This is a genomic window from Actinoplanes subtropicus (assembly GCF_000721705.1).
In the GTDB taxonomy this organism is placed as follows: Bacteria; Actinomycetota; Actinomycetes; order Mycobacteriales; family Micromonosporaceae; genus Actinoplanes; species Actinoplanes subtropicus.
Genome location: NZ_JOJL01000001.1, coordinates 283037 through 340707, shown reverse-complemented (window position 1 = coordinate 340707; position 57671 = coordinate 283037). Strand labels below are relative to the sequence as shown.

The following is a 57671-nucleotide window of genomic DNA, read 5'->3' as shown; positions in this document are numbered from 1 at the left end:
GACAATATATGCGCCGCTGGGGACGGTGGCCCGCCAACGCGAAGAGTTACCTTTTGGTTACCACCGGGACCGCCCATCACGAATGTGACGCGTCAGACAAGCCCATCGAGATGCCCGTATTCGGCGCGCAGCGCCTCCCCGAGCTCGGCGAGGCGGGGGTCGGGCGCGGCGGCCTGGATGGCCGCGACGAAGGAGAGGTACGCCGCGCGCAGCCCGGGCCGGGCACCGTCCATCGCCGCGCCCAGCACCCGGTGCGCCGCGTCGGCCACCGCCCGGAAGTCGGCCGGGGTCTCGGCCGGCACCCCGGGCAGCAGGTCCGGCGGCCCGCCGTCGACCGCGGGCGGCGCCGGGCTCGGGTCGGCCATCTCGGCGCGCAGCCGCAGGTTGGCCCCGAGCAGGCCGGGCCGCGCGCCCTCGAAGGTCATCGCCGGCTCGAACTCGCGGGCGATCAGGCCGGCCCCGCGCGCGTTCAGCTCGCCCGGGTCGAGGTCGGCCCGGATGTCGCCCGGCCCGAGCCCGAAATACCCGGCCAGCCGGGCCCGCACCGCCGGGATCCGGGTCGCGACGCCGGCCAGCACCACCTGGTCGACCCCGCGGCGGCCGATGCCGTGCTCGGCCCGGGCGGCGGCCAGCGCCGCGGTCAGCAGGCCGAGCGAGGTGGTCACGTCCGGCTCGATCATCGCCTCGAACGCCCGGCGGGACAGCGGCACGGTCGCGCTCACCGTCGCGGTGAGCAGCGGCAACTCCAGCACCGTGGTCTCGGCGGTGGACAGCTCCCGCTTGCGGCGCTCGGCCTCCCGCCGGATCCGGGCCCGCACGTGCTCGTCCCGGCTCAGGTCGACGTGGTGCCGCTCGCGGATCTGGCGCAGCGCGTAGCCCACGATGTGCTCGTCGAAGTCGTCGCCGCCCAGCTGGGGATCGCCGGCCGCGCCGAGGACCGCCACCCCGTCCGGCCCGATCCGTACGATCGCGGTGTCGAAGGTGCCACCGCCGAGGTCGTAGATCGCGTAGATGCGCTCCCGGTCGTCCTCCCCCAGCGCCACCGCGGCCGCCACCGGGTCGTCGAGCAGCCGGCGCAGGTTGAGCTGGGCCAGGCCGGCCGCCTCCCGGATCGCCCGCCGCTGCGGCTCGCCGGCCGAGCCGGAGACAGTGATCACCGCGTCGTGCACCGGGCCGCCGACGTACGCCTCGGCCCGGCGCTTGAGCTCGATCAGCAGGAACGCGCAGATCTCCGGCGGGCGGTACTGCCGGCCGCGCAGCCGCAGCCGCTCCTCGGAGCCCAGATCGCGCTTGATGCCGGCGATCACCGGCTGGCTGTCGTCGTCGGGCGGACGGCCGACCACGATCTGCCCGGCGGGGTTCTGCGTGACCACCGAGGGCAGCGGGCCGGGGAGGACAACCGGCTGGTGGCCGTCCCAGACCGACATCGTGCACGTGGTCGTGCCGAGGTCGATCCCGATCACCGGGTGATGGGAGGGAGACGAGTCATCGTGCTCGGTCAAGGCCGCCCCCTGTGACCAGCTGTCTGCGGCCAACGTACTGCCGGGCGAAACTGACAAGAATCAATCCGTCGGACATCCGACGAACGGTGGACAGCCGGGTCCTGGACCGGCGCGGGCTAACCTGCTCAATCGTGCGAAAGATCTACGTGATCGGGATCGGCGCGGGCGACCCGGACCACCTGACCCTGCAGGCCGCGAAGGCGATCGGCCGGACCGACGTGTTCTTCCTCCTCGACAAGGGCGAGGCGAAGGAGAGCATGATCGAGCTGCGCCGGCGGCTGATGAAGGCCTACGGACGGCCGAGCCGGCGCATCGCCGAGGGCCGCGACCCGGACCGCGACCGGACGCCCGCCGACTACCAGGGCACGATCGCCGACTGGCGCAGCCGCCGCTCGGCGGTGACCGAGGCGCTGATCAGCGAGCACCTGCTCGACGGCGAGACCGGATCCTTCCTGGTCTGGGGCGACCCCTCGCTCTACGACTCGACCATCGCGATCCTCGAGGAGATCCTGGCCAGAGGCCAGACCCTGTTCGAGTACGAGGTGATCCCCGGCATCAGCAGCGTCTCGGCGCTGGCCGCCAAGCACCGGATCGGGCTGAACCGGGTCGGCCGCCCGTTCGAGGTCACGACCGGGCGGCGGCTGGCCGAGGGCTGGCCGGACGGGGTGGACGACGTGGTCGTGATGCTCGACGCGCAGCAGGCGTTCGCCGCCCACCCCGACGCGTACGTCTATTGGGGCGCCTACCTCGGCACGCCGGACGAGATCCTGCGCTCCGGCCGGGTCGCCGAGGTCGCCGACGACATCGCGGCGACCCGGGCGGAGGCGCGCGAGCGGCACGGCTGGATCATGGACACGTACCTGCTCCGGCGGGACGAGGCCTAACCCTCCTCGAGGTCGCCCTCGGTCGTGAGGTAGAGCTCCTGCAGGGCGGTGAGCGTCTCCGGGGCCGGGGACGCCCACAGCTTGCGCTCGGCCGCCTCCAGCAGCCGTTCGGCGATGCCGTGCAGCGCCCACGGGTTGGACTGCTGGAAGAACTTCTGGTTCTCCGGGTCCAGCACGTACGCGCCGGCCAGCTGCTCGTACATCCAGTCGGTGACCACGCCGGCGGTCGCGTCGTAGCCGAACAGGTAGTCGACCGTGGCGGCCAGCTCGAACGCGCCCTTGTAGCCGTGCCGGCGCATGGCGGCGATCCAGCGCGGGTTCACCACCCGGGCCCGGAAGATCCGCGCGGTCTCCTCGGTGAGGCTGCGGGTGCGGGCGGCGTCCGGGTTGGTGGAGTCGCCGACGTACGCGGCGGGGGCCTTGCCGGTCAGCGCCCGCACCGTGGCGATCATGCCGCCGTGGTACTGGAAGTAGTCGTCCGAGTCGGCGATGTCGTGCTCGCGGGTGTCGATGTTCTTGGCGGCCACGTCGATCCGGCGGTACGCGTTCTCCATGTCCGGCCGGGCGGGCACGCCGTCCAGGCCCCGGCCGTACGCGAAGCCGCCCCAGACCGCGTACACCTCGGCCAGGTCAGCGTCGTCGCGCCAGTTCCGGCTGTCGATCAGCGGGAGGATGCCGGCGCCGTACGCCCCGGGCCGCGACCCGAAGATCCGCATGGTCGCCCGCCGCCAGTCGCCGTGCTGCTCCCGGTCGCGCAGGGCGTGCTCGCGGACGTAGTTGTCCGGCTCGTCCAGCTCGGCGATCATGCTGAAGGCGTCGTCGAGCAGGGCCACCACGTGCGGGAACGCGTCCCGGAAGAAGCCCGAGATGCGGACCGTGACGTCGATCCGGGGTCGGGCCAGCTCCTCGCGCGGGATCGGCTCGAGGCCGGTGACCCGGCGGGAGGCGGGGTCCCAGAGCGGGCGCACGCCGATCAGCGCGAGGATCTCGGCGATGTCGTCGCCGGCCGTCCGCATCGCGCTGGTCCCCCAGGCGGAGAGGCCGACCGAGCGCGGCCAGCCGCCGTGGTCGGCCCGGTAGCGCTCGAGCAGCGAGTCGGCCATCGCCTGGCCGGTCTCCCAGGCCAGGGCGCTGGGGATGGCCTTGGGGTCGACCGAGTAGAAGTTGCGGCCGGTCGGCAGCACGTTGATCAGGCCGCGCAGCGGGGAGCCGCTCGGCCCGGCCGGTACGTAGCCGCCGTCCAGAGCGTGCAGCACGTTCCCGATCTCGTCGGTGGTCCTCGCCAGCCGCGGCACGATCTCGGTCGCGGCGAACGCCAGCACCTCGCGCACCTTATCTGACATTTCCGAAATGTCAGGCGGGGTGGCCGGCCAACCGGCGTCCTCCATCTGGGTGACCAGTGCCCTCGCCCGGGCCTCGATCGCGTCCACGGAGGCCAGCGGGGCATCCTCGGACAAACCTAGCGCTTCCCGCAAACCAGGCAGAGCGGCCACCTTACCCGCCCACATCTGCCGGGCCCGCAGCATCGACAACACCAGGTTGATCCGGGTCTCGCCGACCGGCGCGGCGCCCAGCACGTGCAGCCCGTCCCGGATCTGCGCGTCCTTGACCTCGCACAGCCACCCGTCGATGTGCAGGACGAACTCGTCGAACTCCTCGTCGCCCGGCCGCGCGGCCAGCCCGAGGTCGTGGTCCATCTTGGCGGCCTGGATCAGCGTCCAGATCTGCGCCCGGATCGCCGGCAGCTTCGCCGGGTCCAGCGTCGCGATCGACGCGTGCTCGTCCAGCAGCTGCTCCAGCCGGGCGATGTCCCCGTACGACTCGGCCCGCGCCATCGGCGGGATCAGGTGGTCGACCAGCGTCGCGTGCGCCCGCCGCTTGGCCTGGGTGCCCTCGCCCGGGTCGTTCACCAGGAACGGGTAGATCAGCGGCAGGTCACCCAGCGCCGCGTCCACCCCGTCGCTCGCCGACATCCCGACGTTCTTGCCCGGCAGCCATTCCAGGTTGCCGTGCTTGCCGACATGCACCACCGCGTCGGCCCGGAACGAGTCGGCCACCCACCGGTACGCGGCCAGGTAGTGATGCGACGGCGGCAGGTCGGGGTCGTGGTAGATGGCGACCGGGTTGGCCCCGAACCCGCGCGGCGGCTGCACCATCACCACCACGTTCTCGTCGCGCAGGGCGGCCAGCACGATGTCGCCGCCGTCCACGTAGAGCTCGCCGGGCGGCGGCCCCCAGTGCGCGGTCACGCTCTCCCGCAGGCCGGCGGGCAACCCCGAGAACCACGCGGTGTAGGCGGCGCCCGGGATCCGCACCGGGTTGCCGCTCAGCTGCTGCTCGGTCAGCCAGTCCGGGTCCTGGCCGCCCGCCGCGATCAGCGCGTGGATCAGCCCGTCCCCGTCGTACGCCCCGAAGTTCCCGGTCTGGTATCCGGCATCCGTCAAGGCCGCGAGCAGCGCCACCGTGGACGCCGGCGTGTCCAGCCCGACCGCGTTGCCGATCCGGGAGTGCTTGGTCGGGTACGCCGAGAGCATCAGCACGACGCGCCGCTCGGCCGGCGGGATGTGCCGCAGCCGGGCGTGCGCGACCGCGATGCCGGCCACGCGGGCCGCCCGCTCGTCGTCGGCGACGTAGACCGACAGCCCGTCCTCGTCGAACTCCTTGAACGAGAACGGCACCGTGATGATCCGGCCGTCGAACTCGGGGATCGCCACCTGGGTCGCCGCGTCCAGCGGGGACAGCCCGTCGTCGCTGGCCTCCCACTGGGCGCGCCCGCTGGTCAGGCACAGCCCCTGCAGGATCGGCACGTCCAGCTCGGCGAGCACGCCCACGTCCCACGCCTCGTCGTCGCCGCCGGCGCCGGCCGTGGCCGGCTTGGTGCCGCCGGCCGCGAGCACGGTCACGACCAGGGCGTCCGCCTTGCGCAATTCGGCGAGGAGCTCCGCCGATGCCGTACGCAAGGAGGCGGTGAACAACGGCAGCGGGCGAGCGCCCTTCGCCTCGATCTGCCGGCACAGCGCCTCGACGAACGCGGTGTTCCCGGCCATGTGGTGCGCCCGGTAGTAGAGCACCCCGACCACCGGCCCGCCGGTGTTCGCCGCCGTGCGGGGCAGCGGCCCCCAGTCCGGCGAGACCACCGGCGCCGCGAAGCCGTGCCCGGTCAGCAGCACGGTGTCGGAGAGGAAGTCGTGCAGCGCGGACAGGTTCGCCGACCCGCCGTACGCCAGGTACTGATGCGCGTCGGCGGCCACGCCGGCCGGCACACTGGAGAGCTTCATCAGGTCGGCATCCGGCGCCTGCTCGCCGCCGAGCACCACGACCGGCACCTGGCCGGCCAGCAGCGCGTCGAGCCCCTCTTCCCAGGCGCGGCGCCCGCCGAGGATGCGGACCACCACCAGGTCGACCCCGTCGAGCAGGGCGGGCAGGTCGGCGACGGCCGTGCGGGCCGGGTTGGCCAGGCGCCAGGCGCGACCACCGGCGCGGGCGCTGAGCAGGTCGGTGTCGGAGGTCGACAGAAGCAGGAACACGCGCACTCCCCACCAGGGTCCGCGCCCTGGATAGCCGGAAAAGCGGCGACCGGAGTTCCTGGCTCCCGGGTCAACCCCGGTGACAGTGGCGGGACCGCGCCGGACTCGCACCGGCTTCCTCCGCGGCGTCGCCGCACATGGCCTTTTCGGCCTTCCGGCACAGGATAGCCGGGGTAACGGGTGTGACGATCCCGACCCGAGGATGCGGAGCGACCGGTCCGCCTCCGTAGTATCCGGGCCGTGCCCCACCCGATTCGGCAGTCCGAGACCGACGCGTGCCCCGGCGCGCTGCGGTTGCACGCGGCGGCCGACGGACCGCTGGCCCGGGTCCGCCTGCCCGGCGGCATGCTCACCGGCGCCCAGCTGGCCGAGCTGATCGCGATCGCCACGGAGTGGGGCGACGGCGGCCTGGAGCTGACCTCCCGCGCGAACCTCCAGCTACGCGCCCTGACCAGGGCAAACCCCGCGTTCCTCGCGGCCCGCTTGCACGCCGCCGGCTTACTGCCGTCACAAACCCACGAGGTCGTACGCAACATCGCCGCCCCGCCGCTGGCGCCCGAACCCCTCCGAACCCTGGTGCGTTCGCTGGACGAGGCTCTCTGCGCCGACCCGGCCCTGGCCGTCCTCCCGGGCCGCTTCCTGTTCGCCCTGGGCCGAGTGCCGCTCACCGCCGACCTGGCCGCCGTCCCCGCGTCCGACGGGTTCGCGGTCCTCTTGACCGGCCATGACGAAGGCCTGCGCGTGCCGGCCGACCGGGTCGTCGAGGCCCTTCTGACGGGAGCCCACGCCTTCCTCGCCGAACGGGACGGGGCGTGGCGGCTGGCCGAGATCCCCGACGGCCCTTCCCGTATCGCCGCCCGCATCAGCGCGAGTTTGAGCATGACCCCGTCGTCGGGCAGATCCGAAATATCCGATGGTGCGGCCGACTCACTCGTCGGGGTCATCGAGCAGGAAGACGGGCGCATGGCCGTGGGGGCGATCGTGCCTTTGGGGCGGCTCACCGGCGTACAGGCAAAGGTTTTGCTGGATGCACCGAGGCTGGTGCTGACGACGGCGCGCGGGGTCGTGGTGCCCGATCTGGCGCCGGAGGCGGCGGCGGGGTGGCTCGCCGCTCTGAGCGAGGCGGGCCTGCCGGTCGAGGCGGATTCGCGCTGGTCGGGGGTGACTGCCTGCGCTGGGCGGCCCGGGTGTGCCAAGTCGCTCGCTGACGTGCGGGCGGACGCGCTCGAAGCCACCCGGCACAGCGATGGGCTGCCGGTGCACTGGGTCGGGTGTGGGCGGGGGTGTGGCTCGCCGTCCGGGGCGCATGTGCGGGTCGAGGCGACTCCCGAGGGCTACCTCGTCGACGGCGTGGGCGTGGGCGGGGATCTTGGCGATGCCGTTTCGGCGGCTAGGAGGGGCTGATGGACTACGAGCGCGACGGGGCGGAGATCTATCGGCGGTCGTTCGCGACCATTCGGGCCGAGGCGGATCTCTCCGGGCTGCCGGACGATCTGTCGCGGGTGGTGGTTCGGATGATCCACGCTTGCGGAATGGTGGATTTGGCGCAGGATGTCGGGTTCAGCCCGTCGGTGGCGACCGTGGCGCGCAAGGCCCTGCTCGACGGCGCGCCGATCCTCTGCGACGCCGAGATGGTCGCGTCGGGGGTCACGCGCAAGCGGCTGCCGGCGAACAACGAGGTGATCTGCACGCTGCGCGACCCGGGCGTGCCCGCGCTGGCCGAGAAGCTGGCGACCACCCGCAGCGCCGCCGCCCTCGACCTGTGGCTCGACCGGCTGGACGGCGCCGTGGTGGCGATCGGGAACGCGCCGACCGCGCTCTTCCGGCTGCTGGAACTGGTGGCGGCGGGAGCGCCCCGGCCGGCCGCCGTGCTCGGCATCCCGGTCGGCTTCATCGGGGCGGCCGAGTCCAAGGAGGCGCTCGCGGCCTCCGACCTGGACCACCTGATCGTGCGGGGGCGGCGGGGCGGCAGCGCCATCACGGCCGCCGCGGTGAACGCCCTCGCCTCGGAAGCGGAGTGACACGCGTGGCTGGACGGCTCTTCGGTGTTGGCGTGGGTCCGGGCGATCCGGAACTGGTGACGGTCAAGGCTGCCCGGCTCATCGGGGATGCCGACGTGGTCGTCTACCACTCGGCGCGGCACGGGCGGAGCAACGCGCGGGCGATCGCCGAGGCCTACCTGCGGCCGGGGCAGATCGAGGAGGCGCTGATCTATCCGGTCACCACCGAGACCACCGACCACCCCGGCGGCTACCAGGGCGCGATCGACGAGTTCTACGCCGAGTCCGCCGCCCGGCTCGCCGCGCACCTCGACGCCGGCCGGGACGTGGTCGTGCTGGCCGAGGGCGACCCGTTCTTCTACGGGTCGTACATGCACATGCACAAGCGCCTCGCCGACCGCTACGAGACCACGGTCGTCCCGGGCGTCACCTCGGTGAGCGCCGCCTCGGCCGCGCTCGGCCGGCCGCTCATGGAGCGCGACGAGGTGCTGACCATCCTGCCCGGCACCCTGCCCGCGGCCGACCTGACCGCGCACCTGACCGGCACCGAGTCCGCCGCGATCATGAAGCTGGGCCGGACGTTCCCGCACGTCCGGGAGGCGCTGGAGCGGTCCGGCCGGCTCGGCGACGCCTGGTACGTCGAGCGCGCCACCATGGCCGGCGAGCGCACCGCCCCGCTCGCCGACGTCGACCCGGAGACCGTCCCGTACTTCTCGCTCGCGCTGCTCCCGAGCCCGGCGGCGGCCGCCTTCGGCGCGGAGCCCCGGCCCGCGGCCGCCGGCGCGGTCAGCGTGGTCGGGCTCGGCCCGGGCGACCCGCGCTGGCTCACCCCGGAGGCGCGCGCCGCGATCGCCGAGGCGGACGACCTGGTCGGCTACGGCCCCTACCTGGACCGGGTCGCGGCCCGGCCGGGCCAACGCCGGCACCCCTCGGACAACCGGGTGGAGGCCGAGCGCGCCGCGTTCGCCCTGGACCTGGCCAAGCGCGGCCGGCGGGTCGCGGTGATCTCGGCCGGCGACCCGGGCGTGTTCGCGATGGCCGCCGCCGTGCTGGCGGTCGCCGAGGACCCGGCCTGGAAGGACGTACCGGTACGGATCGTCCCGGGGCTCACCGCCGCGCAGGCGGTCGCCGCCCGGGCCGGCGCGCCGCTCGGTCACGACTTCTGCGTGCTCTCCCTCTCCGACCGGCTCAAGCCGTGGTCGGTGATCGAGGGGCGGCTCGCCGCGGCGGCCGCGGCCGACCTGGTCATCGCGATCTACAACCCGGCGTCGAAGTCGCGGACCGAGCAACTGGTCCGCGCCCGCGCGCTGCTGCTCGAGCACCGCGACCCGGGGACGGTCGTGGTGATCGGCCGGGACGTCGGCGGGCCCACCGAGTCGATGCGGGTCACCACCCTCGCCGAGCTCGACCCGGCCACCGTCGACATGCGCTGCCTGCTGCTGATCGGCTCGACCCAGACCCGCGCGGTGGTCGCCGGCGACGGCACCACCCGGGTCTTCACGCCGCGAACCTACCCGCAACCGTAGGCCGCCGACCGGCTCGCCACCGAGAGCCGTCCACAACGGGTCCCGCCGGGCCGGACTCCCCGGTCCGGCCGGCCGGGCCGGAATCGATGCTACCGGGCCGCAACTTTTCGGCGGGCCCGGAAATGACCGTCCGCTGAGACTGCCGGCGCAGCTCAAATCACCTTTTTCATCGACCGTCCCGTGTGGTCTGCGGGGCGGGCAACCGTCGTGCCACCGAACGGCACCGTCGATGCAATCAGCAATCTCCAACACCCCAGATGTCACCCGCCGATGAGAGGGCCGCTCCCGAACTGATACTTGACGAAAGGCACGACCCCCCGTGAAGCTTTCCCGCCGCCGCGCCGCACTCCTCGCCTCGACGGTCATGGTCGGCCTCGTCCTCCCGGCGACCCCCGCGGCCGCGACCACGAAGACGGTCACCGCCACGAAGACGGCGACGAAGACCGCGACCAAGACCGCGACGAAGACCACCACGAAGACGGCCGTGAAGAGCACCGCGGCCCCGACCCTGGCCAACCGCCTGGCCGCGGTCAGGACGGCCAAGGCGATCAACTACTACCCGTCGGCGGCCGCCTGGTCGAAGATGTGGAGCAGCTTCGACGCCACCAAGGTCGACGCAGACTTCGCGAAGGCGCAGGCGCTCGGCGCCACCACCGTCCGGGCGATCATCTTCCCGACGACCTTCGGCTACCCGACGCCGAGCGCGACCTACGCCGCCAAGCTCGCCACCTTCGTGAACCTGGCCGACGCGCACGGGATGACCGTCAAGTTCACCCTCTTCGACTGGTGGTCCGGCTACTCGGACGTGGCCGGCAGCACCGCCTGGGCGACCGCGCTCCTCAAGCCGTACAAGGACGACCCGCGGCTGATCTCGGTCGAGTTGCAGAACGAGTTCGACCCGACCGACACCGCCGCCGTCGCCTGGGCGAAGAAGATCGTCCCGGCCATGCGGGCCGCCTTCCCGACGATGCCGCTGACCTTCTCGGTCGACGGCGAGGCCGGCGCGACCGGGATGGCGCAGATCAAGGCGGCGCTCGCCGCGACGCCGATCGACTACTACGACTTCCACTTCTACACCAACTCCGAGCGGGCCCTCGCGACCATCCGCCAGGCGCAGGCCGCGGTCGCCCCGGCCCCGGTCGTGATCGGCGAGACCGGCCTGAACACGCTGCAGAACACCGAGGGCGACCAGGCCGCGTTCCTGGCCCGGGTCTTCGAGGCCGCCAAGCTGGCCGGCGTCCAGTCGGTCTCCCCGTGGACGCTGACCGACTTCACCACCGGCGCCATCCCGGACTCGGCCGTGGCGAAGCTCCCGGCCCAGTACAACTACGGCCTGTACCGCACGAACGGCGTCGCGAAGGCGGCCGCCGCCGTGGTCAAGGCGGAATTCACCGGTACGGCGCTGCCGGCCTCGGTGACCGACAACGGCTTCGAGAACGCGGTCGGGCTCACGCCATGGCGCCCGTTCATGCCGGAGTTGGGGGCGGCCGTGAAGACCACCTCGGCCGCGCACTCCGGGAAGTGGTCGGTCAGCCTCTCCAACACCGGCAAGACCTCGGCTGGTACGCCGTCGTACCGGGTCGCCCCGATCGAGCCGGTGTACTCCGGGCAGAAGTGGCACGGCGAGGTGTGGGCGAAGGGGGACGCGGCTACCGGGACCACCCAGATCGCGGTGAGCTGGTTCGACATCAACGACAAGTGGCTCGGGGGGACGAACTCGAAGTCGCTCCCGGCCGGTACGACGAGCTGGATCAAGCTCACGGTGGATGGGGTGGCGCCGGCGGGGTCGGCCAGCATGCAGATCCATCTGAAGTCGGGCGCCAATACCGGCACAGTCTGGTTCGATGACGTGGTGATCATCGGGTCTTGATCGGGCGACGCCGCCGCCTCCTCCGATCGGGGGCGGCGGCGTTTCGCGTGGGGCTCTGGGTTTTCGGGGATAGACCGCGGGATCAGTGGGCGCCCCGCGAACCGCCCCCGCCCGGTTGGGTGGGGCCCAGTGAAGCAGCGGGGTCTGACAGTTTTTCGCGCTTGTCCACAGCTGGCGACGCGGCCTGCGAAGGGACCGCCGGCGGGTGGATGCCGATCTGGGTGAGCAGGTCGTCGTAGGCGAGGACGGTTCGCTCCCAGGAGGATGGGTCGTGGTGGCGGCGGCCGATCAGCGGGGTCGCCTGGCGGATCGCCTGGGCCAGGGCGGCCGGGTCGGCGGGTGGGGCGAAACGTACCCCGGGGTAGTCGCCGGCCGCCTCGATCAGGCCGCCCACCGCGGTGACCACCACGGGTAGGCCGTGGCTCATCGCGACGTGCAGGGGGCCGCTTGCCGAGCTGCGCCGGTACGGCAGCACGACCAGGTCGGCGGCGGCGAAGAAGTCGTTCACCTCGGCGTCGGTCACGTAGCGGTTGACGAACGTGATGCGGTCGCGGGCCGGCGCGGCGGCGATCAGCTCGGCCGGGAGTGTCCAGCCCTCCCAGGTCTCGCCGACCACGGTCAGGCGCCAGTCCTCGGGGAGTTGCCCGAACGCCTCGATCAGGTCCTCGAGGCCCTTGTAGGGGCGGATCGTTCCGAAGAACAGGACCTCGCGGGAGTCGGCCCGGGCGGTCGGCGCGGAGGCGTCCTGGTGATGGTCGTACGGGCCGTGCCGGGCCACGACCTGCGGGACGGTGCCCAGCCCGTACGCAAGCTGCAGTTGCTCTTGATCGAAGCGCGAGTGGACCACGATGCCGGACGCGGCGCCCAGCAGAGGTTTGATGCAGGCGCGCACATAGCGGGCGGCCCACCGCAGCCTGGCCTCGCCGGTGTCCTGCACCTCGTGGAACTCGATCACGACCGGGACACCGGCGATCCGCGCGGCGGCGCAGAGGATCAGGTACGAGTGCAGCACCGCGCCGGTCCACCACTGCAGCACCAGCACGTCCGGGCGGAAGCGGCGCAGGAAGCGGACCGCCCGGGTCAGGCTCGGCAGGCCCCACCAGTCGATGCCGTCGAAGACCTCGACCCCGTCGGCGTAGCGAAGGTTGTTGAGCGGGCGGCCGACCCGCTCCCGCCCGGGGTAGAGGCGGGTCGGCAGCAGCTGCCGCATGAGGATCACGCCGACGTCGTATCGGCTGGTCAGCGCGTTGGCGAGCCGGCAGGTGTAGTAGCTGATCCCGGAGGTGAACCGCCAGCCGGAGCCGACGACCAGGACGCGTTTGCGGTCAGCGGCAGGCACGGTAGATCTCCTCCATCTGCGGGACCACGCGAGCCGCGGTGTAGTCGAGCCCGCGCCGATACCCGGCCGCGCGTAGGCGGTCGGCCAGCCCTGGTTCGGTGAGCAGGCGTTCGAGGGCGGCGTGCAGGGCGGCGGCGTCGCCCGGCGGCACCAGCAGGCCGCTCTCGCCGTCGCTGATCATGTCGGCCAGGCCGCCGGTGCGCGAGGCGATCAGCGGCGTGCGGGCGAGCAGCGCCTCGACCGCCACCTGGCCCATCGCCTCCATGATGGACGGCACCACGCCGGCCGCCGCGCCGTGCCAGGCGGCCATCACCTCGGGGTGCGGCACGTCGTGCCGCACGTGCACGCCGGGCGGGATCGGCGGGGTGTCGGGCCGGGGCGTGCCGATGCAGACCAGGTCCGGCGGCGGCTCGCTGCCACGCCAGCTTTCCAGGAGCTTGCGGTACGCGGTGAACAGCACGTCCACTCCCTTGTGCGGGCCGAGCGCGCCGACGAACAGCAGGTACGGCCGGTCCGGCAGCCACCCCGGCCGGGGCGTGTCCCGGGCCAGGTCGTCCAGCCCGTCCGGCACGAGGCTGGACACCACCCGGACCGGCAGGCCGGCCGGCAACCGCGCGGCGTCGAGCGCCCGGGCCACCGACGGCGAGATCGCGGTGAGCGCGTCGATCCCCCGGTGCCGGTGCGCGCGCAGCGCCGCGGCCAGGGCGAGCGAGCGCGGGCGGCCGTACTGCCCGGTCGCGCAGGGCAGGCAGCGGCTCAGCCGGGGGCCGGTCGGGCAGTGCCGCCCGTCCGAGGAGAAGGTCTTCTTGACGCACATCAGGCCGAAGTCGTGCGCGGTGTGCACGTGCGGCACCCCGTCCCGGCCGTGCCGCAGCGGCAGGTACGAGTACATCAGCCAGTCGTGACTGTGCACCACGTCGTACCGGCCGGCGCGCAGCTCGGTCCGGATGTCCACGGTGGTCAGCGGGTCGGCCGCGGTGGGGTGGAAGGGCTTGGCCGGGTCCTGGTTCATCCGGGGCAGCAGGGTGTTGGCGATGCTGCGAACCCGGACCACGCGCACCCCGTTGCGGGTCTCCGCGCCCGGCGCCCGCGGGGTGGCCAGGGTGAGCACGGTGACCTCGTGCCCGCGGCGCACCAGCTCCTCGCTGCTGGTGGCGACGCTGCGTTCCAGCCCGCCGATGACGGGCGCGTAGAGATTGGCCAGCTGCAGAATCCTCACGGGGCTCTCCAAGATCGCGTACGGGGGCGGGAGTGCGGGGCGGGGCGGCGGGTCCGGGTGCGGAACTGCGCGGCCGGCCGGCCCCGGACGGCCGGGTGCAGCAGCGGCCGCGCGGCCTTCGGCTGGCGGGGAAGCGGGGCCGGCCGGGCCGGGACCCGGCCCGGGCGCAGCCGGCGGACCAGCGCGTGGCCGGCCACCGCCAGCGCGCCCACGCCCTGGCCGGCCAGCCAGGCGTACCCGGCGGCCTCGATGCCCAGGGACGGCAGCCACAGCCAGGTCAGGGTCAGGCAGCCGGCCGCCATCAGCAGGTTCAGCCGCAGGCAGCGGCGCAGCGCGCCCTGCGACCGCCAGTGCGCGACGGCCAGGTTGGTGATCGCGTCCGGGACGGCGGCCAGCACCAGGGTCTTCAGCAGCACCGCCCCGCCGGCCGCGTAGGCCGGGCTGAACAGGGCGAGGATCCAGCCGCCGGCCAGGAACAGGCCGGTGGCCGGGGCGCCGATCACGGCGAGCACCACCAGCGCGGCCCGCGGCAGCGACGCCGACTTGCCCGAGGTGCGCTCGGCGTAGAACGCGGAGGCGACCGCGGGCGAGACCATGAACAGCACCGAGGCGGTCATCCAGGCCATGTAGAAGTGCGCGTTCGCGGCCGCCCCGAGCCGGGCGGTGACCAGCACCGGCAACAGGGCGCTCGGGCCGGCCTGGGCCAGGTTGACCAGGTGGTGGCCGGTGAGCGAGCCGCGCACGTACGGCAGCTCGGCGCCGAGTCCGGCCCCGGCCAGCCGGCAGCCCGGGCGCAGCCGGGGCAGGCTGCGCCGCAGCGTGTACCCGGTGACCACGAGCGAGGGCAGCGTCCAGGCCAGCACCACCGCCCCCGCCGAGCCCAGGCCGGCCGTGGTCAGCCCGGCCAGCGTCAGCACCTTGCCGCCGGCCAGAGTCAGGTTGCGCCAGAGCATGCCCTGGCTGGCCCGGTGCGCGACGAAGACGTAGTCGAGCAGCATCGACGCGGTCAGCGCGACCGCGGTGGCGACCAGCGCGAGCGCGCCGGCCGGACGGCCGAGGAAGTCGAAGTTGGCGGCCGCCCGGGGCAGCACCAGCACCGCCGCGAGCGCGGCCGCCGCGGTGGCCGCGCAGCCGAGCAGCAGCCCGGCGCTGACGATCCGGGACCAGTCGCGGGCCGGCGCGCCGGGCAGCCGCTGGATGAACATGTGGCCGAGGCCGAGGTTGGCGACCATGCTGACCACGGTGGCCGCGGAGATCAGCGCGGTCGCGGTGCCGATCGCCGGGCGGGGCAGCTCGCGGGCCGCGACCATCCAGTAGAGATAGCCGAGCCCGCTGGTGCCGACCGTGCTCGCCATGATCAGGACGCTGTTGCGGGCCAGCGAGTCGCGGCCGACCCGGGCTAGCACGGCGCCGGCCCGCGGCCGTAGAAGACGGTGCTCGCGGCGCCCAGGCTGATCTCGATGCGGTGCAGGCAGCCGTTCGGTGGCGTCGGCACATGCACGTGGATCGAGCCGGCGGTGTCGGCGGCGATCGGGACCGGGTGCGGCGGCGCGATCCGGAGGGTGTCGACGATGACCGACAGCGGCGCGACGATGGCCGGCTCGCCGGCGCTGCTGACCCGGATCGGCACGTCCAGGCCGCCGCGCGGGATGGCGACCGGGCCGGCGATGCCGGCCGCCCAGCCGTCCAGGGCCACGCTGGTGTAGCCCGGCTGTGGTGGGTGCGGCAGCCGGGCGTACGCCCACACCGCGGTGCCCCCGACGACCAGCGCGACCAGTACGGGAAGGGCGATCGCGCCGAACGTCCACGGCAACCGCGGGTCGGCCTCGCGCCCGCCGGCCCGCTCCCGCAGCAGCACCGCCCCGCCGAGCAGCAGCGTCAGCGCGGCGAGCCCGGCGGCGAGCGAGTGCGCCCGGATCGGCACCCTGGCGAGGTAGAGCGCGAGCGCGATCAGCGGGAGGCTGATCAGCCCGCAGACCAGGCCGAGCCCGATCCGGCCGGCCGGCGGTTCCAGGCTCAGGGCCGGTGCCCGCAGCCACAACTCGCCGACGGCGAGCACGGCGGCGAGCAGCGCGAGCACGGCGACGGGCGGGGGCACCCGGGGCGGGCCGACGGCGAGCAGGGCGGACGCGGCGAGGGCGGCGGCGAGCAGCCGGATCGTGGTCACTGCGGGCCGCCCAGGGTGGAGAAGTCGAAGCGATAGATCGCGATGTCCCCGCTGTCGTAGATCTTGATGGTCCACGGCGTGTGGTCGAACTTGGTGAGCTGGCCGAGCGTGAACGCGGGCCGGCCGTCGTGCGGGATCGGCTCGTTGGTCTCGAAGTAGATGCCGATCTCGGGCGCCTGCTCGGCCATCCGCCGGTCCACGATCAGGTAGCCGAAGTCCCACTCGCTGAGCTGGTGCAGCAGCGGCGGCGGGACCGGGCGCCCAGGCTGGGTCAGGTACAGGTCGTAGGTGGGGAAGGTGACCGAGCCGGTGACCGGGAACTGGTCGCCGTACGAGCCGAAGACCAGCCCGGAGTAGCGGTCGGCGACGATCCGCAGGTCGCGGCCCTGGGTGGCGCGCAGCCAGTCCGCGGCGGCCCGCACCTCGGGAGTGATCGAGCGGGTGTCCGAGCCGTAGGTGGCCGGGCCGGGGAACCGGTAGGACGGGTTCATCCCGGCCGCCGTGTTGCCGACCAGCAGCACCGTGAACAGCGCGGCCAGCGCCGGGCCGGCCGCGCGGGCCTTCCGGTCGAGCAGGGCCACCGCGGTCGGCGCCACCAGCAGGGCCAGGCCGAGGTAGCTGAACGCCCAGGTCCGGCGGGCGCCCTCGGCCCCGGACGGGGTGAGGATCAGCAGCGCGGCCGGGAAGTAGCAGAGGCCGATCAGCAGCGCGGCGACGGCGCCGCCGCGGTCGACCGGGTCGGGGTCGCGGTGCCGGCGCAGCCGCCAGGCCGCCGCGGCGGTCGCGGCGAGGGCGAGCACCGGCGCGGCGAACGCGGCCTTCTGCTCGTACCAGGGCGCGACCGACTGCTTGAAGAGCGTGCGCCCGCCGGAGCCGCTGTCGTTGAGAATCCCGGCGATCTGGTTCAACGCCTTGCCGAGGTACGGGTCGAGGTAGCCGGCCGTCTTCGGCGCCACCCAGCACAGCCAGCCGGCGACCAGACCGGCCACGGCCAGGGTGAGCAGCCAGGCGGTCCAGGCGGCCGGCCGGCAGCCGCGCCGGCCGGTCAGCGCGGCCGCGAAGATCAGCATGATGGCGACCAGGCCGAGCGCGGTCAGGTGATGGGTGACCACGGTCGCGGCGGCCAGCAGCAGCGTGCCGGCGATCCAACCGGTCCGTTGCGGACCGCGGATCGCCCGGTGCAGCGCGACCAGCGTCCAGATCATCAGCGGGATGGCCAGCGACTCGTACCCGAACTGGGTGTCGAAGAACAGGAAAGAGCTGTTCAGGCCGTACGCCAGGGCCGCCACCGCCGCCGTGCGGCCGTCCCGCCAGAGCTGCTCGGCGAGCGCCGCCACGCCGAGCACGACCAGGACGTGCGCGGCGATCAGCACGGCCAGCGCGGCGTGCCAGACCGAGACGCCGGTGAGCGCCGCGAGGGCGGCGACCGTGGCGTGCAGGCCGGGGAAGTCGCCGACCACCCGGACGATCGGGTTGGCCTCGAAGAGCCGGCCGTCGAGGAGGATCTCGTGGCTCTGCCGCCAGTGCGCGTACTCGTCGTGGTAGAGCGGGCCGGCGGGATTGCGCAGGAGCTTGGGGAGATAGGTGAAGCAGCCGTACGCGACCAGGACCGCCGTACGCGGCGCGGGGCCGGGCTGTCTGCGGACGGCCCAGTAGGCGGCCGGCAGCGTGAAGACCAGCATGCCGAGCCAGAACAGGGCGAACGCGCCGGGGCGCTGCCACTCGGCGGCGCGGTCGGCGGCGACCAGGGCGGTCGCGCCGGCCGCGCCGGTGAGGGTGAGGGTGACCGTGGGGGCTGTCCACGTCATCGGTCGGCGGCTCCCTGGGTGAGATTCGTCCGGGGCGCGACGCTCGCGTACACCTCCCGGGTGGACAGCACCACATCGCTCCAGGTGGGCAGCGCGTTGCTGCCGTGGGCGACCCGCCGGGTCGCGGCGGCCACCCGCAGCGCGTCCGCCAGCGCCACCTCGTCGTCGGGGTTGACCAGCCACAGCGGCACCCCGTCGCCGGCCATCACGGCCAGCTCGCGGTGCGCCGGGATGAACGACGCCACGGCCGGGATGCCGGCGGTCAGCGCGTCGGCCACCGCCATCCCGAACGCCTCGTGCCCGGAGGCGGAGACGGCCGCCGCGGCGACCGCCATCCGGGTCGCGAACGCGTCCTCGGCGAGCCGGCCGTGGAACACCACCCGCCGCCCGGCCAGGCCGAGCCGGGCGGCCAGCTGCTCCAGCTCCTCCCGGGCCGGGCCGGCGCCGACCACGTCGAGCCGGTGGTCGGCGGGCAGGTGGACCATGGCCCGGATGACCCGGTCGACCCGCTTGTACCGCTCGAGCCGGCCGACGCAGAGGATGCTGCGTCCCGGCTCGGCGACCGGCTCGACCACCCGGATCGGGTCGGTCCCGTTCGGAATGACGATCGTGCGCTCGGCGGCCTCCGGGAAGTGCCGGACCAGCAGCTCACGCTCCGCTCGGGTGACGCAGATGAGCCGGCTGGCACGGGCGACGATCCGGCGGCCCACCGGGCGGTAGATCGGGTGCAGGGCCGAGCGCAGCAGGCTGTGCCCGGTGCCGTGGTAGTGCGGCGTGAACACCAGCGGGGTTTCGTTGGTGAGCGCGGCCGGCAACGCCGCGAGCGCGTGGTAGCTGTGGGCGTGCAGCAGGTCGTACCGGCCGGCGTGGGCGCGCAGCCAGGGCCAGAGCGCGGCGGAGAAGCGGTAGTTCGAGGCCGAGACGGTGAGCGGGAAACGCCGGACCAGCACCCCGTCCACCGTCTCCTCGGCCGCGGTGGCGTGCTGGGTGAGCACCTCGACCCGGTCGCCGGCCGCGACCAGGGCCGCGCACAGCCGCCGGCAGTGGGTCTCCACCCCGCCGACGTCCGGGTGGTACGCGCTGGTGACGACCCCGATCCTCACCGGGTGCGCTCCGCCACGCGCCGGCGCGCCCGGTTGCGGCGCGGCCATTCCCGGGCGATGGTCCGCAGCACGCGTACGCCGTCGGTCATCGCGTTCAGGTTGCTCTCGCCATGGATCCGGGCCTGCTCGAAGCTCGCCACCTCGACGATCCGCAGCCCGGCCCGGGCCGCCCGCAGGTTGAGCAGGGTCTCGATCTCGAAGCCGTCGCCCCACAGCCGCCCGTCGCCGCGGGGCGGCACCGGCGTGGTGCTGTCCAGCCCGAACACGTCGAGGTGCCGGGCCCAGAAGGCGTTGTAGCCGTAGCAGAGGTCGCTGTACCGGGTGCGGAAGAGCGCGTTGACCAGCAGGCTGAGGCACTTGTTGCCGGCCCGGCGCAGGCGGGTGATGTCGGCGCTGCCGCCGGACCCGCGGAACCGGGAGCCCTTGGCGAAGTCGGCGCCGCCGCGCAGCGCCGCGATGAAGCTGGGGATCTCCTTCGGGTCGGTCGACCCGTCGGCGTCGATCATCACCAGGATGTCGCCGGTGGCCGCGGCGAACCCGCAGGCCAGCGCGTTGCCCTTGCCCCGGCGGTTCTGCGTGACCACGCGGATGCCGGGCATCAGGCGGCGGGCCACGCCGACCGTGTCGTCGGTCGAGCCGCCGTCGACCAGGATCACCTCGTCGACCTCGGGGAGCCGGGCCAGCACGTACGGTAGGTTCCGCGCCTCGTTGAGGGCGGGGACGATGACGCTCACCAGGGGTTCGCCCGATGGGACGACCACCGGCGGCAATTCGGTCTCCGGGCCGGCCGACCGGTTCTCCGTTCCGGCAGATCGGCTCACGTAGGGGACCGTGGACATGAATGTTCTCCAAGGCTCGGTGGTGCTGCGGGCGGAAGCGCGGCCGGGCCGCCGAGATGCGGCGCCGGCCGCGAACAGGGCGGTCAGGCGCCGGGCGTCTGGACCATCCAGGAGTAGATGTCCTGCTTCGAGTAGAGATTGCCGGTCCCGGCGGTGAAGCCCACCCAGGCCGAGCTCGCGCCGACCCCGGCGGCCAGGTCGACCTTGGTCTCGAGGGCCAGTTCCTCCTCGGCGCCGGCCCGCAGCGACTGGACGTAGACCCGCAGGTCGTGGGTCGGCGCGTCGTAGGTCACCCGGGCCCAGAACGGCCGTCCGTACAGCGGGATCGACGGCTCGCCGACGGCCGCGTGCACGTCCGGGTTGCCGTGCAGCACGACGGCCAGGTGGTTGCTGCTCGGGTCGGTGGAGTTCTGGAAGGTGTCGAACTCGACCGCCACGCTGTCCCGGATGCCGCGGTAGCCGATGCCGCCGCCCCAGCCGCCGAGGGCCCGCGGCCCGTCGTTCTGCACCAGGAAAGCGATGCCGTCGGCGCCGGGCGTGGTGTGGTGCAGGTAGACCTTGAACTGCGACTCGAACGACCCGGTCAGGTTCAGCTTGGGCTTGGCCCAGGCCGAGCCGGCCTGCCGGAACCCGCCCGCCGTCAGCCGCAGGATGCGCTGGTGGACGCGGCCGGAAGAGGTGATGATGTCGGCGGAGCCGTTGCGGTCGAGCATCGTCGAGGCCCCGGCGAAGGTCGGGAAGTAGACCAGATTGTCGGTACCCGCCGCGTACGTTCTGGTCGGCGCGACGCCCGCGGTTATCGCGCAGGCGAGGGCAGCGACCAGGCCGCCGCGCGCCAGACGCGAGGAACGTGAAGAGAACACGGTTCTGCGCTCCATTTCGGATGATTTGCCCCACTTGGACGTGCCTCAAGGTAGGACAGCGCGCTGAGCCGCGTTAGCGAGTCGCGTTTATTTACCTCAAATTGGACTTCAGGGCGGAGATCGCCGGATCTTCCGCGCCGTACGATCTCCGCGTGTTCCGCTATCTCGACGCGCGCACGCCGCTGGCCTTCGCCCATCGCGGCGGCGCCGCCACCGGCGACGAGAACACCGCCGAGGCCTTCGAACGAGCGGTCAAACTCGGCTTCCGGTACGTGGAGACGGACGTGCACGCCACCGCCGACGGCGTGCCGGTGGTCTTCCACGACGACACGCTGACCCGGCTGACCGGGCGGCCCGGCCGGATCGCCGACCTGCGCTGGGCCGACCTCGCCACGGTCCGGGTCGGCGGCGCGGCCGCGATCCCCCGGCTCGACGAGACCCTGGCCGCCTGGCCCGAGATCCGCTTCAACATCGACGTCAAGGCGGACAACGGCGCGGCCCCGGCCGTCGAGACGATCCGCCGGGCCGGCGCGGCCGACCGGGTGCTGCTCGCCTCGTTCAGCGACGGCCGGCTGGCCCGGCTGCGTACGCTGGCCGGCCCCGACGTCGCCACCTCGCTCGGCATGCGCTGGGTGACGCTGCTCCGGCTGTCCTCGCTGGCCCGCGTGCCGCTGCGGCTGCCGCCCTCGGTGGTGGCCGCCCAGGTCCCGGTGAGCCACGCCGGGGTCACCGTGGTCGACCGCCGGTTCGTCGCGCACTGCCACCGGCTCGGCCTGCAGGTGCACGTCTGGACGATCGACGACCCGGCCGAGATGGGGCGCCTGCTCGACCTGGGCGTGGACGGCCTGATGACCGACGACCTGCCCGCCCTGCGCGCCGTTTACGAATCGCGCGGCGACTGGCCCTGAAATGACGCGCGAATCGCACTCATAGCCGATTCTCAGGTCCTCCCGCGCGATGATGGTCTACCGTTTGTCGCGGCGACGACGCGTGCCGGTCCCCCCACGGGCAGTAGATAGATCGTCATGCAAGTACGCAGGTCAGCAAATTTTCTTGCGATCTTGTTGAACCCCGGGCATCGGCCGTTCGGAGGATGCTCGGGGTTCGCGGCGACCCGCATATCTTTTCTTTAAGTTCGGGACAAGAATTCATCAAATTCATAGACTGGATTGCTATTTCGCGGAGCGACTCTTACCGTTCGAGGGCCGGTTGTGGGGGCCGGAAAGACTTCGAAGAAGAGGTATCGCTCATGCGTAGGTCGGCTTATCGCCGCGCTGCCGCACCATCCGGCGGCCACCGGCGGCTCCTCGCGGTCGGTGCGGTCATCGCCGCCCTGGGCGCGGTCGTCGCGTTCACCACGATCTCCAACGCCGCCACCAACGACAAGCGCCCGGGCAGTGACGCCGGCAAGGTGGTCAACGGCCAGGTGATCCTCACCGACAACTGCGTGGACAGCAACCTCCCGGCCCACGACGGCTTCCAGAAGGGCGACCGCTGCGTCAGCACCGAGTTCGGCGAGGTCGGCGCGGCGGCGAACAACCCGTCGCTGCTGATCACCTCGGCGCCGAAGTCGGTGACCGTGAACACGCCGTTCACCCTCAAGGTCAGCACCCGCAACCTGATCCGCGACCGCTTCCTCGGGGCCGGCGCGGGCGGCTACTACGTGGAGAGCTCGGTCCTGCAGAACGGCATCCAGCGCGGCCACTTCCACACCGCCTGCCGGATGCTGCCGAGCACCAAGGAAGCCCCCGACCCCTCGCCGGTGCCGGCGTTCTTCGCGGCCACCGAGGACAAGAAGGGCGGCACGGCTCCGGACGTGGTCACCATCGAGGTGCCGGGCATGCCCACGACGGGTACCGCTCAGTGCGCCTCCTGGGCCGGTGACGGCTCGCACCGGGTGCCGATGATGGAGCGCGCCCAGGAGACCCCGGCCATCGACGCGGTGCGGATCACCGTGCGGGCGGGCGGCAACAACGGCGGCGGCGACACCGGCGGTGGCGGCAACAACACCGGTGGCGGCAACAACACCGGTGGCGGCAACACCGGTGGTGGCAACACCGGTGGTGGCAACAACAACGGTGGTGGCAACAACACCGGTGGTGGCAACAACGGCGGCGGCGGGACCAACAACGGCGGCGGGGCGACCACTCCGCCCACCACGGCCCCGACCACCGCTCCGGCGACGACGCCCCCGACGACCAAGCCGACCAAGGGCACGACGAGCGGCTCCAACCAGCCGACCACGAAGGACGACTTCACCCCGAAGGCGACCCCGACCACCACCAAGCCCACGACGTCCCAGCTCGCGCCGCCGCGGAAGACCACCACGACCGCACCGGAGAAGACCGAGAAGCCTTCTTCCACCGGTACGAAGGAATCCGACACGACCTCGACCGACACCACGCAGAGTGATGACCAGCCGGCCGCGGAGCCGAAGCCGAGCAAGAGCACCGAGGCCGCCGGCGGCGACTACACCTACTCCAAGGACGACGGCGTGGTGAACTCCGGCGAGCAGCCGCCGACCAAGGACCAGATCGAGGCGAAGACCACCACCCCGCAGAAGAGCGGCGGCGTCCTCGCGCTCACCGGCAACAACACGGTCGCCTTCCTCGGCGGCGCGGTGGTGCTGATGCTGGCCGGCCTCGCGGTGATGGCCTTCACCCGCCGGCGCCGCCCCGGCACCACCTGGGAGTAACGGTACGTAGGCAACCGAGGGCCGGTCCGCTGCCGCAGCGGGCCGGCCCGTTGCCTGCGGCGTGAATGATCCGGATGAGTGAGGGTAGCCTTACCGGCGGTAGGCGGGCGATCAGCCGAGGGAAGAGGATCAGCATGCCGAACAGACCGGCGCGGCCGGCCCACCGGGCGACCGTCACCCGAGCCGAGCAGCTCACCCCGCACATGGTGCGCGTGGTCCTGGGCGGCGAGGGACTCCGCGCGATCACCGCGGGCGAGTTCACCGACCACTACGTCAAGGTGCAGTTCCCGAGGCCGGGCGTGGTCTACCCCGAGCCGTTCGACCTGGGCGTGATCCGCGAGACCATGCCGCCCGAGTCGTGGCCGGTGGTCCGGACGTACACGGTGCGCAAGTGGCTGCCGGAGATCCCGGAGATGTGGCTCGACTTCGTGGTGCACGGCGACGAGGGCATCGCGGGCCCGTGGGCGGCCACCGCCCGCCCCGGCGACCAGATCACCTTCATGGGCCCCGGCGGAGCGTACCGGCCGGACCCCGACGCCGACTGGCATCTGCTGGCCGGCGACGAGAGCGCGCTGCCGGCGATCGGCGCGGCCCTGGCGGCCATGCCCGAGGGCGCGGTCGTGCGGGCGTACCTCGAGGTCACCGGGCCCGACGAGGAGCAGAAACTGGAAACCCCCGCGGACGCCGAGATCGTCTGGCTGCATCGAGGCGACCGCCGGGTGGGCGAATTGCTTGCCGAGACCGTACGAGCGAGCCAGTTCCCGCCCGGCCAGGTGCACGCCTTCGTGCACGGCGAGGCGAACTTCGTGAAGGACCTGCGCGCCTTCCTCCGCAAGGACTGCTCGATCCCGCTGAGCCAGCTCTCGATCTCCGGCTACTGGCGGCTCGGCCTGAACGAGGACGGGTGGCAGTCCTCGAAACGCGAGTGGAACCAGCAGGTCGAACGGGAGCAAGAGGCCGGCTGAGGAATGTGAGGGCGGGCACCATCCCGCTCGTTTCCGGCCGGTGACGCCGATGATGTGTAAGTGGTGACCGCCGAAGAGCAGCTGACCAAACCGCGCCCGCCCCGAACCCGGGCGGCGCTGGTGGCCGTGGCCGCGCTCCTGCTAGCCGCGGTGAACCTGCGCCTGGCGGTGACCAGCATCGGCCCGGTGCTCAGCGAGATCCGCTCCGGGCTGGGCATGAGCTCCACGGTCGCCGGGCTGCTCACCTCGATCCCGGCGTTCTGCTTCGCCCTGCTCGGCCTGGCCGCTCCCCGGCTGGCGCGCCGCTTCGGCCCGGCCCGGGTCATCATCGTCGGCCTGGCGGTGCTGGCGGGCGGCTTGGCGCTCCGCGCGTACGCACCCGGTTCGGTCCTGTTCCTGCTGCTCACCGTCCTGGCGCTGGCCGGCATCGCGGTGGTCAACGTGCTGCTGCCGATGGTGGTGAAACAGGAGTTCCCCACCCAGGTCGGCACGATGACCGGCCTCTACACGGTGGCCCTGAACCTCGGCGCGACCCTGGCCGCCGCCGCGACCGTCCCGCTGACCGGCGCCTTCGGCGGCAACTGGCGCCTCGGCCTGGCCTGCTGGGCGGTGCTGGCGGCGGTGGCGCTGCCGGCCTGGGTCCCGCTGGCCCGCGAGAAGCACGACCGGGCCGCCCAGCCGCCGGCGCACACCCAGGTGCGGGTGAGCCGGCACCCGGTGGCCTGGGCGCTGGCGGTCTACTTCGGCCTGCAGTCGACCTCGGCGTACGTGATCATCGGTTGGCTTCCCCAGATCTACCGGGACGCGGGCCTCTCCGCCGACGAGGCCGGCCTGCTGTTCGCCGCCACCTCGCTGCTCGGGGTGCCGCTGGGTTTCGCGCTCTCCGCGATCGCCGGCAAGCTGCGCAGTCAGAGCCTGATCGCCGCGGTGCTGGCCGCCTTCGGGGTCGCCGGCTACCTGGGCCTGTGGTGGGATCCGGCCGCCGCGCCGTGGCTGTGGGCGATCCTGCTGGGCGTGGTCAACACGGCCTTCCCCCTGGTCCTCACCATGATCGGCCTACGCGGCAGCAGCCCCGCCACGGTGGTACGCCTCTCCGCGTTCGCCCAGGGCGTCGGCTACCTCCTCGCCATCCCCGGCCCGATCCTGGTCGGCCTCCTGCACGACCACACCAACGGCTGGCGCGTCCCCCTGGCCCTGATGATCGCCCTGATGATCCCCCAGGCCATCGCGGGCGTGGCCGCCGGGCGCAACCGCCAGGTCTGACCCAGTATTCAGTAAGCTGATACTGTTGTCAGTTTATTGGATGGTTTGGGGCGGCGCTCAGAGCAGCTTCAGCAGCTCGGCAGCGAAATCGGCTGGGCGCTCGATGTGCGGCGAGTGCCCGCAGTTTTCGTACACGATCTCGGTGTATGCGCCGTCGGCCGCCGCATAGCGGTCGAGCACTGCCCGGGTCTGGCCGACCATCGGTTGCGGCGGGCACGCGTCAGCGCCCGGCCAACCAGGGACTACGCCGAGAGATCCCAAGTAGGCCAGGTCGAAGAACGAGGTGTCGGAGACGATCGCGTCCTTGTCGCCGCGTACCCACGCGATCGGGGGCTTGGCGGCGACCGCGACCAGGTCCGCCGCGATGTTGAAGTGGTTGGGGGCCATCGTGTTCAGCACGCCCCGATCGCCCGGTGCCACGCCGGGCCAGTTCGCGCTGGGCTTGCTGTCGCCGGGGTAGTTGTCGTCGCCGGTGGCGGTGGACAGCACGGTGTCGAGCAGCAGTTGTTCATCCGGACCCAGCGACGCCGGGTCCGCCACGTACGCGGTCCGTAGCACCGACAGCGGACTCGTCGGGCCGTCGTCGTTGCGGTCGCCCTCGGCGAGCCGCCGCACGAAGTCCGGGTTCGCCGTGCCGCCGCCCGTGCCCGCGAAATCGGGCGTCGTCGGGGTGCCGTCCAGGTCGCGGGTTCCGCCGAAGCCGTACGGGCTGACCGGCGCCTCCAGCAGCAGCGCCGCGACCCGCGACGGGTGGTCGACCAGCAACTGCATGGCGACTCCGCCGCCCATCGAGTGGGCGACGACCGTGACCGCACGGCCGGCCGGGAACAGGGCGTCCAGCACCGCCGCCACGTCGTCGGCGAAGTCGCGCAGGCCCCGGGTGGCGTCGACCGGGGCCGCCGCGGAGCGCCCGTACCCGCGCAGGTCGGGCGCGACGATCCGCAAACCGGGCGGCAGGTGCCGCAGCAACGGCCGCCAGAAGTCGGCGGACGAGCAGTTGCCGTGCACGAGCAGCACCGGGGTGCCGTCGGCCGGGCCGGTGACCAGGACGTTCAGCGAAGTGCCGCGAGCCGCGACCGTAACCTCTTCCATCGCCGAAGCGTCCCACCACCGACCCGACCGAGACAGTGTGTTCAACCCACATATCCGCCGGGCGTCAGAGGCGGAAAGACCACTGCCCGCGGCCGTGCGTGGCCACGTACACCTTTCCGTCCGGCCCGACCTTGACCTGCATGGTCACCGTCGTCGGCAAGCCGTGGCCGAGGATCGACCAGCCGGCGCACCGCGGCGCCCGGTAGAACACACCGGTGTCGGTGCCGAGCACCAGCCCGCCGCCGGGGACCATCTTGACCGAGTTGGCCGGCACGTCCGGCAGGTTCGCCGAGATGTCGGTCCAGCTCGTGCCGGCGTTCCAGGACTCGAAGACGTGACCGACGCCGGCGCCCGGGCCCTCGGTCCACTTCCGGGAGAACCCGTTGACCGCGATGATCACGTGCTGCGGGTTGTTCTTGTCGACGTCCATGCCGCCGATGTACCGGTTCGGCACCGTGCCGTCGACCGGCAGGTTCAGCTGGTGCCAGCCGGTCCCGTCGGTACGGCCGACCGCGATGCCGCGCGCGTAGCCCGCGTTGTTGCACGGCCCGCACCAGGCGGCGTAGACGAGGCCGCCCGACGTGGTCACGGCCGTCGCGACATGCCCGGCGCCGAGGTCGTAGAGGCTGGTCCACTGCTGGCCGCTGCGGATCGCGTAGCCGACCTTGTTGAGCCAGATGTGCTGGCCGCCGGCGATCCAGGTGTTGCTGTTGCGCGGGTCCTGGGTGATCGGGGCGATGAACCGGGCGAGCCCGGCGGCCGAGTCCGGCGGAGCGACCTGGTAGCTGGTGGCCTTGGTCGGGTCGGTGGTCCACGCGCCGTCGTTGACCGCGCAGTTGTTGGTCACCCAGACCTGCAGGTAGACGTACTCCTCGGCGATGTTGCAGCCGTTCGCCGGGTCGACGATCGTGTCGCCGCCGTCGCCGCCGAAGTCGGAGCCCATCACCCAGTCGCCGGGCCGCAGCACCGACTGGCCGTTGTCCTGCAGGCCGCCGGAGATGGCCAGGCCGCCGCGGTCGCGCCCGGCGTCGACCGAGTAGTACTGCAGCACGTCCATGCTGCCGTCGTTGAGCGAGTTCCAGTCGGTGGCGTGCCCGTACTGGTCGAGGTGTCCGCGAACCGGCCGGCGGTACATGCCGCCGTCGTCGCCGACCACCACGTACGACTTGCCGTGGTTGCTGCCGACCGCGATCGAGTGCTGGTCGGCGTGCACGGTCTGCTGGCAGTCACCGGTCTGCTTCGACGGGTCGATGCTCCAGCAGGGGAAACCGAAGTTCCAGTACGGCCCGGGCGTGGTCCACGTGTCGCCGCTGTTGGTCGACTCGAAGACCTCCTCGAGACCGGCCCACACGTGCGTCGCGTCGTTCGGGTCGACCTGCAGGAACTGGTTGTACCAGGCCTGGATGCCCGGCATGTAGCCGGCCGAGGTCAGCGCCGAGCCGGAGGCGGCCAGCTTCTTGTAGTCGGCCGCGAGCGTCCACGGCCCGAACGGCGAGCCGCTCTTCGAGACGTAGAAGCCGCCGAGCGCGCTGTCCGGGTTCGTGGCGAGCTGGGTCGGCGACTGCTCGATCGCGTAGTAGCGGGAGCCGTCGGCCGCCGCCGCGAAGGTGACCAGGCCGACGTCTCCCGACGTCGAGGGAAGTCCGGCCAGCGTCGTCTGCTGCCAGCTGCCATTTGCCGTACGGGTGTAGAAGCCGTTGTACGTGTCACCGCTGCGCCAACCGGCCGCGATGATGACGTTGCCCGGGTTCTTCGGGTCGACCGCGAAGTCGTTGACGATGTTCTTGTACGGCGCGTTCGGGTCCGCCGCGTTCGCCCCGCCGGCCAGGTAGCTCGGGTTCGGCGCGAACACCCGGGTCCACGGCCCGTGCAGGTTGGTCAGCGAGTGCGTCCAGGCGCCGCTGCTGGTCGCCGCCCACACGGAGTTGCCGATGAACCGGAGCTTGCGGATGATCGTGCTCTCCAGCTCGGTCCCGCCGACCCGATCGGCCGGGGTGAAGGAGCCGCCGCTCGGGTTGCTGAGCACGTAGACGCCGGTGCCGACGAACGAGGTGGCGCTGGTGTTGGCCTCGCCGGTCGCGTACCAGAGCCGGCCCCGCGAGTCGAGCCGCAGGTCACCGGTGGACGGCGAGGGCAGCTTCTCGGAGATCGGCGTCCAGTGGCCGCCGCCGCTGGTCGAGCGCCAGACGCCGCCGTTGGCCGCGCCCGCGTACACGTTGCCGTGGTTGTCCGCGGCCAGGCCGGTGACGCGCCCGGTGACCAGGCCGGCGCCGCCGGAGGAGTTGCTCTCGATGTCGCGGTAGCGCGGGTCGTCCGAGTTGTACGGCCGGTTCGTGACGTGGGTCCAGCTGCCGCCGGTGCGCGGCAGGCTCTGCTGTTGCTGCCAGGCCGCGGAGTACGCGCCCGGCGCGACGATGCCGGGCGCCGACCGCGCCTCGGCCCACTGCTCGGCCTGTTCGGCTATCTCCTCGGGGTCCTCGCCGCCCTCGTCGCTGTCGTCGGCCGCCTTGGCGGTGAAGGACTTGGCGTGCGCCGAGCGCTCGGCGGCCAGCTGTTTGAGATGGCGGTACGGCATCGGCCGGCCGGATCCGTCGGGACCGGCGGCCGCCGCGGCAACGGGGGTGATGACCAGGGTCAATGCCGTGGCGGCCACGGCCATGAGACGAAGCTGCATTGCTTCTCCTTGCCTACGCTGCGCATTTGGGCTGTTCACCACGCGCACGCGCGCATGCTCGTCGATGTCCCCGGCAAGGTCAAGAGTCGCCTACAAGATGTAGGGAAACCGTGCGCTCAAATCGCCACGAAGCCCCCGGTACCTTCCTCACATGGGAGACGTGTGGGCGGTGGCGGGTGCTTACGAAGCGTATGTAGGTCGATGGAGCCGCCGGGTCGCCACGGAATTCGTGCGCTGGCTCGCGCTACCGACCGGCCGGCGCTGGCTGGACGCGGGCTGCGGAACGGGCGCGCTGACCGGGACGGTGCTCGACGCCGCGGCCCCGGCGCTGCTGATCGGCGTCGACATGTCCCGCGGCTTCCTGACCGAGGCCCGAAACCGGCTGCCGCTCGGCTCCCCCACCGACAACCCCGCACCCCGAGCGGCCGCCGGCGCCGTCACCGCCGCCCCCGAACACCAGGCAACGAACGACCCCCACGCCGGCGACACGACCGCCGCCCCCGGACGCCAGGCAGCCGGCCACCCCCACACCAGCGACCCGAACAGCGAGCCCGAACAGCGGCCCGCGGCTGGCAGCTTCGCGGCCGACAACGCGGCGCCCGGCAGCGTCGCGGCCGGCAATGCAGCGACGGGCGGCTTCGCGGCCGACCACGCGGCGGCAGGCGGCCACGCCGCCGACCACGCGGCGGCAGGCGGCTTCGCGGCCGGCCACGCGGCGGCAGGCGGCTTCGTCGCCGGCGATGCGGCGGCGGGCGGCTTCGTCGCCGGCGATGCGGCGGCGGGCGGCTTCGTCGCCGGCGATGCAGGGGCGTTGCCGCTCGCGGGCGGCCGCTTCGACGCGGTCGTGAGCGGCCTCGCGCTGAACTTCGTGCCGCGGCCGGAACGCGCGGTGGCCGAGTTCGCCCGAGTCGCGGCGTCCGGCGCGACGGTCGCCGCGTATGTCTGGGACTACGCCGACGGCATGCGGATGATGCGGTACTTCTGGGACGCCGCCGTCGAGGTGGATCCCGCCGCCGCGACACACGACGAGGGCCCCCGCTTCCCGATCTGCCACCCGGAGGCGCTGCGCGAGGCCTGGACCGCCGCGGGTCTGACCGATGTGGAGACCCGGGCGATCGAGGTCCCCACGGTGTTCGCCGACTTCGACGACTACTGGCGGCCGTTCCTCGGCGGCCAGGGCCCCGCCCCGGCCCTGGTCGCCGCCATGCCGCCCGACCAGCGCGAGGCCGTCCGCGCACTGCTCGCCGCACGGCTCCCCCGCGAGGCCGACGGCTCCATCCCGCTAACCGCACGAGCCTGGGCGGCCCGCGGCACAGCCCCACGCTAGAAGCCCGGCCAACCCCGGCCGCCCAAGCAGCCAACCGCCACCGACGCCCCGCATGCACCGCCCAGGCGCAAGCCGCCGACCGCCGTCGACGCACGCCCCACGACACCGCCCGGGCGCGAGCGGCCGACCGGGATCGGCGCCGCACCGCGGGAACGCGGACGCAGCCAGCCGACCGCGGGTGGCGCGCTGTCCGCGGCGGCCGGCATCGGCGTCGACGGCGGCCACAGGCAGCGACCACAGGCAGCGGCCACAGGCAGCGGCCACAGGCAGCGGCAAACGGGGCCGTGGTGGCCAACCGCTACACGCGAGAGGCGCGTTGCGGCCTCTCGTTGCAGGCGGTCGCGGGGAGAGGCGAGAGCGGCTCAAACCGGCGGGGACCGCCGACGCGTACGGGCATATGGTTTCGACTCAAGGTTTTGACGCCTGCCTCAGGAGGGCTAGGACCGGGGCGAACTCTTCCATGAAGAGGGCGTTTACGCCGATGTAGGAGATGCCCAGGTCGGCTCGGCGCTGGTGGAGGCGGTCGGCGATTTCGGGCGGGGAGCCGACGAGGAAGGCTATGCCGCCGGCCGCTGCCATCGCGCGGGGGTCGCCGCCGACCATGTGGGAGAGCCACGGCGGCAGGTCGTCGACCCTCGGGGCCACCGCCGCCGAATTCAGATGCAGCTCGAGCTGGTCGAAGCGGTCGGCGGCCGACTCGCGCAGCTCGGCGATCACCCGGCCCAACTCGTCCTCAGTGGACTGTGGGGGCAGGCCCAGTGCCACGATGTCGGCCTGCGCGGCGGCCAAGCGGAGCATGCGCGGCCGGCTCGCGGCGATCAGGACGGGCGGCGGATGCTCCAGCTTGCGCACCGCGGCGACCGTCTCGGCCACCCGCTCGAGCCGCTCGGCGGGCGTGCCGAAACTGCCGCCCAGCGCCTCGGCGTCGTGCTCGGCGCCCGGCCGGCCGCCGCCCACGCCCAGCTCGAAGCGGCCGTCGCTGAGCTGCTGGAGGGTCTCGGACTCCCACGCGACCAGGCCGGGCGGGCGGTTCGGCGCGCTCAGCACATACGTCCCCAGGCGCAGGGCTGAGGTCACCGCGGCGGCGGCCGCCAGCGCGGCGAACGGCGCATAGGTGTGTACCGTGTCGGGGATCAGGAGGGTGTCATAGCCCAGCTCCTCGGCCCGCCGCGCGGTGGCGGCCCACTCCGCGCCCGAGGGCGCCTTACCGGCGACGACACCGAAGCGGAACTCTCGCTCAGTCATGCCGGACATCCTGCTCGGGCGGGGCCAAGAGCACATCCGACCACGGTCTTACGTCGCTCGTACGACCTAAGTCGTATGCCCGGCGGGCGGCGAGCAAGGGTTTTCCCTATTTCCAAAGACACTCGTCAATGCCTAGCGTCACACCTCAAGGCGTCCAGGCGTGACCCATCGTCACACCGGACCTTGAGCCTGCCCAAACCCCCGGGCAGGGAAGGAGTACCCGCGTGAAACGTCGAACCCCCCTGATCCTCGCGATCGCGGCCGGCACCGCGGCCGCGACGGCGTTGGTCGCGGTGGCCCAGCCGGCCACCGCGACACCGCCCGACCCGGCGGCCGCCGCCAAGCTGGCCGCCGCCAACGCCGACGCGCTCGTCGCGAGCCAGCCCGCGCTGCTGAAGGCCAGCAAGTACGACACCTTCCAGCGACACCAGGTGCTCACGTCGCACGGCCTCAACTACACCCCCTTCACCCGTACGTACAAGGGCCTTCCGGTCGACGGCGGCGACCTGGTCGTCATGTCCGACGCCAGCGGGGCGACGAAGTACACCTCGGTCGCGCAGTCCAGCCCGATCGGCGACCTGGCCACCACGCCGAAGGTGGCCGACACCGCGGCCGCGGCGACCGCCCGGAAGCAGCTGAAGTCGGTGGCCCGGACCGAGGGCACCAAGCTCATCGTGGTCGCCGCCGAGGGCGCCGCGGCGAAGCTGGCCTGGCAGACGACGGTCGACGGGCGCGGCGCCGAGGGTCCGAGCCGGCTCACCGTGGACGTCGACGCGCTCACCGGCAAGGTGCTCAGCACCAAGGAGCACGTCACCGAGGCGACCGGCTCCGGCACCGGCTGGATCTACGGCGGGGTCTCGCTCGACACCACCCTGTCCGGCTCGACGTACTCGATGCAGTCCTCCACCGAGCCGACGCTCAAGTGCCAGGACGCGGCGAACAACACGACGTTCACCAAATCGACGAACACCTGGGGCAACGGCACCGGTACCAACCGGGAGACCGGCTGCGTCGATGCCCTCTTCGTGGCCGAGAAGCAGACCCAGATGCTGTCGCAGTGGCTGGGCCGCAACGGCCAGGACGGCTCCGGCGGCGCATGGCCGCTGCGGGTCGGCGACCAGGAGGAGAACGCGTACTACGACGGCACCCAGGTGCAGATCGGCTACAACTCGGCCGGTCAGTGGATCTCGTCGGCGGACGTGGTGGGCCACGAGCTCGGCCACGGCATCGACGACCACACCCCGGGCGCGATCTCGGGCGGCAACACTCAGGAGTTCGTGGCCGACACCTTCGGCGCGGCGACCGAGGCGTTCATCAACAGCCCGAACGACCCGCCGGACTACCTGGTCGGCGAGGAGATCAACCTGGTCGGCAGCGGCCCGATCCGCAACATGTACAACCCGTCGGCGCTGGGCGACGACAACTGCTACTCCTCGAGCATCCCGTCCGAGGAGGTGCACGCCGCGGCCGGCCCCGGTAACCACTGGTTCTACCTGGTCGCGCAGGGCACCAGCGGCAACGGCCAGCCCGCCAGCCCGACCTGCAACAACTCGACGGTGACCGGCCTGGGCATCCAGAAGGCCATCACCATCATGTACAACGCGATGCTGCTCAAGACCTCGAGCTCGTCGTACCTGAAGTACCGGACCTGGACGCTCACCGCGGCGAAGAACCTGTACCCGGGCGACTGCACCGCGTTCAACACGGTCAAGGCGGCCTGGGACGCGGTCAGCGTTCCCGCGCAGTCCGGCGACCCGACCTGCTCGGGCACCACGACGCCGCCGACCACCACGCCCACCACTCCGCCCACCACGCCGCCGACCACCACGCCCACCACGCCCCCGACCGGCGGCACCTGCACCTCGGCGCAGCTGCTCGGGAACGCCGGCTTCGAGAGCGGCGCGACCACCTGGTCGCAGACCTCAGGCGTGATCTCCACGGCGTCCGGCACCAACGTGCCGTACGCGGGTAGCTACTTCGCCTGGCTCGACGGGTACGGCTCCACCCACACCGACACGCTCACGCAATCGGTGACGATCCCGTCCACCTGCAGCAAGGCCACGCTGAGCTTCTACCTGAAGATCACCACGGCGGAGACCACCGGCTCGACCGCGTACGACAAGCTGACGGTCAAGGCCGGCTCGACGACCCTGGCCACCTACTCCAACCTGAACGCCGCCGGCTACGCGCTGAAGTCGTTCGACGTGTCCAGCCTCAAGGGCCAGACCGTGACCATCTCCTTCAGCGGCGTGGAGGACTCCTCGCTGCAGACCTCCTTCCAGGTCGACAACACCGCCCTCAACGTGAGCTGAGGTCGTAGCACCACAAGAGGGCCGGCGCCGGGCGCCGGCCCTCTTTCTACGAGCATTCTACGAGCCGAGCGGGCTCGCCCCCGCCGTCTTGAGGAACTTGCGGCCCTCGGCCAGCTCGAAGTGCATCGGGTCGGAGCCGCCGCGCCAGGCCATCCCGGCCTCGAAGCCGTGGCTCACCATGCTCTTGATGAAGGTCAGCCCGTAGCCGTGCGCCCCGCTGAACTGCCCGGCCTTGGCCTGCGCCTCGCCGCCCGCCACGTCCGGGGTGAAGAAGCCGCCGCGGTTCTCCGGCATCAGCCCGAGCAACTGGTCGATCGCCGGATCGTCGGTGGCCAGCTTGGTGCGGAAGACGAAGCCGTTGGCGTTGGTGATCAGGCCCTCCTTCAGCCCGCGCAGCGTGATCAGCCGGAACTTCTCGTCGATCAGCGCCTGGGTCTTCTTGGCGCCGAGGGCCGTGGTGGTGTCGGCCCTGTACTTCCGGCGCTTCGCGACGTCCTCCTCCAGCTCCTGCGCGCGCTGGTGCAGCTGGGCCAGCTTCGCCTCGTCCTTGATCTTCGCCTTGGCCAGCGCCGCCTCGTCCTTGCGCACCTGCCGGGCCTTCGCCTCCCGGTCCTTCAGGCCGTAGTCGCTGGTGAGCAGCTCCTCGTCGACGTCCGCGCCGGCGAACTCCCGGTCGATCACGGCGATCCGCTCGTCGATCTTCTTGGTCCACGGCTCGAAGAGCTTCGGCAGGTCCGGCACGATCGCCGCGACCAGCTTGTCGTAGTGCTCCTGCGCGTCGGTGATCGCCTTCTGCCCGGCCTCGATCTCCTCGGTCGTGGCCGCCGTCGGCTTCTTCCGGGCCTTCAGCTTGGCCAGCGCCTTACGGGCGGTGCCCACCGCGAACCGGGCCTGCTCCACTTCGCCCAGCCGGTCCAGGGTCTCCTTGGGCAGATCGGTCTTGAACGTCTCGGAGGCCTGGGTGAGCCGGGTGTACTCGGCGTCGACCGAGTCCAGCAGCTTCTTCGCCGCGGCCGGGTCGGCCTTGCCCTGGCCCATCTTGATCTCGAGGTCGATCCGGGTGTCGCCCTCGACGCTGGTCTTCATGTCCGGCCGGCCGCCGGTCACCATGTCGAACAGCGTGATCAGCTTGTCGTCGGTGATCCGCGGCGTCTGGTACGCCCGCCAGTCCACCGCGAAGCCGACCGCGTGCGTGAACCAGGTGCGCCCCTTGTTGCCCCGGTTCAGGTGGTCGCCGCGCATGCCCAGGCCGACCGTGGTCTGCGGCATCGGGATGCCCTGCGCCTCCAGTTCCGCCTTCACCGCGGCCAGCCGCTCCCGGGTCGACGAGTGCGCCCACAGCTGTTCGCCGTCGCCCACGTCGATCGGCGCGATGGCCTGGAAATGCTGCTGGATCAGCGCGTCGTCGTCGCCCATGGCCCAGCGCATGGTCGCCATGAACGTGTGCCGGTTGCGGGTCCGCGCGTCCGCGAGCTTCTCGTTCCCGGTGTCGGCCGCCTTCTCCTGCTTCGCGGTGAAGTTGTCGATCTGCTGCTTGATCTCCGCGGGCAGGCTCTCGATCCAGTCGATCGCCGGGTCCGGCGGCGCGGCGGTCAGCAATTGGGTCACCGCGCGGTTCCCGGCCGGGGCGCCCAGGTCCGCGACGTCGGCGCGGCGGGCGGGGTCCGCGTTCGGGCCGCTCAACAGGTCCGCCGTCGCCCGGTTGCCGGTCGCCGGCTGCGGCCGGACGATCACCGGCGCGGCCGGCTTCTCCTCGGTTTTCTCCTCCGCCGCGCGGACGCGATCCCCCACCGGCCGAGCCTAGATCCATCGGTTCGGGCGTGGTGTCGGCTACCCGATCGCCCGGGGGACACGGGGCTCGCCAGGCAGGAGCACAATGCAGTCGTGGCGAGTCGGCAGCTGATCGGCAAGGTGGGCACGGTGATCACCGCGATCCGCGGCGGCGAGCGCGCGGGGGAGGTGCGTCTGCTGGTGGAGGGCATAGCGCACTACTACCTGGCGTACGCGATCGAGCCTGTTCCCGCCGGTAGGGAAGTACTCGTCATCAACAACCGTGGCGCGCGCCAGATCGACGTCGAGCCATGGCCCACTGTGCCCGCGGACGAGAACGCCCGCGGCGTCGAAGAAGGGCTGTAAAAGTGTTCGGTTATCGGGTGCCCGCCCCCAACGAGGCTCTGTTGATCAGCGGCCGGAAGCAGCGGGGTGCGGACGCGTTACCGTTCAAGATCGTCACTGGGCACGGCGTCTTCGTCATGCCCGTCTTCTCCAAGGCCACCCGGCTCACGCTGGCCATGCAGGAGGCCGAGGTCATCGAGGACTGCTACACCAAGCAGGGCCTCACCCTCTCGGTCCAGGCCATCATCGCGTTCAAGGTCGGCGACGACCACGAGTCGATCGCCGCGGCCGCCCGGCGCTTCCAGGGCGACCAGGGTCAGATGCCCACCCTCGTCGGCCGGATCTTCTCGGGTCACCTGCGCAGCATCATCGGCAGCATGACCGTCGAGTCGATCATCCGCGAGCAGCAGACCCTCGCCGACGCGATCGTCGACGCCAGCAAGACCGAGATGGCCCGGATCGGCCTCGCCGTCGACTCGCTGCAGATCAGCAGCATCGACGACAAGGGGGTCGGCTACATCCGGGCGCTGGCCGCGCCGCACCAGGCCAAGGTCAACCAGGACGCGAAGGTCGCCCAGGCCGCCGCCGACCGGGAAAGCGCGATGGCCCAGCAGGAGAGCATCCGGCACCAGGCCGAGTACGCCCGGCAGACGGCGATCGCCCAGGCCCAGTACCAGGCGGAGATCGACCAGGCGCAGCAGACCGCCGCCCAGGCCGGCCCGCTCGCCGCCGCCCGCGCCGCGCAGGACGTCCTGAGCGAGCGGGCGCTGGTCGCGGCGAAGAACGCTTCGCTGCGCGAGGCCGAGCTGATCGCCGAGGTGATCCGGCCGGCCGAGGCCGAGGCCGAGCGGATCCGGGCGCTGGCCAAGGCCCAGGCGGATGCCACCAAGCTCTCCGCCGAGGCGGCCGCCGCGCAGAACCGCATCGCCCTCGACCAGGCCATCATCGAGAAGCTGCCGGACATGCTGCGGGCGGCCGCCGAGGGCCTGCAGGGTGCGAACGTGACGGTGCTGGACGGCGCCGAGGGGCTGAACAGCGTGGTCGCGTCGCTGGCCGCGCAGGGCATGACGATGCTCGAGACGCTGCGTAGGGGCATGCACACGGAGCCGGTCGCCCAACCCGGCAGCTCCGTCGCCCCGATCGTCCCGAAATCCGTGGCCTGACGATTGGTGGCACTAGGCCGGGCCGCGTGATCGCGGCCCGGCCGTTATATTGGGCCGTCGGTCCCCGAGCCCCAAGCAGGAAGATCGAGCTTTTGCTGACCTCCATCCGGAAAGTCGTCCTCGTCGGTCTGAGCGTCGCCGCCGTCGCGGCCTGTTCCTCCTCGCCGAAGGCCGATCCGGTCTGGGCCGGTTCGACGCAGGGCCTGGACAGCAGCGCGGCCGCCACCCCCGAGGCGACCGGCGGCGCCGCGGCCGCCGCGCCCGTGGTCAAGCCGTCCGGGTCGCCCTCGGCGTCCGCCAAGTCCGGCACCACGGCCGAGGCCACCACGACCGCCACGAACGTGAAGTACGCGTTCCCGGTGATCGGCAACAGCTCGTATGGGCACACCCACCACGACTACCCGGCCACCGACGTGATGACCGCCTGCGGCCATACCTTCGTCGCGGTGACCAGCGGCGTGGTGCTGTACACCAAGACGACGGACACCTGGACGGCGAAGGCGAACCTCGGCGCGACCCGGGGCGGCCTCTCGGTGGCGATCCTCGGCGACGACGGCGTCCGGTACTACGGCTCACACCTCTCGTCGATCGCGAGCGGCATCAAGCCCGGCGTCCGGGTCAAGGTCGGCCAGACCCTGGGCAAGACCGGCAAGACCGGCGACGCGAGCGCCTGCCACCTGCACTTCGGCATCTCGCCGCCGTGCGCCCGGGGCAGCGACTGGTGGAACCAGCGCGGCGTCCTCTTCCCGTGGCCGTACCTCGACTCGTGGAAGGCCGGCGGCGCGAAGTCCCCGGTCGCCGCGGTCAAGGCGTGGAAGGCGAAGAACGGCTGCCCGACGGGCCCGACCGTCGACAAGTAGCTCAGGCGGGGCGGAACGAGTCGCGCGCCGCCGGGGTGGTGTGCTTGATCATCAGGTGGCGGGTCACCGAGTAGTCGGCCAGCGCCTCCTGGCTCATGTCCTTGCCGAAGCCGGAGCCCTTCACCCCGCCGTGCGGGGCCTCGGAGGCGATCGGCAGGTGGTCGTTGATCCAGGTCACGCCGACGTCGAGCCGGTGGGCCACACGCAGCGCCCGGGACACGTCGCGGGTCCAGATCGACGAGGCCAGCCCGTAGCGGGTGTCGTTGGCGAGCCGGACCGCGTCGTCCTCGTCGTCGAACGGGATGACCACCACGACCGGGCCGAAGATCTCGTCCTGGACGATCTCGCTGCGCTGGTCGGCGTCGATCACGAGCGTCGGCGGGAAGTAGAAGCCCGGCCCGTCGAGCGCCTTCCCGCCCACCACGACCCGCGCCCCGGCGTCCACGGCCCGGGCGACAAATCCGGCAACGCGCAAACGGTGCTCATCAGATATCAAGGGCCCGATATCGGTTGAATCCGACATGGGATCGCCGACCCGCACCCGCGCGAGAGCATCCTCAAGGGCAGAAACAGCAGTGGGGTAGACGGAGCGTTCCACGTAGACCCGGGTAGCGGCGGTGCAGTCCTGCCCCGAGTTGTACGTCGCCCCCAGGGCGATCCCGCCCGACATTTCCGACAAATCGGCATCAGCGAAGACTATTGCCGGCGCCTTGCCACCCAACTCCAGGTGAACCCGCTTGAGCCCCTCGACCGCCCCCCGCATGACCTCCCGCCCAGTACCGGTCGACCCCGTGACGCTGACCATGTCCACCCCGGGATCCCGGACGAGCGCGGAACCTGGCGATGCACCACCCGTCACCACGCCGACCAGCCCGGCCGGCGCCCCCGCCTCCTCGAAGAGGCGCGCCAGCGCCAGCGTGCTCCGCGGCGTCCGCGGCGCCGGCTTGATCACCACGGCGTTCCCGGCCGCGACCGCCGGCCCGATCTTCCAGACCGCCATGACCAGCGGAAAGTTCCACGGCGCGATCGAACCGACCACCCCGACCGGCCGCCGGATCAGCATCGAGGTGTACCCGGACGACAGCACTCCCGCCCCGGTCCCGTCGAGCGACCGCGCCGCCCCCGCGAAGAACCGCAGGTTGTCCACGCTGAACGGCAACTCCCCGTCGCGCATCACCGGCAGCGGCTTCCCGGTCTCCTCCACCTCCAGCCGGACGAGCGAAGAAGCGTCCCGCTCGACCAGATCGGCCACCCTGAGCAGCACCCGGGCGCGCTCCCCCGGGGTCGCCTCCCGCCACTGCTCAAAAGCCTCGCGAGCTCGGGCGACGGCTTTCGCCACGTCCGCGACCTCACTGTCCGCGATTTCCTCCAGCCGTACGCCGGAAGCCGGGTTCACCAACACGGTCATTTGCCGGCCGTCCCGATCCGCTCGATGGCGTCCGCCGCGACCCGCAAACCGTCGGCCGCCCGGATCTCGGCCGCGTCCTTGGCCAGCCGGTCGCGCAACTCCGCGTCGCCGAGCAGCCGATCGATCGCGCCGTGCAGCTGCTCGTCGGTGAACCCGTAGGTGTCGAGCCGCACCCCGTAGCCGCGCTCGTGCACTCGCTGCGCGTTGTCGTACTGGTCCCAGAACAGCGGCAGCACGATCATCGGCTTGCCGAAGTGCATCGCCTCGGTGGTGGTGTTGTTCCCGCCGTGCGTGATCACCAGGTCGACCAGCGGCATGATCGTGGTCTGCGGCAGGAACTCCGCCCCGATCATGTTGTCGGCCAGCTCGATCTCCTCGTGCAGCGGCCCCTTCGAGACGATGTACCGGTGGTCGGTCTTCGCGAGCGCCGCGATCACCCGCCGCATCAGCTCGACGTCGGCCGAGCCGAGCGAGCCGAGGCTGAAGTAGATCAGCTTGTGTCCGTCGGCGAACCCGGGAGGCAGCTCGAACAAGGCGTCGGTCTCGCGCACCGACGACTCCAGGCGCTTCCAGGTCGGGGCGAGGCGGCGCCGGTCGGTGTAGTCGAGCACGCGCGGGTAGACGTACAGGTTGAGCGCGCCCTCCGGGATGAACTCGAGGTCGGGCAGCGCCGGCGCGCCCTGCTCCACCACCCAGTCGTTGAACTGCTCCCACATCGGGCGGTGCGTCCGGTCGTACTCGGCCAGGAAGTCCGCCCAGCCCTCCCGCGAGGAGGCCGGGTAGCCGGAGAAGACCGGCGCGATGTCCGGGCCCTTCACCTCGAGCGGGTTGCACGAGACGATCCGGACGAACGGCACGCCGGCGGTGTTCAGGGCCGGGAACGCGACCACGTTGTCCTCGACGATCACGTCCGGCCGGACCCGCGCGATGATCTCCAGCAGCTGCGGCTGGCAGAACTTGGCGCCGTCGATCAGCTCCTGCCAGACCGGCTTCACCCAGGTCTCCAGCTGATCGATGGTCGGCTTGCGGAACTCCGGCGCGGTGTCCCGGATGAAGTCCTTCCAGAACTGCCCCGCGTCCTGCGGCTCGTCCGGCGCCGGGGCGAGGCTGACCAACTCCTCCTCGAAGCCGAGCGCGGTCAGCTTGCCGGCCCAGGACGCCTCGGCCGCGAACACCACCCGATGCCCGCGCTTGCGCAGCACGTCGCCGATGCCGATGCAGTTGTTGGTCGGCCCGTACGCGCTCTCGGGCATGAACAGAACCGTCAGGGCCATCCGCACTCCTTTGTTGAAGAGAGATTCAACAAGGGCCCTTGCGCACAGTCAATACGCAGAGCCTATGGTGTTCCCCGTGAGTTGACGGGGAGGTGAACATGGCAACGCGGAAGTCGCGGACCGAGCGGCGGGCCGACCTGATCGAGGCGGCGCGGCGGGCCATGCTCCGGCACGGCGCCGACGGCGTGCTGCTCAACCAGGTCGCCGAGCAGGCCGGGCTCACCTCGGGCGCGGTGCTCTACCACTACCCCGACCTCTCCGACCTGCTGCTGGAGGCCAACCAGGCCGGTATGGAGCGGTTCTACGCGGCGAGGATGCGGCAGGTCGCCGGGCTGACCGACCCGGTGACGAAACTGGTGGTGACGATCCGCTCGGGCCTGCCGGTCGACGCCGACGACGTCGATGTCCGCCTGCTCTGCGAGCTGGGCGGCTCGGCCGGGCGCAACCGGGTCTACGCGGCGCTGCTGACCTCGCTCTACGACCGCCAGGTGTCGATGTACCAGACCATCCTGGAGACCGGCTCGGCGCGGGGCGCCTTCGCGCTGGCCGCCGATTCGCTGACCATCGGCCGCAATCTGGTGGCGTTGGAGGATGCGTACGGCTACCGGATCGTCGCCCGCCATCCGACACTGACCGCCGCCGAGGCCGCCGAGCTGATCCTCTCGTACGCCCGCCAGGTCACCGGCAATCCCCTCGAGGTCGCATGAACGTCCCGCCCGGATCGTCCGCCGCCCTGGTGGACGCGGTCGTCACCGGCCGCTCCCCCGACGATCTCGACCTGCGCGTCTATGTCCCGCTCGCGCCCGGCGACCGCACCGAGCGCCCGATCACCGTCGACCAGACCAACATCTCGGTGGTCGTCGGCGAGCGCGTGGTGGTGAAGTGGATGCGGTCCCCCGGCGACGCCCGCGCCCCGCGCCTGCTCGCCCACCTGGCCGCCGCCGGCTTCGCCCGGATGCCCACCCCGCACGCCGCCGCCCTCCGCAACGGGGAGCTGGTCGCCCTGGTCACCGCGTTCCTCCCGGCGGCCGAGGACGGCTGGGACTGGTGCACCGGCGACCTCCTGTCCTGGCTGGACGGCGGCCCACCCGCCGACTTCGCCCCGGCTCTCGGCACGCTCGCCGCCGAGTTGCACGCCGCGCTCGCCACCTACGACCCCACATCGACGATCGCCGCACCGACCGCCGCCGACACGCTCGCGGAGGCACTCGCCCACGATGACGACCCTTGGATCCGGTCGATAGCCCCGCTCATCGAAACCGACATTTCGCTTCTGTCGGATTACCGCTCACCGTCGCCGTCCCTTCACCTGCACGGCGACCTGCATGTCGGTCAGATCCTGCGCTACCGCGGCGGCCACCTGGCGGTGACCGACTTCGACGGCAACCCCACCAGGACCGCCCACCCCGAGCCGGCGGCCCGCGACCTGGCCCAGCTCCGCACGAGCGTCCTGCACGTGGCCGAGATCGCCAACCGCCGCACCGAGGGCCGCCACCGGCAAACCCTCCTCGGCTGGGGTCGCCGGGCCGCCGACGATCTCCTCGCCGCCTACCGCGCCGGCCTCGACGACCACGGCGTCCCGCACCTGCTCGACGAGAAACTCCTGCGCCCCTTCGAGGTCGAGCAGGAGTGCCGCGAACTGATCTACGCGGCCCGCTTCCTCCCCCGCTGGCGATACGCGCCGCTGGGCGTCCTCCGCTCCTGGTACGGGTGATCGCCGTGGATCCGGCACTGTTCCGAGCCGACCTGGAGGCCAAGCCGGCCACCCTGCGCGCCCTCGCCGCCCACCTGGCCACCCACCGCCCGTGGGAGTTCGTCCGCCGGGCCCGCCGGGTGATCTTCCTGGGCATGGGCAGTTCCCGGTACGCCGCCCAGGTCGCCGCCCGCCGCCTCCGGGTGGCCGGCCTCGACGCGTCCGCCGAGTACGCCTCGGCCGAGGGCACCCCGCCCCCGAGCGACGACTCCCTGGTAGTAGCGATCTCCGCCTCCGGCACCAGCCAGGAAACCCTCGACGCCGTCGCGGCTCTCCCGTCCTATGTGGCCCTGACCAACGAGCCCGACTCCCCACTTGCGCAAGCCGCCGCCCACACCGTCGTGATGCACGCCGGCGCCGAGCGGGGCGGCGTGGCCTGCCGCTCCTTCCAGCACACCCAGATCCTGCTGGACGCCCTGGTCGACCAGCTGACCGGCGGCGGTCTCACCCCGATCGTCGCGGCCGCCGAGGCCACCGACGACCTGCTGACCCGCCGCCCGGAGTGGCTGGCCCGCTGCGGCGACCTGCTCAAGGGCGACGGCGTCTTCCCGATCGCCCCGGTCGAGCGGATCTCCTCGGCCCTGCAGTCGGCGCTGATGTTCCGCGAGGGCCCGCGCGTCCCCGCGGACGGCTGCGAGACCGGCGACTGGTCGCATGTGGATGTCTACCTCACCAAGACCCTGCGCTACCGGGCGCTGCTCTTCCCCGGTTCCCGCTACGACGGCCCGGCCCTGGAGTGGCTGCACGGCCGCGGCTCGACGATCGTCTCGGTGGGCGGCGAGGTGCCGGGCGCGGCCCAGGTGGTCCGCTTCCGGCATGACGACGATCTGCGCGTACGCCGATGGACCGAAACCCTCGTCGCCGAGTTGGTGGCCGCCGAGTGGTGGGCCCAGGGCGCCGGGTAATCGCCCTAGAATGTCCTTCCGTGACCCGACGCGGATGGCTCGCCGCCCTCGCCCTGCCCCTGGCCCTGACCGGCTGCGGCGGTGACGCACCGGCCCCGCCCGCCCCGGCCGCCTCCGCGACGATCACCGTCACCAGCACGGCGTTCCGGGAGGGCGGCACGATCCCGGCCGAGTTCACCTGTTCCGGCGCGGGGCACCGCCCGCCACTGGCCTGGACCGGCGGGGGCGGCGCCGCGGCGTACGCCATCGTCGTGGTTGATCCGGACGCCCCGAGCGGGAACTTCTACCACTGGGTGGTCCTCGACCTGCCGGCCGGCACCACCTCGGTCGGCGACACGCTGCCCGCGAGCGCCCACGAGCTGAAGAACACCGGCGGCACGGCGGGCTGGACGCCGCCCTGCCCGCCCTCCGGCACCCACCACTACCACTTCACCGTGTACGCCCTGACCAAGACGATCGACGCTTCGTCCCTCGACGACGCCTTCGCGGCGATCGCCAAGTCCACCGCCGCCCAGGGCACCCTGATCGGCCTCGTGAGTCACTGAGCCGCCAACGCCTCCACCGGCGTCAGCCGGGCGGCCCGGATGGCCGGGTAGACGCCGGCCACCGCGCCGACCAGCACGGCGCCGCCCAGGCCCCCGGCGGCGGACCATGGCGGGATCGCCACCGGCCAGGACTGCCCGGTGGCGTACGCGAATACGGCGGTGACGCCCAGCGCCGTGCCCGCGACGCCGCCCAAAGTGGACAGCGCCACCGACTCGGCGAGGAACTGCAACCGGATCTGGCCGCGGTGGGCGCCCAGACCGCGGCGCAGGCCGATCTCGCGGCGGCGTTCGAGCACCGAGATGACCATCGTGTTGGCCACCCCCACGCCGCCGACCAGCAGGGACACGCCGGCCAGGCCGAGCACGAGCGCGCCGAAGGCGTTGGCCGCGGCGCGCTTGGCGGCCAGCGCGTCCGACGGGCGGCTCACTTGGACGAGACCGGGCAGCCGCGGGTTGACCGTGGCGGGCAGGACCGCTCGCACGTCCTCCACGGCGCTCTCCGCCGACCGTACATAGAGGACTGTCGGGTGGCCGTCGAAGCCGAGCAGGCGGCGGGCGGCGTCCCAGCCGACGATGACGGACTGGTCGAGGTCGGCGGCGAGCGGCACGGGCGCGAGGATGCCGGTCACGCTGAACCAGCGGTTCCCGATGCTGACCAGCGGCGCGGGCGCCCCGGCGGGCAGCCGGTCGTAGCCGAGGCGGGCCGCCGCGGCCGCGCCGAGGACCGCCACCGGGAAACGCTCGGTGGCGTCGGTGAGGAACCGGCCGGCGAGCAGCCGGCCCCCGACCGCCGGCAGCAGGTCGGTGCGGCCCGCCAGCACGGTGAGCCCGGAGCCGTCGTGCTCGTCGACGAGGTCGGAGCGGCGGACGATCGCGTGCACGTTGGCCACCGCGCTGACCCGGGTGACCGGGCCGATCCGGGTCACCATGCCGACCGCCTCGGTGGGCAGCGGCGCCGGCTTGTCACCCTCGGCGACCGGCTGCACGCGCAGCAGGTTGGTGCCGAGCGCGGCCAGCCGGGCGTCGAGGGCGCGGCCGCTCGACGCGGGGATGCCGGTCACCACGATCATCGTGGCGATCCCGATCGCGATGCCCAGCGCGGAGAGGGCGGCGCGGGCCTTGCGGGTACGGGGTCCGAGCAGCCCCAGCCGTACGACGTCCGCCGGGCTCAACCGCACGGGACACCGGCCTCGTCGGCGACCACTCGGCCGTCGCGGACGGTGATCCGGCGCGGCAGGCGGGCCGCGATCTCCCGGTCATGGGTGATCACGGCGATGGTCGCGCCGTCCCGGTTGAGGTCCGCCAGCAGGGCCAGCACCGCCTCACCGTTCGCCGTGTCCAGCGCGCCGGTCGGCTCGTCGGCCAGGATCAGCGCCGGGTCGATGACCAGCGCCCGGGCGATCGCCACCCGCTGCTTCTCGCCGCCGGAGAGCTGGTGCGGCCGGTGGCCGAGCCGGTGCGCGAGCCCGACCCGCTCGAGGGCGGCCGCGGCGAGCGGGCCGCGCCGGCGGGCCGGCACCCCCGCGTACACCAGGCCGGTGGCCACGTTCTCCACGGCGTTGAGCCCTTCGATCAGGTGGAACTGCTGGAAGACGAAGCCGAGGCGGCGGCCGCGCAGGTCGGACAGCCGGCGGTCGGAGAGCCGGGTGACGTCCTCGCCGCCGACCCGGACCGTGCCGCGGCTGGGCAGGTCGAGCGTGCCCATGATGTTGAGCAGGGTCGACTTGCCGGAGCCGGACGGGCCCACGACGGCCAGCAGTTCGCCGGCGGCGATCCGCAGCGAGACCCGGTCGAGGGCGGTGACGCCGCCCGGGTACTCGCGGGTGACGTCCTCGACGGCCAGCACGGTCGTCACGGGCTCGTCACCACCGTCAGGCCCTCGGCGATGCCCGGCCCGCTGACCTCGACCAGGCCGCCCGCGAAGACCCCGGTGGCGGCGGCGATCAGGGACCCGTCGGGGCGCTGCACGGCGTACCCGCCCTCGCGCAGCGCGACCAGCGCGCCGACCGGGACGGTGAGGACGTTCCGGCGGGCCGCGGTCGTGAAGCGGACCTGGACCGGCGCCGCGTCGAGCGAGGCGACGTCCTTCGTCGTGCCGGGGGTGATGGTGACGGTGACCTTCGGCGGCTCGTCCGAGTCGGGCGTCTGGGTGATCGTGCGGCTGATCGCGGTGACCGTGCCGGGTGTCTCGCGAGCGTCCGGCAGCGTGATCGTCACCCGGGCGCCACGGGTCACCGTGCCGGCGTCGACGGCGCTCATCGGCACCGTCACCACCCGGCTGGTCGAGGACAGCCGCAGGATCGGCCCGGCGGCCGGCGACCCGGGGTCGGCGTCGAGGGCGCTGACCCGGCCGGGCCCGCCGACCACCACGATCTGGCCCGGTTTCAGCGTTCCGGGGGCGGCGACGCCGAGCTTCGCCTGCCAGGACCTGAGCGCGGCGAGCAGCGACTGGTCGGCCGCGTCGGCGTGCACCGACCAGGTCGGGAAGCCGAGCGCGGCGAGGTTGCGGCGCAGTTGGAGCACGTCGCTGCCGACCAGGCCGGGCCGGTCGATGGCCCGGAACGGCGGGGTGTCGCCGTAGAACACGACGACCGGCTGGTCGTCGACCCGGTAGAGCCGGGTGCCGCGGGTGACCGGCGTGCCGACCGCGGGCAGGCGGGTGACCACGCCGGCGCCGGTGCCCTGCACCTTGCGGTCCGCGCCGAAGCCGAGCGTGCCGGAGAACAGCCGCTCGTCGGCGAGGTCGGCGCGCTTCACGGAGGTGGTGGTCAGGGACGGGGTGACGTCGGCCGCGACGGCCGGCGCCCGGCCCGGCCGCTCGGCGACGGCCCAGCCGCCGGCGGCGAGGGCGGCCACCACGGCGACGCCGGCCAGCAGGCTACTTCTTCTTGCCACCGAAGACTTCCAGCAGGCAGTCGTGCTCCAGTTGCGGCTCGTTGTCGGGCACCTTGGTGTCGGCGGTGTCATAGGTCCAGCTGCCCGGCTCGGTCGCGTGCACATTGAGGCCGTGGGCGCGCAGGCAGCGGACGTTGTCCGCCCACTGCGCGGCGAAGTTCGGGTTGGCGTTCGGGTCGAGCTCCACCGGCGGCAGCGGCTTCTTCGGGGCACACGCCGCGTACGCGGCCTTGGGCTCGCCGCTCTCGTCCAGGTTGTGCTTCGTCTTCCCGGCCACCGTCATGGCGTTCCTGTCCCGCGGCTTCTCCTTGACGCCGTGCTGGAACAGGCATTCCTGATACTGCTCGACGAGCTGGATCTGCTCCTCGTCGGTTGAGTCCAGCCGCCACCGGGTGCCCTGCTCCGGCCCCGCGGGGCCGCCCGACGCGGCACCGCCCGAGGCGGCGGTGGTCGGCGCGCCGCTGGTCAGGGTCGCGATCTTCGAGGCCGGCTGGGGCGCCGAGCCGCACGCGCCGAGCAGCGCGACGGCCGCCACCAGCCGGAGAATTCGGTATCGAGGCATGCCGGGAACTGTGTCGATCACTTGTCAGGAACCTGTTGTGATCCGGTAGTCCTCCCGTTCCCGGCCTGTGTGCCGCTCCCGGGCCGACCTAGACTCGCCGCCGTGGGTGCCTATGTGCTGGTCGCCGAGGACGATCCGAAACAGGCCGAGCTGGTCCGGCGCTACCTCGAGCACGAGGGGCACGCCGTGGCCGTGGTCGGCGACGGCCGGGCCGCCCTCGAGGAGGTCCGTCGCAACCCGCCCGACCTGCTCGTGCTCGACGTGATGATGCCACGCGTCGACGGCCTCGACGTGTGCCGGGTGCTGCGCCGCGACAGCGACCTGCCGGTGCTCGTGCTGACCGCCCGCAGCACCGAGGACGACCTGCTGCTCGGCCTCGATCTCGGCGCCGACGACTACCTGACCAAGCCGTACAGCCCGCGCGAGCTCGCCGCCCGGGTGCGCACCCTGCTGCGCCGCACCCGGCCGGCGGCCCGCCCGGTCGATCCGATCCTGCGGGTGGGGACGCTGCAGGTCGATCCGGTACGCCACGAGGTGCGCGCCGGCACCGAGCCGGTGGCCTGCACGCCGGGCGAGTTCCAGCTGCTCCGGGTGCTCGCCGCCGAGCCCGGCCGGGTGTTCACCCGCGACCAGCTGCTGCGCCACCTGCACGGGTTCGACTCGTACGTGACCGCCCGCACCGTCGACGTGCACGTCATGAACCTCCGCCGGAAGATCGAGCCGGATCCGGGCCACCCGGTGCGGCTGCTCACCGTGTACGGCGTGGGCTACAAGCTGGCCGATGGCTGACCGGCGGCTGCGCGGCGGCCTCCTGGTGCGGCTGCTCGCCGTCTCCGTGCTGGTGTCGGTGCTCTCCGTGGCCGGCACGGCCTGGCTCGCCGTCCGCACCACGACCCGCGCCATCCAGCAGGAGCAGGGGCAGGCCCTCAGCGACGACGCCAGGATCTACGACGCGCTGCTCGGCTACGCCGCCACCCACCACGACTGGGCCGGCGCCGCGCCGCTGATGCGGTCGCTGGCCGGCGCCACCGGCCGCCGCATCGTGGTCACCGACCCCGACCGGCTCCCGCTGGCCCAGACCGCGGGCGGCACGCTGCCGGAGCGGCCGTCGGCCACCGTCGACCCGCTCGACGCCGGCGAGAACGCCGGCGAGAACGCCGGCGAGGACGCCGGTGAGAACGCCGCCGCCGACCGGATCGACCCGCGCGCGGTCGGGCCGTACGCGCTCACCGCCGCCGAACGTGCCGGCCTGCGCGCGATCGCCGACGAGGCGGTTGCCTGCCTGCGCCGGCCCACGGCGGAAATCGTGCCGGTACCCGCCGAGAAAAGCCGGCAGACAACCGCTCGGCCGGCCGGCGCGCCGGTGGCCGACGACGCCAAGGTGGTCGACCAGCCGAGCGGCCGCCCGCGGATCGAGGCCCAGGCCGGCGAGCTGGACGGCGCGAACGACTGCACGCCCCTGCTCGATCGGCTGGCCCAGCACACCGCCACCGAGCAGGCCGCGCTGCGCCGGCTCGACGACCTCTCCGGGACCTGCCTGCGCCGGCAGGGCTTTCCCGCCGTACGGACCGGGCTGAACGGCACCTGGACGAGCCGGTCCGCCATACAGGTCTCGGACGACTACCGGCGGGCCGTCGAAACGTGCCTGGCCAGTTCCCGCCGCGAGCAACTGGCCGCGTACGTCGCCCCGCCGGCCCTGCTGTTCGTCACCGCCCCCGGCGCCCGGCTCCCCGCCGCCGGCCTCGACCTGTCGGCCGCCGGCCGGGTCCGCATCGTCGCCGTCACCGGGATCGTGCTGCTCGTCGCGATCGGCGTGACCGTGCTGGTCGGCATGCGCCTGGTCGGGCCGCTGCGGGCGCTGACCGCCGCGGCCGTCCGGATGCGCGGCGGCGACGACGGCGCCCGGGTCCGGGTGACCGGGCGGGACGAGATCGCCGCCCTCGGCGCGGCCTTCAACGACATGGCCGAGCACCGCCGGCAGACCGAGGCGCTGCGCCGCGCGATGGTCGGCGACATCGCGCACGAGATGCGCACCCCCGTCACCAACATCCGCGGCTGGCTGGAGGCCGCCGACGACGGGGTGGTGCCGCTCGACCGGGAGCTGGTCAGCTCGCTGCTGGAGGAGGCGCTGCTGCTCCAGCACGTGATCGACGACCTGCAGGACCTCTCCGCCGCCGACGCGGGCGAGCTGCGGCTGCACCCGCAGCCGATCGACGCGGCCGAACTCCTGCACGCCGTGGCGGACGCCTTCGCGCCGGCCGCCGAGCGAAGCGGTGTCGCGCTGGCCGTCGCCGCGAGGTCGCACCCCCTGACGGCCGACCCGATCCGGCTGCGGCAGGCCGTCGGCAACCTGGTGGCCAACGCCGTGCGGCACACCCCGGCGGGCGGCCGGGTGACGCTTTCCCTCCGTACGGCCGGCGAAAGCCTGGCCATCGACGTGGCCGACACCGGCCCGGGAATCCCGGCCGGCCAGCAGGCCCTGGTCTTCGAACGCTTCTGGCGGCCGGAGAAGTCGCGCAGCCGGCAGACCGGCGGCAGCGGGCTGGGCCTGGCGATCGTGCGCAAGCTCGCCGAGGCGCACGGGGGCACGGTCGCCGTCGCCAGCGTCCCCGGCGAGGGCGCGACCTTCACGATCCTGCTGCCCTCGGCAACCGAGCGCTAGTCCGGGCTCTCCAGGAAGGCCCGCATCCGGCGCCGGGCGTGCTCGTTGTCCAGCAGCCCGATCTCCTGCTCGGCCCGCTCCCGGAGCTCGGCCTCCTCCCCGCCGGCCGTCCGCTCCTCGATCGCCCAGTACACATAGGTCTTGATCTGGTGGATCCGGGCGTTGTCGTCGGCCGACCCGATTGCCTGGAGCCCGAGCCGCATCTGGTCCCGCGCCTCCCCCGGCCGGCCGGCGGCGAACAGGAAGAACGCATAGCCGCGGTGGGCGAACAGCTGCTGGGTCGGCCCCTCCTCGCCGGCCGCGAGCAGCGCCTCCCGCCAGCTCTGATCGGCCTCGGCCGGATAGCCGGAGCGGCTGAGCGCGAACGCCAGCGTCCGGTACTCCGGGCTGGTGATGTCGTGCAGCCGGTTCCGCAGCAGGAAGGCCTGCACGGCGAGCAGCTCGGCCCGGGCGTTCACGAAGGCCGCCTCGTCCCCGAACTCGAGGGCGGTGGTCGGATGGCGGTAGGCGAGGCGCAGATTGTTGAGATCATCGACCAGGGTGGCGAAGCGTAGCCGCTCAGCCCGGCGCGCCGCGCCGCGCCGCTCGAGGATGCCGTAGAGCGAGACCGCCAGCGCGGCGAGGCTGATCAGCACCACCCCGGCCTGCACGCACTCCAGTCTATGGAAACTTTCCATAGCCGTACATCTATGGATGTTTTGACATTAGCCGGATCTCACCTCCGACCGGCATGCTGGGCACCCGCCGAGATTCCTACGCGATCATCGGGTCGTTCCGGCCGAGAAAGCCGGGCCGGCTCGGGCGGTGCAGCAACGTAACGGCCTTCTGCACACCGAGGTGGGGATGACTTTCCAGCCAGCGGGAGTAGCGCGGCCGGTGCGCCACGATCTCCAGATACGCCTCCGTCGCGAAGCCGAACACCTCCGCCGCCGGCCCGGCCGCCGGCCCCTCCGGATCCCAGCCCAGCAGATGCCGCCAGCGCAGCGGCACCCCGCGCAGCGCAACGGCGACCACGCCGGGCGCGGACCGCACGGTGCCCTGGCACAACGCGATCGCCCCGCCCGCGGCGACCAGGTCGAAGGCGCTGCTGGCGTCGATCTCGGTCGGCGTGCGCGGCGCGAAGCCCTCCCGGGCGCAGGCGGCCGCGAAGCACTCGCTGAAGCACCCGTCGCCGGGCGCCGTGATCCACTGCTCCCCGGCCAGCTCGCCCAGCCCGACCTCGTCCCGCCCGGCCAGCGGATGTCGCTCGTTGAGCAGCACCCAGACCGCGTCGACGGAGACGACCTGCCAGGTCAGCCCGGGCGGCAGCCCGCCCGGCGGGGTGGCGCACGCGCCGAGCACGACGTAGTCGAGGCGGCCCTCGACGGCCATCCGGGCGACCTCGTTCTCCGACCAGGTCGAGTGGATCGACACCGGGCCGCCCGGGTGCGCGTCGTTGAGCCGGCGCACCAGGCCGGCCACGATCGGCCCGTTGGTGGCGCCGACCCGGTAGCGGGCCGGGCCGCCCGCGGTGATCAGCTCGCTGGCCTCGTCGCGCAGCCCGGTGACCGCCGGGATCAGCACCCGGGCGCGGGCCAGCACGAGATCGCCGAGCGGCGTCGGAAGAACGCCCCGGCGGTCCCGGGTGAACAGCGCACCACCGAGAATGCGCTCGATGCGCTGCAGTTGTGTGGTGAGCGCGGGCTGGGCAAGGCCGAGCGCGGCGGCAGCCTTTGTCACGCTGCCGGCCTCGGCGATGGCGAGCACGATTCGTAAGTGCCGCAACTCCAGCTCCACATACGGAACCTAGAGTCGCCACCGGCCACTCCGAAAGTCTTTACAGGTTAATTTCGGCCATCTGAGCCCGCGAATGGGCGAACGACGTTCGGTGCCCGGGCTGCAACGCCCCGTGAGGGGCGTTGCAGCTTCCGTTAGACACCGGATGCGAAGTTGACTTTGTGTGAGCACTTCCCATCCGAGCGTGCCTATCGGTAGGCTCTCCGATCAGGAAAGGTCAAACTCGCCATCCTTGGCCGAGCCCACGAAGGCGGTCCACTCCGCCTGCGTGAACATGAGAGCCGGGCCCTGCCGGTCCTTGCTGTCACGGACGGCGACGGCGTCGTCGAGGAACGCGACCTCGACGCAGTTGTTGCCGCCACTACCGTTGCTGCGGCTGCCCTTCTTCCAGACAGCGCCGTTGAGATGGTGCGCGAGCATGCTCAAGCACCCCCCTTCACCTATTCGCTTGTCTCGGAGCCCTACGCGACCAGAAGGCTCTCGATCATCTTGATTGTCTGGCGATGGTCGAGCGCCTTCGCGCTCAATCGCTCGAACTCACTCCGGTAACGAGCAACCTCGGCCGGTTGCTCCTCGTAAGAGTCTCCCGCAAGACCTTCAAGATATACAACATCCAGATGGGTGGTTTCGGGCCTGGAAATCCCATGGTTCATCTGCGCGTCCACCCCTTGGAACTCCAATAACGCCACCGGTCCACCGAGGAACCCGTGTTCGCCCGAACCGAACGGAAGTATCTGTAGGCTCACATTCGGTAATTGAGCCATTTCTATTAGATGCCGAAGCTGTTCCGCCATCACTTCCGGGCCGCCGACAATACGGCGAACGACCGATTCGTCCATCACCGCGGTGAACTCCAGCGGGCGGCGCTCGGTGAGCCGGCCCTGACGGGTGATCCGCAGCCGCACCCGGCGGTCGATCTCGTGCGGCGGATCGTACGAGCGGCCGGTGTTCATCAGCGCCCGGATGTACCGCTCGGTCTGCAGCAGACCCGGCACGATCACGGGTTCCCAGGTGAGCATCGACGACGCGCCCGCCTCGAGGCCGACGAAGTTGCCCGGCCGGATGACGTCGCGGTAGTCACTCCACCACGTGCGCTCGCGCGACATGCGCGCGAGCTCGACCAGCGCGTCCCGGTAGGCGTCGTCCCGGACGTGGTAGAGGTCGAGGAGGTCGCGCACGTCCCGGGCGGTCACCGCGACCCGGGCGGTCTCGATCCTCGTGACCTTGGCAGCGTGCCACTCGAAATGGCGGGAGACATTCTCCTGCGTCAATCCTGCGGCTTCTCGGCACCGCTTCAGCTCCGCGCCTAGTCGGCGCCGTCGCAGCGTCGGGCCCTCATCAACGGACACCTGGACTCCCCTTGGCCCTACAGGTTTCCTCAGGTCACCGATCTTACGACCGGTGTGCTCATGATCCAACGTGGACCGAGGCCCGGAAGGGCTGAACAAGAAGTCTAGTACTTCTTGTATTGACCTTGCGGTTGGGTACATGATGCGCCGGACATCGAGTTATCACGTGATGCACAGACAGTGATCAATCACAACTTGGGTCTACTTGGGTACTAAGGGGCGTGGCAGGCGTGTTGGCTGACCAGTACTTCCTGATCGCACACCAGGACCGCACCGGCCGTTCTCGGCTCCACCCACGGGCGACCGGTCTCGGGCTGGCCGCGGCGCTGCTGGGGGAACTGATCCTCGAGGGACGGATCGGGATCGCCGACGGCGACCTCATCATCCTCGACCGGCACCCACCGGCGGACGCGTTGGCGCACGACATTCTAGACCTGCTGATAGCCCAGCAACGGCACCGTGAGGTCCGTACCTGGCTCGCCTTCCTCTCGCAGGATGCCGAGATCCGGGTCGGCGAGCGCCTCGTGCGCCTCGGTGCGGTCGACCTGATCACCCGCCGGCGGATGCTCTCCACCGAGGTGGTCTACATGCCGAACAGCCCCGAGCAGCGGAACGCCGCGGCCTGGGCGCCGGCCCGGTTGGCCAATCTTCTCGTCCGGGGCATCGAGCTCAGCCTCACCGACCGGGTGCTGGTCGGCCTCGTGGCCGCCACCGGCCTGACCAGGCATGTGCTCTACGACTTCGAGATGCACCGGCAAGCATTCCAGTCCCTGCCGAGCGCCGTCGACGCGCTGCCCGGCGACCTACGGGACCTCATCGAGTACACCGAAGCCTCCGTGGGCTCGGTGCTGACCGTCGGTCGGCGGTGAGTGCCAACGGGCGTCACCACCTCCGGCGAAACAACTTCGACCAATGGGCCGGGAGGATGTTGATGACGCAGAAGGACCCCTTCGAACCAGACATCGTGGCACGGGCGCTGGCCAAGAACAGGCTCGGCGTCCCGTCCGTGGTGTTCTTCGGTGTGGCCGGCGCCGCGCCGCTGACCGTGATCATCGGAGCGATCTCGGCCACGTACGCGATCATCGGGAGCACCGCCGTCCCGATCGCCTATGTGGCGGTGGCCGCGATCCTCTCCCTGTTCACGGTCGGCTTCGTGGCGATGAGCCGGCACATCGTGAACTCGGGAGCCTTCTACTCCTATATCAGTCACGGGTTGGGCCGCATCGTCGGCGTCGGCGCCGCGTTCGTGGCCCTCCCGGCGTACTCGGTGATGCAGATCGGCCTCTACGGCCTGTTCGGCGCGGCGGCGGCCAACATCCTCGCCGCGTTCGGCGTGGTCACCCCGTGGTGGGTGTGCGCGATCGCGGCCTGGCTGATCGTCACCGTGCTCGGCCTGCTCTGGGTCGACCTCTCCGGCAAGGTACTGGCCGTGCTGCTGGTCCTGGAGATCAGCATCGTGCTCATCTACGACCTGACCATGGTCAGCCACCCGCACAACGGGCACATCACCTTCTCCTCGTTCAGCCCGGCACCGCTTCTCACCCCGGTCGCCGGCTCCCTCCTCGTGATCGCGATCGCCGGCTTCGTCGGCTTCGAGGCCACCGTGGTCCTCTCCGAGGAGGCGAAGGACCCGAAGCGCACGATCGCCCGCGCCACCCACTGGGCCGTCATCATCGCCGCCTTCATGTGCAGCATCTCCGCCTGGGCGATGGCCGTCACCACCGGCCCGGAGAACATCGCGGCGACCGCCGGCGAGCACCAGACCGACCTGGTCTTCTTCCTGGTCGGCAAGCACCTGCCGACACCGCTGATCGACCTCGGCTACCTGCTCTTCCTCACCAGCGTCTTCGCGGCGCTGCTCGCCTTCCAGGCGGCGGTCGCCCGCTACCAGTTCGCGCTCGGCCGCGAGGGCGTGCTGCCCTCCGGATTCGGCCGCACCCACCCGCGCACCGGCGCGCCGCTGGCCGGCTCGATCACCCAGAGCATCATCGCGATCATCGCGCTGAGCCTCTACGCCGTCTCCGGCCTCGACCCACTCGTCTACCTGTTCGCCTGGATGAGCACGATCGGCGGCCTCGGCGTGCTGATCCTGATGTGGGCGACCTCCGCCGCCGTGATCGGGTTCTTCGCCCGCGGCCGGCGCCGGGAGAACGTGTGGCGGGCCTTCATCGCGCCCTTCCTCTCCTTCCTCCTGCTCTCGGTGGTCCTCACCGCTACCGTGATCGGCTTCGGCGAACTGCTCCAGGTCGACGGCAGCTCGCCGTTCCAGTGGCTGATCCCGGTGCTCTACTGCGGCGTCGCGCTGATCGGCTTCTGCTGGGCCGGGATCATGCGAGCCGGGCGGCCCGAGGTCTACGCGCAGATCGGCCGCGGTGCCGACGGCCGAGTCAGCCTGCTGACCGACAACGACTTCCCCAAGCCGCTGCACGCCGACCCGGTCGGTGCTCGGAGCTACCCCTATTGACAAGGACGGCCCCAGCGATGTCGTACGCCGTGAGAGATCAGGTGATCCGGGACCTGGCGCCGGTGGGCGCGCCCGACATCGCCGGCTTGATCGCCGTGGCCATGCACGACGGCCGGGTGGCGCGGTGGATGCAGCCGGACGCGACGGCTCGGCACCGCGGCAGCTACGACTACTTCGCGATCTTCGTGGAGCACGCCCTCCGCTTCGGAGACGTGTACACCACGGCGGAGGGCGACACCGGCCGGCTGACCGGTGCCGCCCTCTGGCTACCGACGACGACCGCGGTGCCGGCACCGCTCGACTACGACCGCCGGCTCAAGGAGGTGGCCGGCGACGCCTACGACCGGGCGTGCCTGCTGGACGCGGCGCTCGACGCTGAGCACCCGGCCGGCGGCCACCACTACCTGGCATACCTGGCCGTGCGCCCCGATCGGCAGGGACGCGGGCTCGGCAGCACACTGCTGCGCCGGCATCACCGCCGCCTCGATGCGGCGGGACTGCCGGCCTACCTGGAGGCGAACGACCCTCGTAACCGCGACCTCTACCTCCGGCACGGATACCAGGTCCGGTCCGTGATCGACCTACCCGACGGGCCACCCCTCTGGTGCATGTGGAGGCCGCCGATGGACTGAGACCTACTTACGCGGCGGACGGGAACTCGTACAGCCAGTAGGACTGCTGGTCGATCCGGTTGAACCGCATGCTCTCCGAGTTCCGGCTGATCATCATCCGGAAGACCCGGGACATGTGGCGGACATCGTCGTTGTAGGAGCAGATGTCCAGTCCGACCAGCCCGTTCTGGATGGAGACGACCAGGTACATCTGCTCCACCATCTGCGCGAACGCCTCGCGCCCCTGGTGTTCCGGGCTCACGGCAATGAACCCGATGTACCAGATCTTGCGAGCCGCGTAGTGCTCGGGCCAGTGCCGCTGGAAGTACTGCGGCGAGATCAGCGGCACCGCGTCCAGGTCGTTGGTGTACGTGGTGATACCGGCAAGCGTGCCGTCGTCGGTGAGCGCGAGGTACTTGTCGACGCGCGGGTCACGCATCACCTCGTCGAACTCCGACTTGTACATCATGTGGCGCTGGACCGCGAGAGTGTTCAGCTCTTCGAAGCAGTCCTGGTAGAGCTGCCATGCAGCGCTGTGCAGATCTTCGTCGATGATCTGGTCGACAACCTTGATAAGCATGTTCTGCTCCCCCGCGGGCTGGCAAGACCCGCTTGTCCACACTCATACAGATCAATGATCTACTGGTGACAGAGTACGAACAGTGACGGTGCAAACACAATGCGTGTTCACCAAAATTAATGTGCCAATGTCATCGAACGACCGTCGAATGCCCGGTATCTGTGCAACTTGCGCGACCCCGGGGGAATTCGAATGATCAAATGTGCGCCGCCGGCCGCCGATGGTGGCCGGCGGCACCGTGCCGCCCGCGAATCTACCGGTATCGCTCCGTCCCTGCTAGACCGTGGTGTGCCAAGCTGATCACGCACGGTCCGAATCGGACACGACCGGGCATCGACCCGCGTTTGTGCTGCGCCCCGGAATCGCATTTTCGGCCGCGCTTCGTGAACTGCACCGCGAGTCCAGTACTCGAAGGACTACGCATCTGCGTACTTAATTCGGTGACAGTTATCGCCATACGCTGTCCCGCGTCGTTGGACGAACGAAGGGAGTACGCATGCAAACTCGTCCACGCTTACTGGTGGCCGCC

49 protein-coding genes and 1 riboswitch (1 of these 50 cut by a window edge) are annotated in these 57671 nt (G+C 72.0%); of the genes, 24 read left to right on the top strand and 25 right to left on the bottom strand.

Going from position 1 to position 57671, the window contains the following annotated elements; all coding sequences use genetic code 11:
* Positions 1–92: 92 nt before the first annotated feature.
* Positions 93–1463 carry an Hsp70 family protein gene (locus tag IH26_RS0101560; protein WP_030434262.1) on the bottom strand — a complete coding sequence of 457 codons (1371 nt, stop codon included), beginning with the start codon at positions 1461–1463 and terminating at the stop codon, positions 93–95.
* A gap of 170 nt (positions 1464–1633) precedes the next feature.
* Between IH26_RS0101560 and cobF the strand changes: the two genes are divergently transcribed.
* A complete protein-coding gene (gene cobF / locus IH26_RS0101555; RefSeq protein ID WP_030434261.1) occupies positions 1634–2386 on the top strand; it encodes a precorrin-6A synthase (deacetylating) in 753 nt (250 codons plus the stop codon).
* Here the strand turns inward: cobF and cobN are convergent.
* The gene (gene cobN, locus IH26_RS0101550) at positions 2383–5913 is read right to left on the bottom strand and encodes a cobaltochelatase subunit CobN (RefSeq protein ID WP_030434260.1); all 3531 of its coding nucleotides are present in this window, start codon (positions 5911–5913) and stop codon (positions 2383–2385) included. The two genes, cobF and cobN, sit on opposite strands and share 4 nt — an antisense overlap.
* A gap of 30 nt (positions 5914–5943) precedes the next feature.
* Positions 5944–6061: riboswitch (cobalamin riboswitch) on the bottom strand.
* Between the two features lie 92 nt (positions 6062–6153).
* Here cobN and IH26_RS0101545 point away from each other — a divergent pair.
* From IH26_RS0101545 to IH26_RS0101530, 4 genes are all read left to right on the top strand, one after another.
* On the top strand, positions 6154–7317 hold the full coding sequence (locus IH26_RS0101545; protein ID WP_030434259.1) for a precorrin-3B synthase: 1164 nt from the start codon (positions 6154–6156) through the stop codon (positions 7315–7317).
* Positions 7317–7934, top strand: a complete 618-nt coding sequence (locus IH26_RS0101540) for a precorrin-8X methylmutase (protein ID WP_030434258.1) — start codon at positions 7317–7319, stop codon at positions 7932–7934. The genes IH26_RS0101545 and IH26_RS0101540 overlap by 1 nt, the downstream gene beginning before the upstream one ends.
* Before the next feature lie 5 nt (positions 7935–7939).
* Positions 7940–9439, top strand: a complete 1500-nt coding sequence (locus tag IH26_RS0101535; RefSeq protein ID WP_030434257.1) for a precorrin-2 C(20)-methyltransferase — start codon at positions 7940–7942, stop codon at positions 9437–9439.
* A gap of 319 nt (positions 9440–9758) precedes the next feature.
* Positions 9759–11309 carry a glycoside hydrolase 5 family protein gene (locus tag IH26_RS0101530; RefSeq protein ID WP_030434256.1) on the top strand — a complete coding sequence of 517 codons (1551 nt, stop codon included), beginning with the start codon at positions 9759–9761 and terminating at the stop codon, positions 11307–11309.
* Positions 11310–11391: 82 nt separating this feature from the next.
* Here the strand turns inward: IH26_RS0101530 and IH26_RS0101525 are convergent, their stop codons facing one another.
* The 8 genes from IH26_RS0101525 to IH26_RS0101490 form a co-directional block, all read right to left on the bottom strand.
* Positions 11392–12648 (bottom strand): glycosyltransferase, encoded by a 1257-nt coding sequence (locus tag IH26_RS0101525; RefSeq protein ID WP_084598541.1) that lies wholly within the window; start codon positions 12646–12648, stop codon positions 11392–11394.
* Positions 12635–13867, bottom strand: coding sequence for a glycosyltransferase family 4 protein (locus IH26_RS0101520; RefSeq protein ID WP_030434254.1), 1233 nt, complete (start codon positions 13865–13867; stop codon positions 12635–12637). Before IH26_RS0101520 ends, IH26_RS0101525 begins: the two co-directional genes overlap by 14 nt.
* Positions 13864–15273 (bottom strand): lipopolysaccharide biosynthesis protein, encoded by a 1410-nt coding sequence (locus IH26_RS0101515; protein WP_030434253.1) that lies wholly within the window; start codon positions 15271–15273, stop codon positions 13864–13866. Before IH26_RS0101515 ends, IH26_RS0101520 begins: the two co-directional genes overlap by 4 nt.
* The gene (locus IH26_RS0101510; protein ID WP_030434252.1) at positions 15267–16034 is read right to left on the bottom strand and encodes a hypothetical protein; all 768 of its coding nucleotides are present in this window, start codon (positions 16032–16034) and stop codon (positions 15267–15269) included. The genes IH26_RS0101515 and IH26_RS0101510 overlap by 7 nt, the downstream gene beginning before the upstream one ends.
* Entirely contained in the window at positions 16031–17842 is a 1812-nt protein-coding gene (locus tag IH26_RS0101505) for an ArnT family glycosyltransferase (RefSeq protein WP_051807217.1), read from the bottom strand. The genes IH26_RS0101510 and IH26_RS0101505 overlap by 4 nt, the downstream gene beginning before the upstream one ends.
* A complete protein-coding gene (locus IH26_RS0101500) occupies positions 17839–18945 on the bottom strand; it encodes a glycosyltransferase family 4 protein (protein WP_030434250.1) in 1107 nt (368 codons plus the stop codon). Before IH26_RS0101500 ends, IH26_RS0101505 begins: the two co-directional genes overlap by 4 nt.
* Positions 18942–19784: a glycosyltransferase family 2 protein gene (locus IH26_RS0101495; protein WP_030434249.1), complete on the bottom strand. Its 843-nt coding sequence runs from the start codon at positions 19782–19784 to the stop codon at positions 18942–18944. Before IH26_RS0101495 ends, IH26_RS0101500 begins: the two co-directional genes overlap by 4 nt.
* Positions 19785–19867: 83 nt before the next feature.
* Positions 19868–20647 carry an L-type lectin-domain containing protein gene (locus IH26_RS0101490; protein ID WP_245664866.1) on the bottom strand — a complete coding sequence of 260 codons (780 nt, stop codon included), beginning with the start codon at positions 20645–20647 and terminating at the stop codon, positions 19868–19870.
* 152 nt (positions 20648–20799) lie between these two features.
* Between IH26_RS0101490 and IH26_RS0101485 the strand changes: the two genes are divergently transcribed.
* The 4 genes from IH26_RS0101485 to IH26_RS0101470 all read left to right on the top strand — a co-directional run bounded on the left by IH26_RS0101485 (position 20800) and on the right by IH26_RS0101470 (position 25570).
* Positions 20800–21555: a glycerophosphodiester phosphodiesterase family protein gene (locus tag IH26_RS0101485; RefSeq protein WP_030434247.1), complete on the top strand. Its 756-nt coding sequence runs from the start codon at positions 20800–20802 to the stop codon at positions 21553–21555.
* 341 nt (positions 21556–21896) lie between these two features.
* On the top strand, positions 21897–23342 hold the full coding sequence (locus tag IH26_RS61935) for a hypothetical protein (protein ID WP_030434246.1): 1446 nt from the start codon (positions 21897–21899) through the stop codon (positions 23340–23342).
* A 134-nt stretch (positions 23343–23476) separates the two neighbouring features.
* On the top strand, positions 23477–24307 hold the full coding sequence (locus tag IH26_RS0101475) for a siderophore-interacting protein (protein WP_030434245.1): 831 nt from the start codon (positions 23477–23479) through the stop codon (positions 24305–24307).
* 60 nt (positions 24308–24367) lie between these two features.
* Positions 24368–25570, top strand: a complete 1203-nt coding sequence (locus IH26_RS0101470; RefSeq protein ID WP_030434244.1) for a CynX/NimT family MFS transporter — start codon at positions 24368–24370, stop codon at positions 25568–25570.
* 57 nt (positions 25571–25627) lie between these two features.
* Here IH26_RS0101470 and IH26_RS0101465 read toward each other — a convergent pair whose 3' ends face one another.
* Positions 25628–26662, bottom strand: a complete 1035-nt coding sequence (locus tag IH26_RS0101465) for an alpha/beta fold hydrolase (RefSeq protein WP_030434243.1) — start codon at positions 26660–26662, stop codon at positions 25628–25630.
* Between the two features lie 64 nt (positions 26663–26726).
* Complete coding sequence (locus IH26_RS0101460) at positions 26727–29336, bottom strand: glycosyl hydrolase (protein ID WP_157436977.1); 2610 nt, start codon at positions 29334–29336, stop codon at positions 26727–26729.
* Between the two features lie 151 nt (positions 29337–29487).
* Here IH26_RS0101460 and IH26_RS57420 point away from each other — a divergent pair, with 151 nt between their 5' ends.
* Positions 29488–30663, top strand: a complete 1176-nt coding sequence (locus IH26_RS57420; protein ID WP_157436976.1) for a class I SAM-dependent methyltransferase — start codon at positions 29488–29490, stop codon at positions 30661–30663.
* A gap of 408 nt (positions 30664–31071) precedes the next feature.
* Here the strand turns inward: IH26_RS57420 and IH26_RS0101450 are convergent, their stop codons facing one another.
* The gene (locus tag IH26_RS0101450; RefSeq protein WP_030434240.1) at positions 31072–31908 is read right to left on the bottom strand and encodes an LLM class flavin-dependent oxidoreductase; all 837 of its coding nucleotides are present in this window, start codon (positions 31906–31908) and stop codon (positions 31072–31074) included.
* Positions 31909–32132: 224 nt separating this feature from the next.
* Between IH26_RS0101450 and IH26_RS0101445 the strand changes: the two genes are divergently transcribed.
* Positions 32133–34220: a M4 family metallopeptidase gene (locus IH26_RS0101445; protein WP_030434239.1), complete on the top strand. Its 2088-nt coding sequence runs from the start codon at positions 32133–32135 to the stop codon at positions 34218–34220.
* A gap of 57 nt (positions 34221–34277) precedes the next feature.
* On the opposite strand, the gene IH26_RS0101440 is transcribed toward IH26_RS0101445, so the two are convergent.
* Entirely contained in the window at positions 34278–36011 is a 1734-nt protein-coding gene (locus tag IH26_RS0101440) for a hypothetical protein (RefSeq protein WP_030434238.1), read from the bottom strand.
* A gap of 93 nt (positions 36012–36104) precedes the next feature.
* Between IH26_RS0101440 and IH26_RS0101435 the strand changes: the two genes are divergently transcribed.
* The 3 genes from IH26_RS0101435 (at position 36105) to IH26_RS0101425 (ending at position 38358) form a co-directional block, all read left to right on the top strand.
* Entirely contained in the window at positions 36105–36356 is a 252-nt protein-coding gene (locus IH26_RS0101435; protein WP_030434237.1) for a hypothetical protein, read from the top strand.
* The gene (locus IH26_RS0101430; RefSeq protein ID WP_281179665.1) at positions 36302–37498 is read left to right on the top strand and encodes an SPFH domain-containing protein; all 1197 of its coding nucleotides are present in this window, start codon (positions 36302–36304) and stop codon (positions 37496–37498) included. The genes IH26_RS0101435 and IH26_RS0101430 overlap by 55 nt, the downstream gene beginning before the upstream one ends.
* 92 nt (positions 37499–37590) lie before the next feature.
* The gene (locus tag IH26_RS0101425; RefSeq protein WP_157436975.1) at positions 37591–38358 is read left to right on the top strand and encodes a M23 family metallopeptidase; all 768 of its coding nucleotides are present in this window, start codon (positions 37591–37593) and stop codon (positions 38356–38358) included.
* A gap of 1 nt (position 38359) precedes the next feature.
* Here the strand turns inward: IH26_RS0101425 and IH26_RS0101420 are convergent, their stop codons facing one another.
* Positions 38360–39766, bottom strand: a complete 1407-nt coding sequence (locus tag IH26_RS0101420; protein ID WP_034213195.1) for an aminobutyraldehyde dehydrogenase — start codon at positions 39764–39766, stop codon at positions 38360–38362.
* A complete protein-coding gene (locus IH26_RS0101415) occupies positions 39763–41040 on the bottom strand; it encodes a glycosyltransferase (protein WP_030434234.1) in 1278 nt (425 codons plus the stop codon). The genes IH26_RS0101420 and IH26_RS0101415 overlap by 4 nt, the downstream gene beginning before the upstream one ends.
* A 98-nt stretch (positions 41041–41138) precedes the next feature.
* On the opposite strand from IH26_RS0101415, the gene IH26_RS0101410 reads away from it, so the two are divergent.
* The 4 genes from IH26_RS0101410 to IH26_RS0101395 are packed head-to-tail and all read left to right on the top strand — an operon-like array spanning position 41139 to position 44243.
* Positions 41139–41747 carry a TetR/AcrR family transcriptional regulator gene (locus IH26_RS0101410; RefSeq protein ID WP_030434233.1) on the top strand — a complete coding sequence of 203 codons (609 nt, stop codon included), beginning with the start codon at positions 41139–41141 and terminating at the stop codon, positions 41745–41747.
* A complete protein-coding gene (locus tag IH26_RS0101405) occupies positions 41744–42754 on the top strand; it encodes an aminoglycoside phosphotransferase/kinase family protein (protein WP_051807215.1) in 1011 nt (336 codons plus the stop codon). The genes IH26_RS0101410 and IH26_RS0101405 overlap by 4 nt, the downstream gene beginning before the upstream one ends.
* A gap of 5 nt (positions 42755–42759) precedes the next feature.
* The gene (locus tag IH26_RS0101400; protein ID WP_030434231.1) at positions 42760–43698 is read left to right on the top strand and encodes an SIS domain-containing protein; all 939 of its coding nucleotides are present in this window, start codon (positions 42760–42762) and stop codon (positions 43696–43698) included.
* Between the two features lie 20 nt (positions 43699–43718).
* Positions 43719–44243, top strand: coding sequence for a YbhB/YbcL family Raf kinase inhibitor-like protein (locus IH26_RS0101395; protein ID WP_051807213.1), 525 nt, complete (start codon positions 43719–43721; stop codon positions 44241–44243).
* Here IH26_RS0101395 and IH26_RS0101390 read toward each other — a convergent pair.
* From IH26_RS0101390 to IH26_RS0101375, 4 genes are read right to left on the bottom strand one after another with little or no spacing between them, the layout of a single operon-like run.
* Complete coding sequence (locus IH26_RS0101390; RefSeq protein ID WP_030434229.1) at positions 44237–45421, bottom strand: ABC transporter permease; 1185 nt, start codon at positions 45419–45421, stop codon at positions 44237–44239. The genes IH26_RS0101395 and IH26_RS0101390 overlap by 7 nt on opposite strands.
* Positions 45412–46098 (bottom strand): ABC transporter ATP-binding protein, encoded by a 687-nt coding sequence (locus tag IH26_RS0101385; RefSeq protein ID WP_030434228.1) that lies wholly within the window; start codon positions 46096–46098, stop codon positions 45412–45414. Before IH26_RS0101385 ends, IH26_RS0101390 begins: the two co-directional genes overlap by 10 nt.
* Entirely contained in the window at positions 46095–47138 is a 1044-nt protein-coding gene (locus tag IH26_RS0101380) for an efflux RND transporter periplasmic adaptor subunit (protein WP_030434227.1), read from the bottom strand. Before IH26_RS0101380 ends, IH26_RS0101385 begins: the two co-directional genes overlap by 4 nt.
* Positions 47122–47700, bottom strand: coding sequence for a hypothetical protein (locus IH26_RS0101375; protein ID WP_051807210.1), 579 nt, complete (start codon positions 47698–47700; stop codon positions 47122–47124). The genes IH26_RS0101380 and IH26_RS0101375 overlap by 17 nt, the downstream gene beginning before the upstream one ends.
* A gap of 102 nt (positions 47701–47802) precedes the next feature.
* Here IH26_RS0101375 and IH26_RS0101370 point away from each other — a divergent pair, with 102 nt between their 5' ends.
* Entirely contained in the window at positions 47803–48489 is a 687-nt protein-coding gene (locus IH26_RS0101370; protein WP_084598537.1) for a response regulator transcription factor, read from the top strand.
* The gene (locus IH26_RS0101365) at positions 48482–50362 is read left to right on the top strand and encodes a sensor histidine kinase (RefSeq protein WP_030434224.1); all 1881 of its coding nucleotides are present in this window, start codon (positions 48482–48484) and stop codon (positions 50360–50362) included. The genes IH26_RS0101370 and IH26_RS0101365 overlap by 8 nt, the downstream gene beginning before the upstream one ends.
* Here the strand turns inward: IH26_RS0101365 and IH26_RS0101360 are convergent.
* From IH26_RS0101360 to IH26_RS0101345, 4 genes are all read right to left on the bottom strand, one after another.
* Positions 50359–51012: a hypothetical protein gene (locus IH26_RS0101360; RefSeq protein ID WP_030434223.1), complete on the bottom strand. Its 654-nt coding sequence runs from the start codon at positions 51010–51012 to the stop codon at positions 50359–50361. The two genes, IH26_RS0101365 and IH26_RS0101360, sit on opposite strands and share 4 nt — an antisense overlap.
* 103 nt (positions 51013–51115) lie before the next feature.
* Positions 51116–52138, bottom strand: coding sequence for a LysR family transcriptional regulator (locus IH26_RS0101355; RefSeq protein WP_051807208.1), 1023 nt, complete (start codon positions 52136–52138; stop codon positions 51116–51118).
* Between the two features lie 207 nt (positions 52139–52345).
* Positions 52346–52558, bottom strand: a complete 213-nt coding sequence (locus IH26_RS0101350) for a DUF397 domain-containing protein (protein WP_030434221.1) — start codon at positions 52556–52558, stop codon at positions 52346–52348.
* A gap of 41 nt (positions 52559–52599) precedes the next feature.
* Entirely contained in the window at positions 52600–53487 is an 888-nt protein-coding gene (locus IH26_RS0101345; protein ID WP_030434220.1) for a helix-turn-helix domain-containing protein, read from the bottom strand.
* A 230-nt stretch (positions 53488–53717) separates the two neighbouring features.
* Here IH26_RS0101345 and IH26_RS0101340 point away from each other — a divergent pair, with 230 nt between their 5' ends.
* From IH26_RS0101340 to IH26_RS0101330, 3 genes are all read left to right on the top strand, one after another.
* Positions 53718–54356 (top strand): GOLPH3/VPS74 family protein, encoded by a 639-nt coding sequence (locus tag IH26_RS0101340; protein ID WP_030434219.1) that lies wholly within the window; start codon positions 53718–53720, stop codon positions 54354–54356.
* Between the two features lie 62 nt (positions 54357–54418).
* Positions 54419–55951 carry an APC family permease gene (locus IH26_RS0101335; protein ID WP_245664864.1) on the top strand — a complete coding sequence of 511 codons (1533 nt, stop codon included), beginning with the start codon at positions 54419–54421 and terminating at the stop codon, positions 55949–55951.
* Positions 55952–55968: 17 nt separating this feature from the next.
* Entirely contained in the window at positions 55969–56583 is a 615-nt protein-coding gene (locus tag IH26_RS0101330; protein WP_030434217.1) for a GNAT family N-acetyltransferase, read from the top strand.
* Positions 56584–56590: 7 nt separating this feature from the next.
* Here IH26_RS0101330 and IH26_RS0101325 read toward each other — a convergent pair whose 3' ends face one another.
* Positions 56591–57142 (bottom strand): GNAT family N-acetyltransferase, encoded by a 552-nt coding sequence (locus tag IH26_RS0101325; RefSeq protein ID WP_030434216.1) that lies wholly within the window; start codon positions 57140–57142, stop codon positions 56591–56593.
* Positions 57143–57638: 496 nt separating this feature from the next.
* Between IH26_RS0101325 and IH26_RS55320 the strand changes: the two genes are divergently transcribed.
* Positions 57639–57671, top strand: the 5' portion of a protein-coding gene (locus IH26_RS55320) for an alpha/beta hydrolase family protein (protein ID WP_030434215.1). Its footprint extends 1077 nt past the window's final position; the window shows 33 of its 1110 coding nt (coding positions 1–33); it begins with the start codon at positions 57639–57641; its stop codon lies beyond the right edge, outside the window.

What these genes read in the sequence shown, in the direction of transcription:
- IH26_RS0101330 (WP_030434217.1), top strand. Translation starts at nt 55,969, where the DNA reads ATGTCGTACGCCGTGAGAGATCAGGTGATCCGGGACCTGGCGCCGGTG.
- IH26_RS57420 (WP_157436976.1), top strand. Translation starts at nt 29,488, where the DNA reads ATGGGAGACGTGTGGGCGGTGGCGGGTGCTTACGAAGCGTATGTAGGT.
- IH26_RS0101350 (WP_030434221.1), bottom strand. Translation starts at nt 52,558, where the DNA reads ATGCTCGCGCACCATCTCAACGGCGCTGTCTGGAAGAAGGGCAGCCGC.
- IH26_RS0101405 (WP_051807215.1), top strand. Translation starts at nt 41,744, where the DNA reads ATGAACGTCCCGCCCGGATCGTCCGCCGCCCTGGTGGACGCGGTCGTC.
- IH26_RS0101420 (WP_034213195.1), bottom strand. Translation starts at nt 39,766, where the DNA reads ATGACCGTGTTGGTGAACCCGGCTTCCGGCGTACGGCTGGAGGAAATC.
- IH26_RS0101475 (WP_030434245.1), top strand. Translation starts at nt 23,477, where the DNA reads ATGCCGAACAGACCGGCGCGGCCGGCCCACCGGGCGACCGTCACCCGA.
- IH26_RS0101505 (WP_051807217.1), bottom strand. Translation starts at nt 17,842, where the DNA reads ATGACGTGGACAGCCCCCACGGTCACCCTCACCCTCACCGGCGCGGCC.
- IH26_RS0101365 (WP_030434224.1), top strand. Translation starts at nt 48,482, where the DNA reads ATGGCTGACCGGCGGCTGCGCGGCGGCCTCCTGGTGCGGCTGCTCGCC.
- IH26_RS0101415 (WP_030434234.1), bottom strand. Translation starts at nt 41,040, where the DNA reads ATGGCCCTGACGGTTCTGTTCATGCCCGAGAGCGCGTACGGGCCGACC.
- IH26_RS0101325 (WP_030434216.1), bottom strand. Translation starts at nt 57,142, where the DNA reads ATGCTTATCAAGGTTGTCGACCAGATCATCGACGAAGATCTGCACAGC.
- IH26_RS0101410 (WP_030434233.1), top strand. Translation starts at nt 41,139, where the DNA reads ATGGCAACGCGGAAGTCGCGGACCGAGCGGCGGGCCGACCTGATCGAG.
- IH26_RS0101430 (WP_281179665.1), top strand. Translation starts at nt 36,302, where the DNA reads ATGGCCCACTGTGCCCGCGGACGAGAACGCCCGCGGCGTCGAAGAAGG.
- IH26_RS0101375 (WP_051807210.1), bottom strand. Translation starts at nt 47,700, where the DNA reads ATGCCTCGATACCGAATTCTCCGGCTGGTGGCGGCCGTCGCGCTGCTC.
- IH26_RS0101335 (WP_245664864.1), top strand. Translation starts at nt 54,419, where the DNA reads ATGACGCAGAAGGACCCCTTCGAACCAGACATCGTGGCACGGGCGCTG.
- IH26_RS0101495 (WP_030434249.1), bottom strand. Translation starts at nt 19,784, where the DNA reads ATGTCCACGGTCCCCTACGTGAGCCGATCTGCCGGAACGGAGAACCGG.
- IH26_RS0101540 (WP_030434258.1), top strand. Translation starts at nt 7,317, where the DNA reads ATGGACTACGAGCGCGACGGGGCGGAGATCTATCGGCGGTCGTTCGCG.
- IH26_RS0101450 (WP_030434240.1), bottom strand. Translation starts at nt 31,908, where the DNA reads ATGACTGAGCGAGAGTTCCGCTTCGGTGTCGTCGCCGGTAAGGCGCCC.
- IH26_RS0101460 (WP_157436977.1), bottom strand. Translation starts at nt 29,336, where the DNA reads ATGCAGCTTCGTCTCATGGCCGTGGCCGCCACGGCATTGACCCTGGTC.
- IH26_RS61935 (WP_030434246.1), top strand. Translation starts at nt 21,897, where the DNA reads ATGCGTAGGTCGGCTTATCGCCGCGCTGCCGCACCATCCGGCGGCCAC.
- IH26_RS0101465 (WP_030434243.1), bottom strand. Translation starts at nt 26,662, where the DNA reads ATGGAAGAGGTTACGGTCGCGGCTCGCGGCACTTCGCTGAACGTCCTG.